We start from the raw sequence: 55,119 nt of genomic DNA on the forward strand, positions 1-55,119 counted from the left end.
AGACCGTGGCGGGTCGAAAAAAGGTTGGCAGACTTCAAGCAAATGCGGTGGACGGGGTCAACAGCGACGCAACCCCGAAACCTTACTCACCGCGGGAAATGCGGGAGATTTCCTTTTCCACCATGCGCTCGACCACGGATGGCAGGTTCTCGTCCAGCCATTCCTTGAGCATGGGGCGCAGCATTTCGCGCATCATCGCCTCAATGGTGAGGCCGGGATTACCAATGCCCAGCGCATTGAGCTTGCCAATCGAACTGCGCACCGCCGCCTTGGTGGCCGGCTCCAGCAGTTCATTGGCCATGTCGCTGGTCAATGTCGGATCGGGCAAGGGCGCCACTTCGGCAAGACTGGCCTTGGGCTGCGCCGCAGCCATCGGGGCCGGCTCGGGCTCTGGCATGGGCGGCGGCGCGAAGGCAACGACCGGCTCGGGTTCAGGCGAAAACTCCGGCTCCGGGTCGAAATTCATCGCTGGCGGATCGAATGAAGGCAGCTCTTCCGCGGGCTCGAAGGTGATATCCTCTGCTTCGACCAGAGCGGCGCTCGGCTCCTCGGCCACGTCTTCTTCCGTGTCGGCAAGCAGGGAGTCGAAACTGAAGCCACCAACCTCGTCGTCCTCGTCCTCGACGATCTGGGCAGGCGACAAAGCCAGCGGCTCGATATCGTCGAGCATATCTGAGAGGTCGCGATCGGCATTGTCGCTGACGAGACGGGCAGGCGCGGCTTCCATCGGGGGGGCGGCATGCAGGGCCGCAGGGCGGCGAGGCACAGCGGCCGCATCGTCGTCCGCGATGATCTGCCGAATGGAGGACAGAATCTCGTCCATGGACGGTTCTTTGGGTGCCGGCTTGTTCATCAGTGCCTCTTACTCATGACCCGATAGTAGCGACAACCCCGCAACTGGCTTCGCCCTGATTCGTAAATAACACCTTACCTTCTGGGTCGCCGCTGTGGAATCGCCACATCGGGGCAAGTCGGACTTCTCCCACAAAAACTTGTGGCCAGGACGAGCCTGGCCACAAGGGATACGCGAAATAGGATAGAAAGCGTCAGTCTTGGACGGTGCGCAGCTCCTGCCACACGTCCTGAACAGTCTGCGTATAGGGAACGGCCGTCTTGATGGTGACCGGCAGACCGAGATCGGCAGCGGTCAGGCGCCCCATGGCGGCGAGCAGCGAGAAGGTGGCCACCACCTTATTGTTGGCAGCGTTGATCACTGCCTCGCGGGCGCTGGTCAGCTCGGCCTGGGCATTGAGCACGTCGAGCGTGGTGCGGGTGCCCAGATCGCGTTCCTGGATCACGCCATCGAGCACCGTGGTGCTGGCGGTAACGGCGGCCTGCGCCGCCTGGCTCTGCGCATCGGCGCTCTGGATGCCGGCCCAGGCGGAGATAACCGCCTCGCGGATCTGGTCATAGGCCGACATGGCGTCGACTTCAGACTTGATCTGGTTGAGATTGGCCTTGCGCACGCTGGAGCCAATGGCCCCGCCGGCATAGATCGGTACGGTGATCTGGAAGCCAACCGAGGCGCTGATGCCGTCAGCCTGGGGATTGCCGGATGGACCGGTCCAGCGCGTGCCGACCTGCCCAGTGACCGAGGCCGTGGGACCGAAGGCCGCCTGGGCTGCATCGGTGCTGGCCTGGGCAGCCCGAATAGCGGCCTTGGCCATGAGGATGGCCGGATGCCCGACCTCGGCCTCTGCAATTGCGGTGTCGAGGGAAGCCGGGATCAGCTTGCCGAAATTATGCGCCGTGCCCAGGCCCTGCGGCCGGGCGCCAACATAGCGCTGGAAGGTTGCCTGGCTGACTTCGAGGTTGCTGGTGGCGGCACGCAATGCCGCCTGGCCCTGGGCCAGACGCGCCTCGGCCTGAGCCACGTCGATACGCGTACCCTCGCCGACATCGAGTCGGTCGCGCGCCGACTGCAGCTGCGCCTGGAAGAACTGGATATTTTCCTCGCGCAGCGCCACCAATTGCCGGCCGCTCAGCACCGCCATATAGGCCTGAATGACATTGAGCAGCACGTTCTGCTCGGCATTGCGGATCTGGTATTCGGCAGCTTCCGCGCCGGCACGAGCCGCTTCGATCTGCGCCTCGGTCTGGAAATTATCGAAAATGGTTTGGTTGTAGCTGATCCCGGCGGTCAGCGTGCTGCCGCGCGACCAGTTGCCGCCATTGAGCGAATAGTTCTGGTTGCCGCCGATGGAAGCGCCGATGGTCGGCAGCTTGCGCGACTGGGCCTGCACGATATTTTCAGCCGAGGCCTTGGCGTTGAGCAGAGCCGCCTGCAGGTCCGGCGCATGCTGGTAAGCCGCCGTCAGCGCATCGGAAATGGACTGGGCCGAAGCGGCACCCGCACCACCCCAGGACAGCGCGATGGCGAGCACGCTCGCCCCAAATACGCTCTGAAACTTCATCAACGGCCTCCAGACCCCAAGACACATACCGCCCGGCACATGGGGTTTACAACGGACCCAGGCAATCCCTGACAATCATTAACCTGTTCTTCATCTTTCACCGTGTCGCCACGGCAACAGACCAAGAGAATCTCAAAAAACGAAGCGCTCGCCCGCCGCAGCGGGGCGCAGATCATGCAGACTAGCATTGAATTCTGTACGAGCCGTGACTCCGTCGACGCCGTTGAGGTACACCGTGGCTACGCCAACGCCGCCCTGTCGGATCAGCGCCACCAGCCGCCCCCCGGGCCGCAGCCGCGCTATGAGATCGGCGGGCGCATCGGGCAAAGCCCCTTCGACGATGATGACATCGAACATTTCGGCATTGAGGCTGTGTTCGTCGCCAAACACCACCCGCGCCGTATCAAGACCCAGGGCCGCCAAACGCGCATTGGCCTCGTCCACCAGTGCCGCATCGGCCTCCAGCCCCAGCACATGCGCCGAAAGACAGGCCAGCACTGCGGTCGAATAACCGCTGCCGGCGCCCAAATCGAGCACCTCGTCCTGCTCACCGATGTCAGCCAGTTCCACCAGGCGTGCAAAGACAGCCGGTGCGGCCAGGAAACGTCCCGACCCTTCCCGCATCAGATGTGGTTCATCGATATAGGCGATGGCTTTGCGCGGTTCGGGCACGAACATCTCACGCGGCAGGCGACCCATCGCCGAAAGCAGGCGGCGATCATAGACGCCGCTGGTGCTCAACTGGCTGTCCACCATGGCGCGCCGGGCGCGGGCATAATCCACCATTTGCGATCTGGTCCATTCACAGCCAAGGGCATATGCTGGACGTGAATATCCATCACGCTTGTCCGACACAAGCCTGTGACCGCCTCACCGGGCCATAAAAATGCCGCGCTGGGGAAAACCTGCTACGGGCCAACCGATTTTTTTGGCTTGTCGGCCGGCGCGTGGTGGTCGACGGGCTGGTCCTGGGTCTTTCCATCCGGCCGGTGGCCAAGATCGTCGATATTGTCGTCCTTTTGCGCGCCTTCCCCGGTTTCCAGCGGCGCCGGAGTGCTGTCATTGACGCTGTCTTTTGTGAGTCTGGCCATGGGCAAAGTCTCCTTGTTTACCCCTAGCCAACCCGCGAACTCGCCGGTTGTTCCACCCAGCCGCGCCAAATGGACGCGGGCCATGGCGCCGCCGGAACGATACGATCAACGATATGGGAAAACTGAATGGAGGCCGCGTCCGGAATCGAACCGGAATACACGGATTTGCAATCCGCTGCGTAACCACTCCGCCACGCGGCCTCACGAGGGCGGTTTCTAGGGGGCAGGCGCGAAAGATGCAAGAGGATTGGAGAGGTGGGAGACATTTCTCCCCATATGTCCCCTGCCCGCATCCCTTCCCTGGCCTTATCCGGCGACTTCTTGCTATGGAGAGGTTTGGCGCGTCGCGCGCCGAGCCGAAAGAACCAGCATGGCAATGCCGTGACAGGCTTTCATTTGAGCGACCAAGGTGGCGAAGATGAGCAAGCCTTTTGTTTCGTTGCGTCCGGAAATCACCCGCACGCATGCCCTGATCCTGATGGACTGGCTGGAGGATGAGCGGGTCACCCGCTATCTAAGCGATTCACGCAGCGTCTCGCGCTTCATCGCCGAGGCCATAGACCGGACCCAATTGCCGATCCTGACGCATCTGTTCAACCAGGGCGGCCGCTTCTTCATGACCTATGACCGAAACGATCGTCCGGTGGGCTTCGTGCGCCTGGTCAAGACCGGTGGGGATTGCGAGATCGTGCTGGTTATCGGCGACCACGACAATTGGGGCCGCAGCCTGGGCGCCAGCACCATTCGCGAGGGGCTGAAGCTGGCCTTTCTCGACATGCGCGCGCGCACCGTCATCGCCAAAATCCATCCCGACAATATCGGTTCGCTCAAGGCGTTCGAGCGGTGCGGCTTTGCGCTCCACCACGAGACGCCGACGCTGCAATCCCTGTCGGTGACGGCCGGCCGCTACCGGCAGCTGCTGCGCAGCGGCGCGCTTGCCGATACAGGCGACATCTATATTACCGAGCTGGACAAGGAGCGGCTCGGGAACCTTATCGCCTGGGAGCAAGGCCCGGTCATTGCCGATCTCGAGCACGAAATCGAACGCGCCATCGTCGTCGAACCCAAAGCGGTCGGGCGCAATGTGGTGACAATGAACTCGAGGGTGCTGCTGCACCTCGACGACGAAGCTCTGGAAGTGGCGCTGGTCTATCCGCACGAGGCCGACGACCGCGCTGGCAAGCTCTCAGTCCTCTCCGAAGTCGGCGCAGCGCTCCTGGGATACCAGGAAGGCGACGCCATCGACTGGACAGTGTCCGACCGCACGCGGCGCATCCGGATCGAGCGGGTGATCTACCAACCGGAATCGGCAGGCGACTTTCACCTGTAGCGGAGAAAATCGGGGTAGAGGGGCCTGAGAGCAGTGCCGAAACTCGCCCTCGAGACCTTGGCCGTTAACGAAACTCAATGGTTAGCGAAATGTTACCAGGCCGCCCCACTGACTTCTGATTCGGGCAATGATAATCCGTAATTACTCGTAGGGAGAATTACGGACATGTCGGCCAGCCTTGAAGGTATTCAGGTCAAGATTTCGCTTGAGCTGCAAGGGTGGTTTGAAACCACCGTGCCGATCACGGTCAATTCGGTGACGGTGGGATCTGGAATCGAGCTGAACCAGTATTTCTCCTCCCGCATCCTCTCGGATACCGATGGCAACGGCACCATCGAGCCGGTGCAGGGCCCCAACGGCCTGCTCGACGGCTGGTTGAAGGTCGACATTTCCGGCAATCAGGTCTTTGCCCAGTTCAGCGGCCAGGCGCAGCCGACGGGCATCAAGATCAAGATCGAGAACCTGGCGCCCACGGGAGCCGCCCCTGGCACGGTCGAAATGGCGGGGCAGATGAACGGCGTGAATACCGTTTATGCGCCGACCTACACCGCATCGACCAAGGTGTTGGAGTTGAACTGGTTCCTGCTCGGCTTCCAGCCCGGGACGGTGATCAACCAGACGGTGTTCTATGACAACATGCTGGACGACGCCCCGGTGGCCGTCGACGACAGCTTCGCCATCAATGTGGGCCAGACCCTGTCAGGGGCAAACATTCTGGCCAATGACACCGACCTCGATAATCTCGGCAATTTCGGGATTGTCGACATTTCGACAGTGACCAAGATCAATAGTGTGAACCTCAATCCCAATCAGTGGATCGACTTGCAGGGGGGCGGCCAGATCAAGGTCAGCAGCAGCGGCCAGCTGCAGTTCCGCGAAGACGGCGACTTTACCGACCTTGCCCGCGGCGTCACCCGCACCACATCGTTTCAGTACACCATTGCCGATTCAACTGGCCTGACCGATGTCGGCACGGCGTCCATCGCGGTGACGGGCGTCAACTCCGCCCCCACCATCAACCTGCCGTCTGCACCATCCATCCTGGAAAATTCCTCGGTGGCGCTCAGCGGCATTTCGATAGCGGACGTGGATGGAGACGCACAAACCGTTACCCTCAACGTCAACCACGGGACCCTCGCTCTTTCAACAACGGCAGGGTTGAGTTTTTCTGACCCGAACGGTTTCGACGGTACGCTGAGCTTTTCCGGCTCCCTGGCAAACATCAATGCAGCCCTGGCATCGTTGAGCTTCGCCCCCACCGCAAACTATACTGGCCCGGTGACGCTGTCGGTGTCTACTGGTGACGGAAGCGCAACAAAAACCGCGCAATTGTCGTTGTCAGTTGCTGACGTAAAGCCGGTTCTGCCGTCCATACAGGCCAGCATTAATGAAAACGCCACGGCTGGCACGCCAGTGGTTACGCTCGTGGCCTTCGGCGACAATAATGGCCTGACATATTCCATCATCTCCGGCAACGAGAGCGGCGCGTTCGCGATCAACGCGGCGACCGGAGCGATCACGGTGGCGGATAGCAGCAAGCTCGATTTCGAGCACAATGCCGCCTTCAGCCTCCTCGTCGGCGTTGACGACGAAGATGGCGACAGCATAGTCGATGCGACGGGCACCGTGACGATTACGCTCAATGACGTAAACGAGAAGCCGACCAACCTTGCCCTGAGCGCCCTGTCCACAAACCAGAGTAGCTCCGGCGCGAATGCGACGGTCGCCACGCTCTTGACGACGGATCCCGACAGCGGTGACACCTTCACCTATGAATTGGTTGCGGGCGCCGGCGATGGGCAAAATGGCCGTTTCACCATTGTCGGCAACGAATTGCGCGCCGTCTCGGCGCTTGAGGCAGGCACCTATAATGTGCGGCTGAAAACAATCGATGCCGACGGTCTGTTCCTGGAAAAGGCCTTTACGGTTACCGTGGGCGATGACGTGAAACCCGTCATTACGTCGATTTCCGCTCCAGATGCGCCGCTCGGTATCGGCAGCACTCTGCTCGTCACCATAAATGCAGGTGAAGCTGGATTGTCGCTGCAGGCCGGCTCGGTCAATGGACAGGCCCTCACCAGCTTTACCGACCTTGGCGGCGGCATCTACACCGCTATTTACACCGTGGCGGAGGGCCACCCGTCCATCGCGGCCAACCAGGACATTCCGGTCTCGATCCAGCTCCGCGACGCGGCAGGAAACGTATCGGACGCCTATACGACCGCTCTTGCCAATACCGATGACCTTATCGACAGCGTCCGCCCGACGGGATCGGCACCGACCCTGGCCGCCGCATCCGACACTGGCCTCTCCAGTGCCGATGGGATCACCGCCAGCACAGCGCTGACATTTACCGGCACTGGTGAAGACGGCGCGACGGTCAAGCTGTTCGACGCCAACCATCTTGCCCTGGGAACGGGCACCGTCGTCGGTGGTTCTTGGTCAATCACGACAGTGACAATGGCCGAAGGCAACCATACCGTTCGTGCCGAATATTTCGACGCCGTGGACAACAGCTTCGTCAGCCAGACGAGCGCCGTCACAATCGACACGACACCGCCGACGGCGGTTGCCGACACGGCAAGCCTGGACTTGCGCAACGGCGTAGCAGTCCTGCCCAATGTGCTCAACAATGACACGGGGGCGGTTGCCGTCCAGGCCGTGGGTGGAAATGCCGGGGCTGTAGGCAATGCCGTCGCCGGAAGCAATGGCGGCAGCTTCGTGCTGCAGCCAGACGGTACGCTGAGTTTTGATCCGCAGACCGCTTTCGTCGGCCTGGCATCCGGCGACACGGCACTAACGTCGGTTGACTTCACCATCACTGACAGCGCCGGAAATACATCGACATCGTCGGCCAGTGTCACAGTCACCGGCCGCAATGACGCTCCAACCCTCACGGTCAATGCAGGCGCCTCGGTAACCGCTGGCGCGACGCTCACGATCACTGCAGCGATGCTCACTGCCGCCGATGCCGACGATCTGCCCTCTGGGCTGACCTATACGATCGGCAGCCTTCCGACCGGCGGCCAGCTTCGGCTGGGCAACACGGTGCTGCAGGCAAACGACACCTTCACCCAGGACGACGTGAACCAGGGGCGGCTGACCTATGTGGCCGGCAGCAGCGCTGGGCAGCAGCAATTTGCATTCTCGCTGGCCGATGGCGGCGAAGACAATTCGCTGGCCATCAGCGGACAGAGCTTTGCCATAGCCGTTTCAGCAGCACCGGTGACGCCGACGCAGCCGACACAGACTACCGAAACGGAGACAATCGGGGGCGTCACGGTCACGACATCGACCACGACGCAGCCGGACGGGTCCAAAACCCATGTGGTGACGATCCCCGTCATTTCCGGGAGCACGACGACGCCTGTCAAGATTCCGCTGGTGACTGGCAGCAATGGCGGCACGGTGCTGTCTGTCGACGTTCCCCCCGGTGTCGGGCTGACTGTATCGGGGACGGTTACGCCAACCACCAGCACCAGCTCGACAACGCAATTCACCGCGCAGCTGGGATCACAAGGCGGCACCTCAGTCGATCCAACACTTTTGGCTGGTGGCCAGCAATACCTCTCCAACCTGCCCACCGGCACCCCCGTGATCGTCCAGACAATCGTGCCGACTGTCGCACCGGGGGTGGATGCCCTGTCGAGCCCGATCATCATCTCCGGCGCTGTGGGCAACGGCTCGACACAGACAATGCTGATTGTCGACACGAAGGGACTGCCTCCCGGCGCGGTGCTGCAGTTCGACAATGTCTCGTTCGCCGTGGTGGTCGGCAATGCCACGATCACCGGTGGTGCGGGTTCGCAGACGGTCTTCGCCGATGGCGGCAGCCAATATATCGTGCTCGGTGCAGACGACGACGAACTGCATGGCGGTGCCGGCGATGACACCATCGGCTCGGTCGGCGGCAATGATCGCCTGTTCGGTGACGATGGCAATGACACGCTGTTTGGTGGCCCGGGTGATGATTTCCTATCGGGTGGCGCCGGTTACGACAAGGCTCTCTACGAGGGCACGTTCGAGACGGTGCAAATCCACCGCAACAGCCTCGGCCAGCTGGTTGTATCGGGCCCCGAAGGTACCGACACGCTCGACAGTATCGAGCATATCGTGTTCCAGAACGGCACCGTCTCTTACACCACGATCGACCTGTCGGGGGACCAGGGGACGCTCTACAAGCTCTACCAAACCATATTCGGTCGTCCTGCGGATCAGGGCGGGCTCGACTATTGGGTCAGCAAGCTCGCAGGCAATACCAGCCTTGTCGACATCACCCGCTCCTTCCTCGCGTCGGACGAGTTCGGTCGGTTGCTGGGCCCCGATGGCGGAACCAACGAGCAGTTCCTGGTGGCGCTCTACGAACAGGCCTTCCACCGCGCACCGGATACCGATGGCATGAACTACTGGCTGGCCGAACTGGGCCGCGGCGTGCATCGCGAGGATATCGTATTGTCCTTTGCGGCAAGCGACGAGACCAGTGCATTGATCGGGGACACACCTGAGCAGCCCCTCTGGTACCTCTAGTCTTTTCAAGCAAAAGGGAGAGCGGCCACGGCCGCTCTCTCTGCATGGCTGACGCCGACACGGCCGCGTTCACAATCGTCAACTCGCCGCAAAAACCTGCAGCCATGTCCAGAGCTTGTTTACAAAGCCTGGCATAGGTTCTCCCCGACGCATTTTTCGCGCGCTATCAGGGGGTTATTTTCATGACGAAGTTGCCGGCAGATTTTTCGCTTCGACCGGACCAGTGGCATTTGTCGAACCAGGGCCAGACTGGTGGCACGGCTGGAATCGACATCAACGTCCTGCCGGTCTGGGAAGACTATACCGGCAACGGCGTCAAGGTAGTCGTCTTCGACAGCGGCATCGACACCGGCCACCCCGACCTGATCGGCAACTACCTGCCGGAACTGAGCTATGAATACACCACCGGGACCACGGATGGATCATATCTTCACGTTAAGCCCTATGAAGCGCATGGCACATTCGTCTCCGGACTGATCGCCGCGGATGGCTCGGGCACCGGGGTCATCGGTGTGGCCTTTGGCGCGAAATTCACCGCCTATGCCAATTTCGGCACCAATGAATCCTCGACAGCCTTCAGCCGCGCGGCCGACGCCGGCTTCGACGTCATGAACAACAGCTGGGGATACACCATCCCCTTCGTTGCCACGTTCCACAACGATCCCAGCCTGCTGGACAATCTCACTCATGCCGTTTCGACCGGACGTGATGGACTGGGCCTGAATATTCTTTTCGCAGCAGGCAACAGCTATTCCTATTCGCGCATATTCGCCGAACATGGGTTTACCTGGACCGGCCAGTCGCCATTCGCCGACGTGAACACCGACAGCCTGCAGAATTCGCGTTTCATCATCACCGTTGGCTCGGTTGACCACGATGGCACCTATTCGGAGCCGGGCGATGACTATGGATACACCACGCCGGGCGCCGCCGTGCTGGTGTCCGCCCCAGGCACCAATGTGACCTCGACCGATATCAGGGGACCGGACGGATACGGTCCTGGCGACGACTACACATCGTCCGGCACCTCCTTCGCGACGCCGGTGGTATCTGGCATCGTGGCGCTGATGCTGGAGGCCAATCCCCTCCTGGGCTATCGTGACGTCAAGGAAATCCTGGCCTATTCGGCGCGCCATATCGATCCGGAGGAACCCGCCTGGATGGTCAATGGAGCCACGAACCACAATGGCGGCGGGCTGCTCAGCAATTACAACTATGGCTTCGGCATGGTCGATGCGACCGCGGCAGTACGCCTTGCCGAAACCTGGACCAAGCAAAGCGTCTATAGCAACGAAGTCTATGTGGGCACCGACCTTCCCCTCGATAACGTCGCTATCCCCGATGGCGGCGCCATTCAGTTCACCTTCGAATTGGCCGACGGCGTCAGCATCGAGACCATGGAGCTCGATCTCAGCCTCGTCCACGAGGAAATCGGGGACCTGACACTCACCCTCATTTCACCGAACGGCACAGAATCCACCCTGCTCTATCGCCCCAGCGACGGCCGCGTCACCGAAATCACCAAGGCCATCATGGGCGACGGACCGGGCAGCTTCGATGCCACCAAGCTGATCCACACCCTTACCAGCAACGAGTTCATGGGCGAGACCAGCGGCGGGACCTGGACGGTGGTGGTCACCGACGAAAAGCTGGGCAATGTCGGCAGCCTGCAAGGTTTCGAGCTGCGGGCCTATGGCTCCAACGCCAGCGCCGACCGCACCTATATTTATACCAACGACTTCGCCATGGTGGCGGGGACCGATGCCGCGCGCACCACGCTGGCCAACAGCACTGGCACCCATACGCTGAACCTGGCCGCTGTTTCGGATGCCGTTGTGGTCAATCTGGCAACCGGCGCAGCAAACATTGCGGGCGTTGACGTGACCATCACGGCCAATACCAAGGTGGGCACAGTGTTTGCCGGTGACGGCGCCGACCTCGTTACGCTGTCCAGTGCGGTTGGTTTCGCCAATATGGGCCGCGGCAACGACACCGTGGTGGTGACCAGCACCGGCACCATCAATGGCGGTGCCGGATTCGATCGCATCGTGCTGTCCGACACGTTGGCGCAATATACGCTCGATGCCGGCAGCGCCACGGTACAGCTCACGCACAAGGACTCCGGCGACCTGATCACCGCGAGCAATGTCCAGTTCTTCGCCTTCGCCGACAATCCGAGCGATGTGCTGGTGCTGACCGCAAGCGCAGTTGAGGCGCAAGTGGCCCGGCTTTACGACCTTGTGCTGGGCCGCGCAGCGGATTTCGACGGGTTGGCCTATTGGATCGGGCGCGCCGCCGAGGGTGCCGGGGTCGGCGACATCGCCGCCTCGTTCTCCGCGAGCGACGAGTTCTCCGGCCTCAGCGCAAGCCTTTCTAACTCTGCCTTTATCGACCTGCTCTACACCCATATTCTGGGTCGCAGTGCCGACGAAAGCGGCGCCAGCTACTGGATGGGTCGTATCGAGGCCGGAATCAATCGCCTGGACATCGCCACCAGCTTTGCGGTTTCCGATGAGGCCGGCACCGTCACGGTCGACCATGTGCGCCTGATCGGCACTGCCGAGGACACGCTGTTCGCCTAAACCCGGCAATTGCCCGGATAAACCTGGGGGCCACCGCATGCTGTGCGGTGGCCCTTTTGTTTTGGGCCACGCAGAACTGTCATCGGATTGCGCTATGGGGACAGGACTGCCCGGGAGTAGCGCAATGCCCAAAAATCAACTGGCACCAGAGCCGCTGATCGATCCCAGCGCCACCGTTCGCGATTGCCAGCTGGGGCGATATACCGAGATCGGCGCCCGCACCGAGATGAGCGAAACCCGCTTCGGCAACTACAGCTATATCGTGCATGATGCCTCTGCGATTTACGCCGATATCGGCAAGTTCTGTTCCATCGCCGCATTCGTGCGGATCAATCCAGGCAACCACGCCACCTGGCGCGCCAGCCAGCACCATTTCACCTACCGCTCGGCGCTATATGGCTTTGACCTCGGCGATGATGCGGCGTTCTTCGACTGGCGGCGCAGCAATGCGGTGCGCATCGGGCACGATGTGTGGATCGGCCATGGTGCGGTGATCATGCCAGGCGTGAGCATCGGCAACGGCGCCGTGGTCGGCTCATCGGCGGTGGTGACCAAAGACGTGGCGCCCTATACCATCGTCGTCGGGGTCCCTGCCCGGCCGATCAAACGCCGTTTTCCCGAAGACCTGGCAGCACGCATGGATGCACTGGCCTGGTGGGATTGGGATCATGACACTTTAGGCGAAAGGCTGCCGGATATGCGCCGGCTGAGCGCCGAGGCATTCGTCGGTAAATATTCAGGCTGAAGACCAAACTGAAAGCGCCCCGGATCCTGTCCGGGGCGCCAATGGCGCCGCGAGGCGCTCGGTCTATCAAAAATTAGGCGAGCCAGATGCCGTCGCTGATGGCATCATAAACCTGCGCCTTGTTCTCATTGCTCTCCGAAAAGAAAGCCAGGAGATCGCGGCGGTTGGTTTCGTTGCCGTTGAGCTTGCTAACCCAATAATTGTAGCCGTCCTGGTCATAGTTGCGGCCGAGCGTATGGGTGTAGAGCAGTTCGACGAACTTGCTGTTGGAGACGCTTCGCTCGTCGCCATAGGTCGACTTGAACTCGGGCGAGTTGATGAAGCTGTCGGCCAGGGCGGCAAGATTCGTGTCGCCGGAATCGAGACGACCGATCCAATATTTGAGGCCGTCATTGTCGGGTGTGCGCTCGAGAGCAGCCTGGTAAAGGCGATAGGCCATGCCGGCATTGCCATCGATATCGAGGGCCAGAACGCCGTCGGAAAAACTCAGGCGCTCGACATTGACCAGGACGTTTGCGACGCCATTGCTGTCGGAGACCGTGATGCTGTCGCCATTGCGGGCGAAGGAATAGCTCGACTTGGCGGCGCTATAAGTCACCGTATCAAGGGTGCCCTTGCCCTCGATGGTGGAACCATCGCCGCCAAGCAGGAGGCCGCCGGGATTGGCTGGCTGGGCAATCTGGTCGGTCGTGATGCTGCCGTCGCCAAAATCGATGCGCTCGACATTCTTCAGCGTATCGACGACACCAGCGGCGTTCTTGACATAAACGATGCCGTCGCTGTCGCGCGTCAGCGTGTAGCCGGACTTGCTGTCGAAATAGCGAACGCTGTCATAACCCTCGCCGCCATCGATATAGTCGGCGCCAGCACTGTTCCAGACATTGTCGTTGCCGGATCCCAGCTCGAAACGGTCGGACCCCTGCAACAGGTAGTTCAACACTTGACCACCACCATAAGGCATTTTGGCCAGATTGAAGACAGTTGCAGCATCGATATTGGCGTTGCTGGCTTCTGCCATCAGCACGTCGTTGCGGAAATACAGGATCTTGTTGACATTGCCGGTCGCGTGCATGGCGATCGGGTCATAAGTGAAATCGGTCCCGTACAGTTCAAAACGTCCGCCTGAACTCATGGGCACAATGGCCGACGTTCCAGTGACGACCACATTGTACATCGGCCGGCCGGGCTCCATGGCATTCGGATTGTCGAAATCCAGCGCGAAGCCATTGAACGTCTTAATAGTGAGCATACTCAAATCCCTCAAAAACTGCATTCTGCAGCCAGAGGCGAACATAACCACGACGCATTTAGCGCAAATTATTGAATTTGCGAGTGTTTGCACTGCCGCGTTAACGCGGTGTTCATCGTGAAACCGCTGCCACCTAAGTAGCAAGCAAGGCCAAGCCAAGCATGCCTACTGCTCGCCCTTCATTTGACAGCAGTCAGATGAATGGGCTTGCCGAGCCTTATGAAGAAAACAACCACCCGGGTTGGACGCAGAGCGGCGGAGTTATCTGCCCAGGCTGACGCAGCAGGAGCGGTATAGCAGACAAGACTTAGGGCGCGACCGGACACACCTACTTCGAAATTATCTGCAAAATATTGGCCACCCATCTTAGTTAAACCCGGAATCAGCTCACGCGTTGGCCGGCGCGCCAGACACCGAGGACGACTGGGGTGTCGTTGACCAGGCGTACGCGGCTGAAGTCGGCGCGTTTGCCTGGGCCTATGCTGCCGCGGTCATCGAGCCCGACCATGGCGGCGGGAGTGGCGGAGACCATGGCCACGGCTTCGGGCAGCGCGATCTGGTCGTGGGCGTTGAGGTGGAAAATGGCTTGCATGAGGCTGGCCGGCACATAATCCGAGGAGAGCGCGTCGAGAAAGCCGTGGCGCGCCAGCTCCTGGGCCGAGACATTGCCCGAATGGGAGCCGTTGCGCACCACATTGGGCGCGCCCATGACCACCTTCATGCCTCGCTTGTGGGCGTGGCCGGCAGCGCCGAGCGTGGTGGGGAATTCGGAGATGGCGATGCCGATCTCGGCGGCTTCTTCGACATGTTCGCGCGTCGTGTCATCATGGCTGGCCAGCACGGTGCCATGATGCTGGGCCAGCGCCACCACCGAGCGGCGGTGGAACGCGGCATGGCGCGCCTGCGACTCCCGGCGCTCGCTGACCATGGCGTTGAACTCGTCGTCGGTCCATTTCTTGTCGCGATTGAACTGGCGCCACTTGTCCAGGTCGTGCCATTGGCGCTGGCCGGGTGTGTGGTCCATGAGCGAGACCAGCCGCACATATTCATTGCCGGCAAGCGGCTGATAGATATCGAGGACCGCCGGATCGGCCAGTTCGCAGCGCAGATGCAGGAAATGCTCGGCGCGCATGACGGCACGGACGGAGGTGTCCGAGAGGGTTTCTACAGTCGAGGCGATCATCTTCCGCCTGGCGCTGGCGGCGGAATATTCGCCCACCGAAACGGCGTCGAACACGGTGGTGATCCCGGCGCCGACCACCTGCACATCGTGGGAGAGCACGGCGGCCATGCTTGATGGCCACATGACGCCGGGACGCGGCTGCAGGTGTTTTTCGAGATTGTCGGTGTGCAGCTCGACAAAACCGGGCAAGAGGAAATCGCCTTCGAAATCCAGCGCATCGGCGGGCGATGCCTGGCCCTCGTCCAGCCGGGTAATGTCGGAACCCTCTATCGCAAGTGTGCCATCGACGACGGCGTCGCGGGTGACGATGCGGGCATTGGCGATGCTGAAGCGGCTCATGCGGCGCTCCTCTGGAAAGAATTGACTTCGAACAGACGGTCGGCGACGGCGGCGCGCACTTCGGCATCGTGGAAAATGCCAACAATGGCGGCGCCGCGTGCCTTGGCCTCACCGATCAGCTCGACCACGACTTGCCGATTGCCGGCATCGAGCGAGGCCGTAGGCTCGTCGAGCAGCATGATCGGATAGTTGGCGATGAAGCCGCGGGCGATGTTGACGCGCTGCTGTTCGCCGCCGGAAAAGGTGGCCGGGGCCACGGCCCAGAGGCGTTCGGGGATGTTGAGGCGGCGCAGCAGCTCACGTGCGCGGTCGCGGGCACTTTCCGCATCAGCACCTAGGAGGCGGGCCGGCTCGGCCACCACATCCAATGCCGGAACGCGCGGAATGACGCTGAGGAACTGGCTGACATAGCCGACCGAGCGGCGGCGCACCTCGACCACCTGCCAGGGTTCAGCGCTGGTGAGATCCACCATGCCGCCGTCATGCAGCACCCGCACATGGCCGGCGCTGGGCTTGTAATTGGCATAGAGCGAGCGCAGCAGCGTCGACTTGCCGGCGCCGGAGGGACCATGCAGGCACACGCATTCGCCGGCATGGACATCGAGATCGAGCCCGGCAAAGACCGGAATGCGCACCCCGCCCTGGGTATGCAGCACGAAATCCTTGCTGAGGCCGGAAACTGAAATCATCGTGGTCATTTTAGGTTTCCTTGACGGAAGTCTGGAAGACGGCCCCCTCGTCCGCCCCTTGGGGCACCTTCTCCCGCAAGGGGAGAAGGGGTGTTCGGGGCAGTGCCGGGTCAAACTTGCAGGACGGAAGAAACAAGCAGCTGCGTATAGGGATGATGCGGATCGTCCAGCACCTGGTCGGTTAGACCTTCCTCAACCACATTGCCCTTCCACATGACCATCAACCGGTCGGCGAGGAGCCGTACCACGGCCAGGTCATGGGTGACGACGATGGCGGCAATGCCCAGCTCGCGCACCAGGCCGCGCAATAGATCGAGCAGGCGCGCCTGCACCGAGACGTCGAGACCGCCGGTGGGTTCGTCCATGAAGACGAGGCGCGGCCGGGTGACCAGATTGCGGGCGATCTGCAGGCGCTGCTGCATGCCGCCGGAGAAAGTCTTGGGCAGATGATCGACTCGAGAGGCATCGAGCTCGACCTTGGACAGCCAATCGAGCCCCTCGGCGCGGATATTGCCATAGTGGCGCTGGCCCACCGCCATCAGCCGCTCGCCGACATTGCCGCCGGCAGAAACGTCCATACGCAGCCCATCGCGGGGGTTCTGATGCACGATGCCCCAATCGGTGCGCACGAGGCGACGGCGTTCGGGCTCGGACAGATCATAGATATTACGCAGCCCCTGCCCTTCCATGTCGTAATCGACGCGGCCGGTATCGGGCGTCAGCTGCGCCGAGAGCACGTTGAGCAACGTCGATTTGCCGGAGCCGGATTCCCCGACAATGCCGATGACCTCGCCGGGATAGAGGGTAAAGCTGACATCGCGGCAGCCAATGGTCTTGCCGTAGCTTTTGCCAACATTTTCGACGCGCAGCAGCGGGCGGCGCTCATTGAAGGACGAAAGGGGCATTGCCGCGCTCATTGTTCCGCCTCCGCATTGGCGACGCCCAAGGGCCCGACATGGCCGGCGGCGCGGCGCTCACCGCAATAGTGGGTGTCCGAGCAGACGAACATCTTGCCACCGCGGTCATCGAGAATGACCTCGTCGAGATAGGAGTTTTCGGCACCGCAAAGGGCGCAGCACTGGTCCCAGCTCTGCACAGTGAAGGGATGGTCCTCGAAATCGAGGCTGCGCACATTTGTATAGGGCGGCACCGCATAGATGCGCTTTTCGCGCCCGGCGCCGAACAATTGCAGCGCCTTCATATAGTGCATCTTGGGATTGTCGAATTTGGGAATGGGCGACGGGGCCATGAGATAGCGCTCGTTGACCAGCACCGGGTAGTCATAGGTGGTGGCGATGTGGCCGTAGCGGGCAATGTCCTCATAGAGCTGCACATGCTTGATGCCATATTCGGCATAGCCATGCATTTTCCGCGTTTCGGTTTCGCGCGGCTCGAGCTTGCGCAAGGGCTCGGGCAAGGGCACCTGGTAGACGATGACCTGGCCTTCCTCGAGCTCGCGCTCGGGAATGCGGTGGCGGGTCTGGATGATATCGGCGTCTTCGGTCGCCTCGGTGGTGGCAATACCGGCCACGCGCTCGAAAAAGCGACGGATGGAGACGGCATTGGTGGTGTCGTCGGCGCCCTGGTCGATGACCTTGAGCGTGTCATCGGGCCCCAGAATGCTGGCAGTGACCTGGATGCCGCCCGTACCCCAGCCATAGGCCAGTGGCATTTCGCGGCCGCCAAAGGGCACCTGATAGCCGGGTACGGCGATGGCTTTCAGGATGGCGCGGCGGATCATCCGCTTGGTCTGTTCGTCGAGATAGGCAAAATTGTAGGCCGTGTCCCATTGGGGCGGCTGGTGCATGGCGGCGCTCATTCGGCAGCCTCCTTGAGCTGGCGCTGGTCATGCTCGTCGCGCAGCTTGCGCAACAGGCCCAGTTCGCCCTGGAAATCGACATAATGCGGCAGCTTGAGGTGCGAGACGAAGCCGGCCGCCTCGACATTGTCGGCATGGTAGAGGACGAATTCCTCATCCTGGGCCGGATAGCGGACGATCTCGCCCAACTCCTTGGCGCGCAGGGCGCGGTCGACCATGGACATGGCCATGACCTTGCGCTCGTTATGGCCGAAGGACAGGCCATAGCCTCGGGTGAACTGCGGGGCCTTTTCGGCAGAGCCCTGAAACTGGTTGATCATGTGGCATTCGGAGACGGTGATATCGCCGATATCGAGGGCAAAACCCAATTCCTCAGGCACAATCTCGACACGGACATCGCCCATGCGGATCTCCCCGGCAAAGGGGTGGTTGTTGCCGAAACCGCGCTGGGTCGAATAGGCAAGCGCCAGCACATAGCCCTCATCACCCCGCGCCAGGTTCTGCAGGCGCTGGTCGCGGCTGGCAGGAAAGCTCATGGGTTCGCGAGTGAGATCGAAGGGCTCGGGGGCGTCGTCGTCCGGGATTTCCTGTTCGATCAGGCCTTCATGATCGAGGATGTCGGCGACATGCGGCATGCCCGCATCCAGCGCCGTTTCACCCACCGGCGCCTCAGGCACATTGCCGTCGGCCATCAGCGCGAAGTCGAGCAGGCGGTGGGTATAGTCATAGGTCGGGCCCAGCACCTGACCGCCCGGAATGTCCTTATAGGCAGCGGAGACGCGGCGTCGCACCAGCATGTCGGCGGTGTCGATGGGCTGGGTGACGGCGAGGCGCGGCAATGTGGTGCGGTAGGCGCGGAGCAGGAAAGTGGCTTCGACCAGATCGCCCTGTGCCTGCTTGATGGCCAGCGCCGCGAGGTCGCGATCACAGATCGAGCCTTCGGCCATGACGCGGTCCACCGCGAGACCAAGCTGGTGGGCGATCTGGTCGGTGGTGAGTTCGGGCACGGCGGGATCACCGCGGCGGGTCTCGGCGATCAGCTCGTGCGAGTTGAGAATGGCGCGCTCGCCACCCTTTACGGCGACATACATGGCTAGACCTCCACCCTGATGCTGCGCGGCAGGCCGACAATGTCGCGGCCTGAGACGAAGACGACATCGACGCCGAGCGGGAAGAGTTCGGAGTTGAGCTGGAATTGCTGCCAGAAGGCTTCGGGCAGGCCGTCGATCCATACCTCGATGGCGCCATTGATGCCCGGCCCGGTCCAGCGCGTGCGCTGGCCGCTGCCCAGCGCCGACACCTGGATAAAAAGGGTGGCCGAGCGATCCGGATACTGATCCTCGCCGATGGCGAAGGCATCGAGCGGGGGCATGTTGGCGGCGTCAGCAATCAACGCGAATTGGGCGCGGCCGGGGTCTGTGACCACCGGGCTGCCGGCATGAAAGCGCAGCCAGTCGGTGGTGGCGGCGGCCAGCGGATCGAGCCAGACCGGGGTGTCGAAATCGAGCACTGTCAGCGCCAGAGCCGCCATGGCCGGATCGAGCGGCGTGGGCGGGTTGATAGCGACGCCCAGAGCCTGGATGCGGCCGGGATAGGACATGGCATCGAGCAAGGCGCGGAAACTAGCCTGCCCTTCGAACACGGCATCGGCAAATCCCGGCTGCAGCGCCGGCAGATCGGTCACGCTCATTTCGGGTTTTCTCCGCGCACCATTGTGAAGAACTCGACCTTGGTCGCAGCAGCCTTGCGGCTGGTGCGATCCCGATCGGCTGCCTGGCGGGCGGCAAGGCTGTCGATAAGCTCGTTGAGGAATGGTGCGGCCGGATCGGCTTGCAGCAGCGCGTCGAAGACGGCCGCCAATTCGACCTTTCTGCGGTCGCGGCCAGCGGCATAGCAATGGCCGGTGACACCGCTGTCGAGGCGGATAGCGCAGCGAGTGACGGTCATTTCCCCCAGGTTGAAGGGATTGCCGGTGCCCCCTGCCCGCCCCCGCACCATGGCGAGGCCGATCTCTGGTTTGCGCAGGACCTGATAGGCGGGTGGAGCGGCCAGGCTGTACCAGGCGGTATCAAGCTCGGCGCTGCTGGCGCGGGCAAGTATGGCCATCCAGCGCTGCCGATCGGCTATGTCGTGAGCTGTCGTCGTCATCCATAGACCTATTCATCTATACGTCTAGACGTTTTAATGTCGACAGGTTAGGATTGACCTGCTGTCGCGTCGCTTATGGCAACAAAGCATGACGCGGCGATGACACACAATCCCGGAATGAGAGCCAGGAACCACCCATGAGCATGCATCGTCCCGGCACATCGCTATGGCAAGGGATCGCCGACAGTGTCGCCCAGGAGATCGAAACCGGCATAATGCCAGCCGGCGCGCAACTGCCGACCGAGTTGCAGCTGGCGGAGCGCTTCGCGGTCAATCGCCATACCATCCGGCGCGCCATCGCCTCCTTGCAGGACCGCGGGCTGGTGCGCATCGAACAGGGACGCGGCACTTTCGTGCAGGAGGATATCGTCGACTATCCGCTGTCGGCCCGCACCCGTTTTTCCGAAATCGTGGCGCGCCAGGCCAAGACCCCATCCGGAACATTGATCCGAACGGCCACCATTCCGGCCGATAGCGCCATGGCCGAGGCGCTGGCAGTGGAACCGGGATCGCCCGTCGCGCTGATCGAATCTCTGGGCATGGCCGACGGCCAGCCGATCAGCCTGGGTGCGCATCATTTTTCGCTGCTGCGCTTCCCAACCCTGTTCGAGGTTCATACCGCAACAGGCCGCATCACCCAGATGCTCGAACGCCTGGGCGTCGCCGACTATCAGCGCAAATCAACCAGCATTACCGCTCGCTTGCCCGACGCGCATGAAATGCATCACCTGCGCCTCGCCCGCATGACGCCTGTGCTGTGCCTCGACGCCATCAATGTCGATCTCGCGGGACGACCGGTGGAATATGGCGTGACGCGATTTTCCGCCAATCGGGTGCAGGTCCAGATCGACACTTTGCCGGAATAGTCCGAGCGACTAGCTTGGCCGAGGTTCAAACGAGGGAATCGCCATGACCGAGCCGCAGGCCGCTATCGAAAAGCGCGATCTGGTGCAGCCCATCGTCGCCGGCACGCTGGCGGCGGCTGTCGGCTATGCCAGCACCTTCACGCTGGTGCTGGCGGCACTGAGCGCGGCCGGCGCCACACCGCAACAGGCGGGGTCGGGCCTGTTCGCCGTATGCCTGGCCATGGCGGTGCTCAATATAGTGGTGGCGGCGCGGGTCCGCGTACCAATCAGCTTCGCCTGGTCGACGCCGGGCGCGGCATTCTTGCTGACTTTGGCCGCGCCGCCCGAGGGCGGCTTCGCGGCCGTTGCTGGGGCGTTCCTGGTCACGGCGCTGCTTATCGTGCTCACCGGGCTGATCAAGCCACTGGCCCGCGCCGTGGCCGCCATTCCCCAGGCACTGGCCAATGCCATGCTCGCAGGCATCCTGCTGACGCTATGCCTGGCGCCGATCAAGGCGGTGTCGGAAGTGCCGACCCTGGCGCTACCGATTCTCGTCGCCTGGATGCTGGGCTTCGCCTTCGCCCGCCGCTATGCCGTGCCGATCGCAGTACTGGTGACCATTGTGGTGCTCGCCACGACCACACATTTGCCACCGGGCGCGCTGGACGGCGCCTGGCCCAGCCTCGTGCCGGTCATGCCGACATTCAGTCTCGACGCCATCATTCGCATCTCGCTGCCGCTTTACGTCGTCACCATGGCCTCGCAAAACCTGCCGGGAATCGCGGTGATGAAGGCCAATGACTTTCCCATCCAGCCGGCGCCGATATTCGTTATCACCGGCATGGCCAGCGGTATTATCGGCTTTTTCGGCGGCATTCCCGCCAATCTGGCCGCCATCACTGCCGCCATCTGCGCCGGCCCCGAGGCGCATCCGGACCGCAACAAGCGCTGGCCCGCTCCGATTGCTGCTGGTGTGGCCTATGGCATCCTGGCGCCGGCCGCGAGCCTTGCCGCCGCCTTCGTCGCGGCCGCACCGCCAATCCTGATCCAAGCGGTGGCCGGCCTTGCTTTGCTCTCCAGCCTTGCGTCGTCGCTAGCGGCCGCCTTGGCCAATGAAGAGCAGCGCCTGCCAGCGATCCTGACCTTTGTCGCCACGGCGTCGGGCATCACCATTATGGGCATCGGCGCCCCGTTCTGGGGGCTGGTGGGCGGCATCGTGCTGCTGCTGATGCTGCGCTGGGCACCCCGGCCGTGAGGCGATACGGCCTGATTCTGGCCGGTGGCCAGGGCGAACGGCTGGGCCATGTCCGCAAGGCCGATCTCAGGATCGGGGGCATCAGGCTGATCGAGCGCGTCGCTGCTCGCTTCTCTGCGCTGGAGACACCTATTCTGGTGTCCATCGCCCAGGAGCAGCATCTCGCACTTGATGGCGCCATCCCCTTGCCAGATGCGCTACCGACCCGCTCCGGCCCGATGGCGGGGATTTACGCAGCGCTGGATTATCTCGGCGAGGAGGTCGACGAGCAATCTGTGTTGATCGTGGCGGCTGTGGACACCCCCTTCCTGCCGGAAAACTACGTCGCGCGCCTGACAGAACCGCTCGCCGCTGGACACACGGCCGCCTTCGCGCGCTGGAATGGCACCGATTACCCGACCAATGCCGCCTTCCGAATTGCAGAAGTGCGGAATCATCTCAGAGCGCTGCCCATGGATTCGCGACCAAATGGCCCCAAAAGCCTGCTGGCTGCCCTTGGCGCCGCCCCGGTCGAGTGGAGCGACAGCAGCGGCGAAAATCCCTTTGCCAATTGCAACACGCTGGAGGAGCTGATTTTCCTCGGTCGACGCGCCCGCGACGCCGCAAAATGACAAGTTATTCACAGGCTTGCACATTGGGGGCTTGGCAAGCCGGATCAGATTAGGTACACGGACCTCGCCTTCGACAAGAAGGCGCACGAAAGTGTTCCGCGATAGCTCAGTTGGTAGAGCGTTCGACTGTTAATCGAATGGTCGCTGGTTCGAGTCCAGCTCGCGGAGCCATTTTCCTTTCCCTTGAAATTGCTGATGAGTTTGGCGCTGCAGAATGTTTTGCGGCGTCATTGGTGTTTGGGATTGGCGCAGAGGGACATTGCCCTCTTCTACCAATCTTCGACCCTCAGTGCGCTTCATCAACGCAGGCGCTGGCGGGCCCTCGGATCAGGTCCGAGGGCAGAACGGTGTTTGGGAAAAGCTCGGCGCCTAACCGCGGTCGCGGATGGCGACGAATTCGCCGGTCATGCGGGCAGCCACCCCGCCCTCGAACAGCAGGTCGGCGGTGACGCTCAGCCTAGCCTTGCCGCGGCGGTCGAGCATGGTTCGGAACTCGATCCAGGCCTGCGGCTCGATCTGGGCAACCGCCTCGAAGCGGCCAGTGATTGGCGCAAGAAACTCGGTTTCGTTCCTGTGGATCACCAATTGCGCAGCCACGGCTTCGGCTTCGAGCCGCAGATGCACCACCGACCAGGCGGCGAGCACGCCCAGCGTCGAGACGCTGCCACCAAAGGCGGTGCCATGCACGTTGATGTTGGGATCGAGCGGCGCCGAGAGCGTCACGCCCTGGGCGTGGACTGAGACCGCCGACACGGCCATGGCGCGTGTCAGCGGGATATTGGCATGCAGATAGGCTTCGAGCGCCGCGGCGCTCATGCCCAGGCCTTGAGATCGTCCAGCGCGCGGCTGGTGATGGCGCGACGCTTGGCAATGGTCTTTTCCGGGCCGCGCCAGCGCTTGACGCCTTCCGGCTTGGTGATGGTCACTTCCGGGAAGAGGCCGAAATTGACGTTCATCGGCTGGAAGCTGCGGGCGCCGCTATAGCTTTCGGCCTCGAGATGCCCACCGGTAATATGGCCGATCAGAGCTCCTAGCGCGGTGGTCACAGGCGGCAGGGTCATGTTGGTCCCCAGCGCATCGGCGGCGGTCAGCCGGCCGGTGATCAACCCACAGGCGGCGCTCTCCACATAACCCTCGACACCCGTCACCTGCCCGGCAAAGCGGATGCGCGGATCGGCCTTCAGGCGAAGATCGGCAGACAAGACCTTGGGGGAATTGATGAAGGTATTACGGTGCAAGCCGCCCAGCCGCGCGAATTGCGCATTCTCGAGGCCCGGGATCATGCGGAAGATCTCGGCCTGGATGCCGTAACGCATCTTGGTCTGGAAGCCGACCATGTTCCATAGCGTGCCCAGCGCATTATCCTGGCGCAGTTGCACGATGGCATAGGGCTTTACCGTGGGATTGCGCGGATTGGTGAGGCCGACCGGCTTCATCGGCCCGTGGCGCAGGGTTTCGGGGCCGCGTTCGGCCATCACCTCGATGGGCAGACAGCCATCGAAATAGGGCACCTTTTCCCAGTCCTTGAATTCGTGCAGCGGCGCCGTCTTCAGCGCCTCGACGAAGGCGTAGTACTGGTCCTTGTCCATCGGCAGGTTGAGATAGTCGGCGCCGGTGCCTCCCGGCCCCACCTTGTCATAGCGCGACTGCTTCCAGGCGATGTCGTGATTGATGCTGTCATAATGGACGATCGGCGCGATGGCGTCGAAGAAGGCCAGCGAATCCTCGCCGGTCTGTTCCAGCACCGCCTCGGCCAGCGCCGGCGAGGTCAGCGGGCCGGTGGCAATGATCACATGCTGCCACGCCTCTGGCGGCCAGCCGGCGACCTCTTCGCGCATGATAGTAATGTTAGGATGGGCCGCGATCGCTGCGGTGACGGCGGCGGAGAAACCGTGGCGATCTACCGCCAGCGCGCCGCCGGCGGGCAGCTTGTGCTGGTCTGCCGCCCGCATGATCAGCGAATTGCAGCGCCGCATTTCCTCGTGCAGCAGGCCCACGGCGTTCTGCTCGTGATCGTCCGAGCGGAAACTGTTGGAGCAGACGAGTTCGGCGAAATCGTCGGTCTGGTGCGCGTCCGTGCCTTTGACGCCGCGCATCTCGTGGACAATGACGGTGGCGCCAGCTTCCGCGGCCTGCCAGGCGGCTTCCGAGCCGGCCAGCCCGCCGCCGATGATATGAATGGGTTCGTTCAACATGGCCAGCGAGATATCAAGGGCCACGTCGCAGCGCAACGAAGATCGGTGGCGGCGAAGCGTCGTCGCCCAAAAAGAAAAACGCCCGCGTCTCAGAGAGAGGCGAGCGTTCGGATCAGTGAAGAGCAGCCAACAATATTAGAGGGTGTTGGCATGATCGCGGGCGATGCGATTGATATCGGTGCGCGAGATGCCCAGATCGTTCAGCTGACGGTTGTCGAGGGCAGCAAGTTCACGCACGGTCTGCTGATAAGCGGCCCACTTCTTGAAAGTCTTGCGGATGTCCATTGGAAGTCTCCTTTCGTTTACGAGAAGAGATATAGGCCGAGCCGCAGAAACTGAGCAGATGGAGATTGGTCAATCGAGCCATGCATGAAATGCAGGCCATTAAGGATGGCCGTTCAGCTTCGGTTAAGGCTCATGGCAAAGCAATGGCCGCTGGATGGCGATCCAGCGGCCATTGGCTCGTTTGGAAAGTTTAGCGATCAGCGATCGAACAGAGACCGGGTCATTCTGGAGAAGTCCGGGCCCGAAATGCCAAGCATATCGGCGTCTCGCGTCGAGGGAACGTCCATTTCCCGCAACGTCTGCTTGATGTCGACGAGACGCTTGATCCGCCAGACAGCACGTACAAACATGGGTCTATTCCCTGATGGCTATTGCAGCACGATGGCAAGATGAGCCGATTTGGCCAGCGGCGCTATGCCCTATACGTCAAGCACAACATGCGTTCTGCGCATGGCAGTTTTCATCAGAGTGACGCAAATGGCGGTGGTTTGGCCGAGATGAGCGAAAGGTCAGGTTGAATGTCCAGGCTGCGCACAAGTGCAGGCCCCTCGGGTCAAGCCCGAGGGTGACGAAAGGCGTTCGTGAGGGAAGGCCCCGCTATTGCCGAAGCAAGTTCAGGCCTCGGCGGACACCCCTACTCCACCGCGCGGGTCGCAAAGTGCGGGCGGCGATCCATGACTTCCTTGAGATAGGTGCCGGTATGCGAGCGCGGATTAGCGGCGACCTCTTCGGGCGTGCCGATCGCCACGATCTCGCCGCCGCCATCGCCACCTTCGGGCCCCAGATCGATGATCCAGTCGGCGGTCTTGATGACCTCGAGATTGTGCTCGATCACCACCACGGTATTGCCGCCCTCGACCAGCTCATGCAGCACTTCGAGCAGCTTGGCCACGTCGTGGAAATGCAGGCCCGTGGTCGGCTCATCCAGCATGTAGAGCGTGCGCCCGGTAGCCCGTTTGCTGAGCTCCTTGGAGAGTTTGACGCGCTGCGCCTCGCCGCCCGATAGGGTCGTGGCCGGTTGCCCGACCTTGACATAGCCAAGGCCGACGCGCTGCAGCGTGGCGAACTTGTCGCGGATGACCGGCACGGCCGAGAAGAACTCGACGCCTTCGTCGATGGTCATGTCGAGCACGTCGGAGATCGACTTGCCCTTGAACTGGACTTCCAGCGTTTCGCGATTGTAGCGCTTGCCCTTGCAGACGTCGCAGGTGACGTAGACGTCGGGCAGGAAGTGCATCTCGATCTTGAGGACGCCATCGCCCTCGCATTTTTCGCAGCGGCCGCCCTTGACGTTGAAGGAGAAACGGCCCGGCCCATAGCCGCGCGTCTTGGCTTCCGGCAGGCCGGCAAACCACTCGCGTAGCGGGGTGAAGGCGCCGGTATAGGTGGCCGGATTGGAGCGCGGCGTGCGGCCAATCGGCGACTGGTCGATATCGATGACCTTGTCGAGGAATTCGAGGCCGCTGAGCGATTCATGTGGCGCCGGCACGACGCGCGCGCCGTTCAGCCGGCGGGCGATGGCCTGGTACATGGTGTCGATCATCAGCGTCGACTTGCCACCGCCCGAAACGCCGGTAATAGCGACGAACAGGCCGAGCGGCACATCGACCGAGACGTTCTTGAGATTGTTGCCGGTCGCGCCCTTGATGGAGAGCGCCTTGCCCTTCTTGCCTTCGCGCCGTTCGGCCGGCACCGGAATACCCATGCGACCGGAGAGATATTTGCCGGTGAGCGAGTCCGGGTGATTGAGAATATCCTGCGGCGTGCCCTCGGCAACGATATTGCCGCCATTAACGCCGGCGCCGGGGCCGATATCGAGCACATAATCGGCAGTGAGGATCGCATCTTCATCATGCTCGACGACGATGACGGTATTACCGAGGTCGCGCAGGCGCTGCAGCGTTTCGAGCAGACGGGAATTGTCGCGCTGATGCAGGCCGATCGATGGCTCGTCGAGCACATAAAGCACGCCGGTGAGGCCCGAACCGATCTGGCTGGCCAAGCGAATGCGCTGGCTTTCGCCACCCGAGAGCGTGCCGGAATTGCGCGACATGGACAGGTATTCAAGGCCCACGTCGTTGAGGAACTTCAGCCGCTCGCGGATTTCCTTGAGGATGCGCTCGCCGATCTGGCTCTGGGTGGCGTTGAGCTTGGCCGAGAGCTCGTTGAACCACGTACTGGCATTGCGGATCGACATCTCGGTGACCTGGCCGATATGGAGACCATCGATCTTGACTGCGAGCGATTCCGGCTTGAGGCGATAGCCACCGCAGGCCACGCAGGGTTTGGCCGACATGTATTTTTCGATCTCTTCGCGCATGCCGGCGCTTTCGGTTTCCTTGTAGCGGCGCTCAAGGTTGCCGATGACGCCTTCAAAGACCTTTGAGGTCTTGTACTGGCGCAGGCCATCGTCATAGACGAAGTCGATCTTGGTCTTGTCGGTGCCGTAGAGCACGGCGTGCTGCACGTCGAAGGGCAGCTGGTTCCAGGCGGTGCCGGTCGAAGCGCCGTAATACTTCACCACAGCCGAGAGGGTCTGCTGGTAGTATGGAGCGCTGGTCTTGGACCAAGGCAGGATGGCGCCGTCACGCAGCGAGAGCGTCGGATCGGGCACGATCTGGTCGGGATCGATCTTCTGCTCTGTGCCCAGGCCATCGCAGATCGGGCAGGCACCGAAAGGATTGTTGAACGAGAACAGGCGCGGTTCGATTTCAGCAATGGTGAAGCCGGAGACCGGACAGGCGAACTTTTCCGAGAAGGTGATCTGGCGCGGCGTGCCATCCTCGTTCTGTTCATCGGCAAATTCGACCAGGGCGATACCCTCGGCAAGCTTCAGCGCGGTTTCGAAGCTTTCGGCGAGGCGACCGGAAATGTCGGGAGACACGACGAGGCGGTCGACCACCACCTCAATGTCATGCTTGTACTTCTTGTCGAGCGCCGGAGCGTCTTCGATCTCGTGATATTCGCCATCGATCTTGACGCGCTGGAAGCCCTTGCGCATCAGGTCGGCCAGCTCCTTCTTGAACTCGCCCTTGCGGCCGCGCGCGATGGGGGCCAGCAGATAGAGCCGTGTGCCCTCCGGCAGCCCCAGGGTGCGATCCACCATTTGCGACACGGTCTGGCTTTCGATCGGCAGGCCGGTGGCCGGCGAATAGGGAATGCCGACGCGCGCATAAAGCAGGCGCAGATAGTCGTAGATCTCGGTGACAGTACCGACGGTCGAGCGCGGATTGCGGCTGGTCGTCTTCTGTTCGATGGAAATGGCGGGCGAGAGGCCTTCGATGTGCTCGACATCAGGCTTCTGCATCATTTCGAGGAACTGACGCGCATAGGCAGAGAGCGACTCCACATAGCGGCGCTGACCCTCGGCATAGATGGTGTCGAAGGCGAGCGAAGACTTGCCCGAGCCGGAAAGCCCCGTCATCACGATCAGGCTGTCGCGCGGCAATCTGACGTCGATGCCTTTGAGATTGTGCTCACGGGCACCGCGCACGACGATTTCGCGGTTGAGGCTCGGCTTTTCGGTCATATTTGGTCCAATTGCTCGCGCCGCGGGACAGACGGCTGGCGAAGTCACACAGATATGCTCCCCACCCCCATGCTGCAAGTCAACTCACCGCTGGAGACAGGTTCAGGAACATAACCAGAACGATAAGGATTCGGTCAAGCCGGGATAAGCAAGGCTACCGACAGGATGTGTCAGCAGCCTCAGCGCTGGCGCAAAGTCCACCAGAACAGGACGGCGATCTTGCGCCAGTCGGCATCGTCGGGCGGCGACATGAAGGCCCTGCCCTCCGCTTTCCAGCGGGCCAGTTGCCGCTCGGTAATAACGATGCCGGCAAAGGCAGGCCGCAATTTGGGCGATAGCGCCGCAATGGCGATCCGGGCCTTCTGCAGATGCTCTTCGGCCAGTTCGGCAATCTGGCTCAGGGCGGCATGCAGGCCCTCGCTCTCCAGGCCGGAGAATACTTCGCCTTCCTGCACGCCATTGGCGGCGAGAATGGACCAGGGCAGCATGATGCGCCCCTGGGCCGCGACATAACCGAAGGCGCGCAGATGACCGACCATGGCCTGTGCCACGCCGAGATGGCCGGCCGCATCGCCGGGCTCCACCGGCTCGCCGCCATTGAGGATCATGGCGGTAAGCTGCAACAGGGTGGAGGCGGTTTCGCCGGCATAGCCCTCGAAACTCTCGAGGTCGGGCATGGGGTCGTCATAAAGATCGAACCGACGCGCGCCGATCAGGCGTTGCAGCGTGCCTGCCGGCAGCCCGTAGCGCGCCATGGTGTCGAGCAGCGCATCGGCCAGCGGGTTCTGCCTGACCTCGCCATGGCCCTGCCCGCTCAAGGCATCGTTCCACCATTGCAGCCGGATTTCGCCGGGCTGGGGACCGGACACGCGCTCGCGAATGGCGGCGACATCGGCGGCGAAGGCGAGGATGGCGGCGACATGCGGACGCGCCTCGGCCGGCAGCACCAGCGCCGCAAGATAGCGGTCGTGGTCGGACTGACGCAGGGCCTCCAGCGCGAAATCGTGGCTGGTGGGCATCAGCGTGCCTTTTCGACCGCGATCAAAGCGGCGGCCACTGCCCGGTCTTCGGCCAGCAGCACATTATAGGTGCGGATGGCGCCACCGGTCTGGGTGGCTTCAACAATAATGCCGCGCTCGCGCAAAGCAGCGCGAATGGTGGGGTCGATGGCGACGATGTCGGTTCCGAGACCAATCAGCAGCACGTTGATGTCATCGGCCTGATCGAGAACCGGCTGCAGCGCGTCCAGCGTCAACGCGGCGGCGGAATGCACAGGCCAGGCGATCATGCCGGTCGGCAGGCAGAGCAGCGAGCCCTTGTGCGACATGTCGGCAAAGCGAAAGCCGCCATTGCCATAGGCGTCAATGCCCACCTGTTGGGGAAATTTGCCGAAGGACGGGGATTGGTCAGGATCAACCTGCATTGGCTTCACCTCGTAAGCAAACTCACGCAGCGCGTCACCCCCTGGCCTGGCCCGAGGGTTCTGTTTTCGCTGTTGGCATTGCAAGCGCTCTCGGTTCAGACCCGAGAGCGACGAGCAGCGGGGAGACGACAGCACCCCTACGGACACGACGGCTCGGCACTAGACCGAGGCGCCGTCCATGGGCTTTTTCTTCTTGTCAGTTTGGGCCTGCTCTTCCTCTTCGGATTTCTGCTTGAGGCCGAAATTGATGAGGATGGGACCGTTGATAATGACCGACGAATACATGCCCACCAGCGAACCGAAGGTCATGGCGATGGTGAAGCTGCGGAGCGCCTCGCCGCCGAAGAACACCAGCGGCAGCAGCGCCAGAAGCAGGGTGAACTGCGTCAAGGACGTACGCACGATCGTCTGGTTGATCGAAAGATCGATCAGATCAGGCAGTGGCATCTTGCGGTGTTTGCGCAGATTTTCACGAATACGGTCGGAGACCACCACGGTTTCGTTGAGCGAGATACCGACCAGCGTCAGCACCGCAGCGATGGAACTGAGGTTGAACTCCATTCCAGTCAACGAGAACAAGCCGATCGTCATGATCAGGTCGTGCGAGGTCGTCGTCACCGCGGCAAGGGCGAACTGCCATTCGAAGCGGAACCAGATGTAGATGAGGATACAAACGAGCGCGATGATCACGGCGATGGTTCCGGTCCAGGCCAGTTCGCCGGACACCGTGCCACTCACCGCCTCGACGCGGCGCACCTCGTAATTGTCCGAAGCAAGGGCCTGCTGGACCTGCTGCACCGCAGCCTGGTCAGCCGACTGGCCGCCCTCCTGCGCCTGCACGCGAACAAGAACGTCTTGCGGCGTTCCGAAGCCCTGCACCTGGATTTCGCCCAGCGACAACCCGCTCAGCCGCTCGCGGACCTGGCCGACATCGGCCGGGCCGCCAACATGCTGCACTTCGATGGCGGTGCCACCGACAAAGTCGATGCCCAGATTGAAGCCCTTGGTGAAGGCGGAGCCGAGGGAAACCAGCGTCATGATGATCGACAGCGCGATGACGACCCGCGAAATTTTCATGAACGGGATCTTGGTGCCGTCAGGAATGAACCGGAAATGCTGGATCTTCAGCTTCTTGGGACGGACGCGCTTGTACCAGAGGTTCACCTGGTAGGAGGTAACCGTGTAGGAGGTAAAGAGCGAGGTCAGGATGCCGAGGCCGAGCGTGACGGCAAAGCCCTGGATCGGGCCCGAGCCCATGAAATAGAGCACCACGGCGGCAACAAGCTGCGTCAGGTGTGAGTCGATGATGGTGCCCCAGGCACGCTCGAAACCGGCATTGATCGCCTGCAGCGGCGACTTTCCGGATGCCTGTTCCTCTCGCATGCGTTCGTAAATCAGCACGTTGGCGTCCACCGCCATGCCGATGGTCAGAACGATACCGGCAATACCCGGAAGGGTCAGCGTCGCCCCGAGGGTCGACAGCGCGGCGAAGATCAGGATGATGTTGAGGATCAGCGAGACATTGGCGAACACGCCCCAGACGCCATAGGCCGCGACCATGAAGGCGAGGACGAGAACGGCGGCGACGACACCGGCGGTGAAGCCGGCCTGGATGGAGTCGGCACCGAGGCTGGCATCGACCGTGCGTTCCTCGATCACGTCAAGGCTGGCCGGCAGTGCACCGGCACGCAACAGCACGGCAAGGTCATTGGCCGAGGCCGTGGTGAAGCTGCCGCTGATCTGGCCGGAACCACCGGTAATCGGCTGCTGGATGACGGGCGCGGTGATGACGGTGTCGTCGAGGACGATGGCGAAGCGCTGACCGACATTCTTGGAGGTCAGCTCGCCGAAGGTGATGGCGCCACGCGTGTCGAACTTGAAGCTGACGACGGGAATGCCGCGCTGCTGGTCATAGGCCGGCTGCGCATCGACCAGGGATTCGCCGCCGATGGCGACATCTTCGTAAAGCAGTTCGCGGCCACCATCCTGGCTGGGCAGGATCATGGTGCCGACCGGCAGGCCCTGGGCCTCGGCCTGTGCGGCAGAGAGACCGGGATAGACCATGTGGAAGGTCAGGCGCGCGGTCTGGGAAATGATGTTCTTGAGGCGCTCGCTGTCGCCAAAGCCCGGCACCTGCACCATGACGCGGGTATCGCCCTGACGCTGGATGGTGGGTTCGGTGGTGCCCAGTTCGTCGATGCGGGAACGGATGACTTCCATCGACTGCGCCACCAGCGAGCTCATGCGCTGGGTGATGCCTTCGGGCGTAAGGGTAACGGTCAGCTTGCCATCGGGCGTTTCACCGAAGCTCAGTTCGTCAACGCCGGTGCCGGCACCGAAGATGTTATTGCTCAGCGTGTTCTGGAGACCGCGAATGGCGGTCTCGGCCTGAGCCTTCTGGTTCGGATCGGTCAGCTCGATGGTGATGGTATTGCTGGCGACATCGGTGGTGATGATGTTGCCGATGCCGTTCTGGGTCGCCAGGACATTGCGCGCATCACGACGCACATCGCTCAGCCGCTGGGTAACGATCCCCTGCCGGTTGACTTCGAGCAGCAGGTGCGAACCGCCCTGCAAATCGAGACCGAGCACCAGACCCGGCTTGGGGAGCCAGCCAGGAAGGGCATCCTGAACCGATTTGGGCAGGAAGTTTGGAGCGGCAAGGAGAATACCCGCGATCGCGACAAACAGGATGATGAATACGCGGAACGGCGACTGATGCATCGAAAAGGCGTCCTAAAAGGCAGAAAGCCGGAGCCCGGCATGGGCCCCGGCCGAAGCGGGATCAAGCCGGCTTGTTATCGTTGACCGGCTCGGACTTGGAGCGCACATCGGCAATCATGCCGCGCACCACCTTGACCTTGACGCCCTGGGAGACCTCGACTTCAAGATCTTCACCATCGACTGCCTTGGTCACCTTGCCGACGATGCCGCCGGTGGTCACCACGGTGTCGCCGCGACGGATGGCGCCGAGCATGGCCTGCTGTGCCTTGAGGCGCTTCTGCTGCGGACGGAAAATCAGCAGCCAGAAAATCAGCACGAGCAGCGCGATCGGCATCAGCTGGATGAAAATATCCGCCATACCTCCCGGAGCTGCGGCACCATCCTGCGCGAAAGCGGGCGTTACAAACATCAGGCGGACTCCTTATCGGTTCTTCTTACATGTGGAGAATTGACGCGCCGGTGGGCATCGTCGTCAAAGCGCACTGGACGCAATTAGGGTCTCGTGCACTTGCACCCCGGCCAAAATCGCGCGGACTATACAGTTGGGCATTGCTGATTGCAAAGCCAATCGGGACAGCGAAAATGTCGCGCCAGACGGGAGAACGACACAGGTGAAGACCAAGGATTACCTCGCCAGGATCGCCGATGCGCTTGAGGAAATCGCCGCTACATTGGCGTTGTCGGAACAAGAGAACGAGAGGTTTTCATTGGCGGAAGCCAATGCCTATCACTGGCAAGGCGAAAGCGGCACCCTGCTTCCGGTCCCCAAAGTCAGCCGCGTGCCGCTCAACATGCTGCGCGGAATTGAGTCGGTGCGCGACATCCTGCTCAAGAATACCGAGCAGTTCGCGCGCGGCCATGGCGCCAACAACGCCCTGCTCTGGGGCGCCCGGGGCATGGGCAAGAGTTCGCTGGTCAAGGCCATCCATGCCGACATCGAGCAGCGCGAGGGGTTCGAGCGGCTGGTGCTGATCGAGATCGCCCGCGAGGACCTCGAGACGCTCCCCGCATTGATGCGCATCATCGCGGGACTGCCGGCGCGCTTCGTCATCTTCTGCGACGATCTCAGCTTCGATGCTGGCGAAACCAGCTACAAATCGCTCAAGACCATTCTTGATGGCGGGCTCGAAGGCCGCCCCGACAATGTGCTGTTTTACGCCACATCAAATCGGCGTCATCTGATGCCGCGCGACATGATCGAGAACGAGAAATCGACGGCGATCAATCCCGGCGAGGCGGTGGAGGAAAAGGTATCGCTCTCCGACCGTTTCGGGCTGTGGCTGGGTTTCCACAATTCGAGCCAGGACACCTATCTCGAGATGGTCTCGGGCTATGCCCGCTTCTACGACCTTGCCATCGACGCCGAAACGCTACGCGCCCGCGCCATCGAATGGGCAGCAACGCGCGGTTCGCGCTCGGGTCGCGTGGCTATTCAGCTGGTGCGGACGCTGGCGGGCGAAGAGGGAAAAGTGGTTTGAGGCGAGGGCAAACCAACGCGCTGCAAGAAGCCCCCACGCGGCCGCCCCCCTATAGGAGGGGGAGGAGCAGAGGCGTTTCATTGAGAGTACAGCGCACTCGATCAGTCCCTCCCCCTTCTGCAGGGGGAGGTTAGGTGGGGGTATTCTTTCGCATGCGCCAAAAACAAAAAAGGCCGGGGCACCACGCCCGGCCTTTTTGCATTCTGGAGGTCTTGTCGTCAGCTGGCGAGCAGCGGCATTGGGTCGACGGGAGTGGCGCCCTTGCGCAGTTCGAAGTGGAGCTGCGGCTTGGAGACCGAGCCGGTCATGCCGACCGTGCCGATAGCATCGCCGCGATTGACCACCGCGCCTTTGGCAACACTCATTGCCTTGAGGTGGGCATAGGCAGAGACATAGCCGTTCGGGTGGCGGATGAGGATGAGGTTGCCGTAACCCTCGACACCCGAGCCGACATAGATGACGGTGCCATTCTCAGCAGCCTTGACGGTCGACCCTTCCGGCACGTCGATATTGATACCGGTGCCACGCGAGGCGGCAAAATCCACGATTACACGGCCGCTGGCGGGCCAGCGGAACTTGTCGTTGCCCGACATGGCCGGTTCGGCAGCCGGCGTATTGGCAACCTGGGTCGGGGCAGCGGTCGGCTGCGGCGTCGCCACAGGCACCGTGGCCGGCGCCGGTGTCGCTGCGGTCTGCAGCGCGGCAGCGCCATTGTTCTGCGGCTTTGCCAGCGGCGTCGGCGCCGCAACCGTACCCGCATTGGCGACCTGAGTGACCGGCGCGGCGGCCGGCTTGTCGGGCGTGCGGATCAGGTCCGAACGGCCCGGAATGATGATCTGCTGGCCCACCACGATCTTATCGGGCGAGCTCAGGCCATTGGCCTGCACGATGGACTGAGTGGTCACATCATATTTGCGGGCGATGGTATAGAGCGATTCGCCACCGGCAATGGTGTGCGTATAGCCGGCCCCTGTGGCGGCGTTCGGCATCGCGGCCACCGGCACGCTGCTGTTGACCGGCAGGGACGAGTTGGCGGCATTGGCGCCCAGCGCTGCAATCGCCGGGGCGGGGGCGGAGGGGGCAAAGGTCTGCTGTGCGGGCATGGCTTGGGTTCCCGAGGAGGACGGACTCAATACAGGAAGATCCTGGGACTGGACGGAGGGCGTGGTCGCCCCCAGCGCGATCGGAGACGCGGCCCCAACGGGCTGCGCAAAGCCCGGCTGAGCCGGAGCCATTGTCTGCATGGGCGGAGAGTTCCAACCGCCGCCAACACTGGCTGGAGGCAGGAAGCGCTGCTCAGCGACCTGGGTGGAATTCTGTGCCCCCAGACTGGGCGGCATGGGCTGATTGAGCGTGGCCGGCGCCGACTGGCCCACCGAATTGGTGACCGTACTATCGCCGAAGGTGCGACTGCCCAGGCTGGTACAGCCCGAAAGTCCAACAGCAGCGACGACAAGACCCGCCATCGCGACAGCATTTCTGGATGTCCTAAGGGACGCGCGAATACTCATCGGCTTACTCGTACGCAGGTACTCAACAACTGATTGTGAGAGTAGGCCGGTAAGGTAAAGACGAGTTTAAAGCCGATGCGATTTGAGCAAATTCGCGAGGGGTAGATTCACCGGCAGGTAAGGTTAAAAATTCACCGGTCGCCGCCCTTCCCCATGCAAGGCCGCTTTACTGGCCCTTGAGAGCGATCGTGCCGAGGCGCGCCAAGGCGGCCTGGTGGGTTTGCTGCAAGGCAAAAGGTGTCACCGTGATGGCATTGCCGCGACGCAAGACTTCGAAATCGGCGGCCGGATCGAGCGGCATTGGGGTCTCGGGAATCGCCATGAAGAATTTTCCCGCATTGTCGCTGGGATAATGCCGGATCGGCGACCGCGAAAAGCGCTGATGCGCTACGGCGGCAAGGCCGGTGACCTCGCTCTCGGCGCAGAAGGGGAAATTGACGTTGAAGAACACGTCGTCTTCGAGCTTGGCCGCGAGAATGGCTTGAACCACCTCAGCCCCGAAGCGCCGCGCATTCGACCAGTTCGGCGTGTGGCTGACCTCGAAATCCATCGACTGGCTCATGGCGATGCCGATGGCCCCCTGCAACACGCCTTCGCGCGCGCCGGCCGCCGTTCCAGAGCAATTGACGATATCGCCCAGATTCTGCCCGGCATTGACCCCGGAGAGCACGAGATCAGCGGGCCGGTCGCCCAGAACATGGGTCATGCCGGCAACAACGCAATCGGCGGGAGAACCACCGACCACGGCAAAGCGACGCGGCCCGCGCTCATCGAGCGACAATTCGCGCCCAAAGGTAAAGCGATGCCCTGCCCCGGACTGATTGCCGTCCGGAGCAACGATCCACACATCGTCTGAGAGCGCCTGGGCGATCTCGAGCATGACGGCAAGACCGGGCGCATCCACGCCATCGTCATTGGTGAGGAGGATGCGCAGGGACATGTCAGCGACCGCCGATGGAGGTCAGGCCACCCATATAGGGACGCAGCGCCTCGGGTATCACCACCGAGCCATCTTCCTGCTGGTAGTTTTCAAGCACTGCGATCAGGCAGCGGCCGACTGCGGTGCCGGAACCGTTGAGCGTGTGCACATAACGCGGCGCCTGCTTTTCGCCGGACGGGCGATAGCGTGCCTCCATGCGACGAGCCTGGAAATCCCCACAAACCGAAACCGAGGAGATCTCGCGATAGGTGTCCTGCCCCGGCAGCCAGACTTCGATGTCATAGGTCTTGCGGGCGCCGAAGCCGAGATCCCCGGTACACAGGGTCATGACGCGGTAATGCAGACCCAGCCGCTGCAACACGGTCTCGGCGGTCAGCAACATGCGCTCATGCTCGTTGACCGCTTCCTCGGGCGTGGTGATGGCGACAAGCTCGACCTTGTTGAACTGATGCTGGCGCAGCATGCCGCGGGTATCGCGACCGGCCGAACCGGCTTCCGAGCGGAAACACGGGGTCAGCGCCGTGAAGCGAATTGGCAGCTCTTCTTCAGCGAGGATGGATTCGCGCACCAGATTGGTCATCGGCACTTCGGCAGTGGGGATCAGCGCCAGCCGGCTGTCGCCATGCTCGGTAAAGAAGAAGTCGCCGTCGAACTTGGGCAACTGGCCGGTGCCATACATGGCCTCGTCGCGCACCAGCACCGGGGGCTGCACCTCGGTGAAGCCGAATTCGGTGGTGTGCAGGTCGAGCATGAACTGGCCGAGCGCGCGTTCCAGCCGGGCGATCTGACCCTTGAGCACCACGAAACGGCTGCCCGAAAGCTTTGCGGCAGCCTCGAAGTCCATGTTCTTTTCGGCGACGCCGATATCGAAATGCTCCTTGGGCGCGAAGCTGAAGCTCGGCTTGGCCGGACGCTGCTGTGCAGCCGTCGCCGGCGAGCCATTGGGGCCGAAATATTCGACATTGCCGCTTTCGTCGTCGCCGACCGGCACATCCTCAAAGGCCATGTTGGGGATAGCCGAGAGCACATCGCGCAACTCTTTTTCGACAGCGCGTTCCTCGGCTTCACCCGATGGAATGAATTCCTTGAGGCGCGCGACTTCGGCCATCAGCTCGGCGGCCTTGGCCTCATCCTTCTGCGCCTTGGCCTGCCCAACCTGCTTGGAGAGCGTGTTCCGCTTTTCCTGCGCCTCGTTCAGCCGCGAAATGATTTCCCGGCGGCGATCATCGATAGCCAAGAGATCGGAGGACCGGACGGACACATTCTTGCGCCGCCCCATGGCAGCGTCGAAAGCATCGGCGTTAGCTCTGATCCACTTGATATCGAACATTGTGTGTCACGGGCCCCTGCCCGCCTCTGGTTGGACGCAGGCTATTCGGATAATGCCCGGGGCACGCCTGCCAGCGCCGCGAGCACATGGACTGTGCCCCGCCGCAGCGTGACACACTCTTATTCGGAAGATGTACCAGACGCAGCAGCTTCGGCGGCAAGCGCCTTTTCCCGCCGCCGCTGGACCCAGCGCACCGAAATAATGGACAGTTCGTAGAGGCCATACATCGGCAAGGCAAGGCCGATCTGGGAGATCGGGTCGGGCGGGGTGATGAAGGCGGCTACAATCAAGATGCCGACAATAGCGTAGCGGCGGCCCTTCTTGAGCTGATCGACATTGATGAGATCGATCTGGGCCAGCAGGGTCAGCACCACCGGCAGCTGGAAACAGATGCCAAAGGCCAGGATCAGCGTCATGGCCAACCCGAGATATTCTGACACCTTGGCCAGAAGCTTGATCTCATCAGTCTGCATGCCGGCGAAGAAATTGAGCGCCATGGGCAGCACGACGAAATAGACCATCGCGGCGCCGAGCAGGAAGAAGATTGGCGTCGCGATCAGGTAAGGCACCAGGGCCTTGCGCTCATGCTTGTAAAGGCCGGGCGCAACGAAGCCGTAGATCTGCGTGGCGATATAGGGAAAGCCGAGGAAAATGGCGCCAAAGAAGGCCAGGTTCAGCTGGGTGAAGAAGAATTCCTGAGGAGCCGTGTAGATCAGCTCCATGTCGCCCGGGTTTGCATAGATGGAACGATAGGGGTTGAGCAGGATATCGAAGATGTTTCCAGCCAGCAGGAAACAGATCACCATCAGCACCACGATAGCGATGGCGCTGTTGATCAACCGCTTGCGCAGCTCGATCAAATGTTCGAGCAGCGGCGCTTCGCTGCCGGCCAGCTCGTCTTCCGAGTCGATCTTGCTCTTGTCTTCAAGCTTGGGCGTGATGTCGGCCATGATCAGCTCTTTTCGGCCGCGTCAGCGGGCTTCTTGCGCGGCGCGCGCGGCGTCTTGGCCGGAGTGGCGACAGTCTCGGCGGGCGGCATGTCAGCAGCAACAGCCTTCTTGCGTGGCGCAGCGCGCTTGGGTTCAGCCTTGACAGCAGCAGCTGGCTTTTCGGCTACTGACTTTGCCTCAACCAGCTTGGCCTCGGCGGTAACGGCCTTGGGCGCCGCTTTCTTCCGGGCGGGCTTGGGCGCATCGGCAGGCTTTGCCGGCTTCGGGCTGGCAGCCTTGGCGGTTGCAGTATCCTGGAAGGTCGGTGGCGTAGTGCGCGCGGCCTTTACCGGCTCGGCAGCAACCTTGGTCGGCTTGAAACCGGCTTCGGCGGCGATCTCGTCATTGGTCTTCTTGGCCGGCGGCATACCGGCCTTGTCGAGGATATCATCCACGACGCTTTCGACCTGGGGATCGGATTGTTTCAACACGCCGGTGGGCTTGGGGCCCTGCGGGGTCATGGCGTTGAATTCGCGCCGGATCTCGTCGGCGGTTTTCTTCAGCGGATCGGTAATGGACGAGCGCAGATTGCGCACTTCATCGAGCCCTGTCGTGCGGTTGATCTCGCGCTGGAACTCATTGCCCATGCGCCGGATCTGCCCCATGACCTTGCCGATGCGTCCCATGACCACGGGCAGGTCCTTGGGGCCAATGAAGATCAGCGCGACGACGCCGATCACCAGCATCTCTGTCCAGCCTAGGCCGAGCATCGCAGTGGTCTCCGATGGGCGACGAACCGCCCGTTAGTTCAGGTTACGAAGAAGGGCGCGCTCAGGCGTCCTTGCTCTTGTCCACTTCGCGCGCGTCGATATCGGCAGTGGTGGTGACCCGCTCGGCCGGCTTGTCGTCGTCGCGCATGCCCTTCTGGAAGGCTTTGATGCCAGACGCCACTTCACCCATCATGCCGGAAATCTTGCCCCGGCCGAAAAGCAGAATGACGACGACTGCAACGACGAGGATGCCCCAAATCGATGGCGCGTGCATGGTGATCTCCCTGAAACTCTTGGTACGCGTTACACGCGATAGATAGACCGAGAAATAGGTTTAATCTCGTCCAAACACAAGAACGTGTTCCCGATTCAAGCTCACGAACACGTCTTGGCCCACAGCCAAAGTACTGTCCGCCGGCTGACGCACCCCGATCGGCACGTCGAGGCCCGCAACCTTGACCTCGCAGATGTCGATGCCGATGGCATCACGCTTGCTGACGATACGCCCCGGCGTTCCGGGCCCTGAGGCACGGATATCGGCGCCGCCTGCGGGCCGGATGGCGACGGTGACTCTGGCGCCATCGGCATAACCCTTGGTGGTCACCGGCCCTAGAGGGGTCAGCGCAGCGCCGCTCCGCACCTCTGCGTCAATTTCACCCAGGGGGGAGAAGAAGCGTGCCGCGCCCAGATCGACCGGATGACGATAAATTTCAGCAGCGGTGCCGATCTGCACGATGCGGCCCTTGCGCAAGAGGGCCACGCGGTCGCCCATCACCATGGCCTCTTCGGGGTCGTGGGTAACGACGAGACTCGTGGCGCGTGTTTCGCGCAGAACCGCCAGGGTTTCGTCGCGGACCGTTTCACGCAGCCTTGCATCGAGGCTGGAAAAGGGTTCATCGAGCAGCAGCACGCCGGGTCGCGGGGCGACGCTGCGCGCCAGGGCTAGGCGCTGCTGCTGGCCACCGGAAAGCTGGTGTGGATAGTCGCTTTCCCGCCCGTCGAGGCCCACGCGACGCAGGGCCTGTCGCGCTTGAGCCACTGCTGCATCCTTGCCGAGCCGGCGCAGGCCGAACAACACGTTCTGCAGCAGCGTCAGATGCGGAAACAGCGCAAAATCCTGGAACATCAGGCCGATGCCGCGCCGATTGGGCGGCAGGGTGCGACCGGGAACCGACATCACCTCGCCATTGATGCGCACCGCGCCGCTCGAAATCGGCTGGATGCCGGCGGCAACGCGCAAGGCGGTGGATTTCCCCGACCCCGATTCTCCCAGGAGGCAGACGATTTCGCCGGGCCGCAGCGTGAGGTCGAAGCCATCGAGTACGCGCCGCTCACCGAGATCGACCGAGACATTCTCGAAGGCCAGTGTGGCCGCGAAGGAAACGCCCGCCGTACCGCGCGTGCCCCAGCTCTGCAGTTCCCCCACCATGGACGATTGTGCGCTCACTCGTGCTCTTCCTGTTCTTCTTCGTCGTCTTCATCCTCGATATCGCCGATATCGGCAGGATCGAGCGGGTCTTCATCCTCGCGCAGCGCCCCTTCGAAGGGCAAGGGTATCTGCAGATCGGGCGGCAAGCGTCCGGACAACAGCCCCGCCCCCTTCAAGTCTTCGAGCCCCGGCAGATCACCCAGCCGCTCCAGCCCGAAATGGTCGAGAAAGGCCTCTGTCGTGCCGTAGGTGACCGGTCGGCCCGGCGTGCGACGGCGGCCGCGCATGCGCACCCAGCCGGCTTCCATCAACAGGTCGAGCGTACCCTTGCCCGTACTGACCCCGCGCACCTCTTCGATCTCGGCGCGGGTGGCCGGCTGATGATAGGCGATGATCGCCAGGGTTTCGAGCGCGGCGCGGGACAGCGGCCGCGTCTCCTGCTCTTCGCGGCGCAGGATGAAACCGAGGTCCTGTGCCGTTCGGAACGCCCAGCCATCACCCCGGCGCACCAGATTGACGCCGCGCCCGGCATAATGCTCAGCGAGTTCGGCCAGAATACCCCGCACATCTGCACCCTCCCCAAGATAGGGGGCAATATCGGAAATGGAGATCGGCTCGGCCGACGCAAAAAGCAGTGCCTCGACAATGCGCAATTGCCGCATGCGCACCGAGCCACCCTCGTCGTCATCCATCCGGCTCATGGCGCTTCGCTTTTGCGTCGGCGCATCAGGATAGGCCCAAATGTTTCGGTCTGGCGGATGTCGATCTCCCCCTGGCGCACCAGTTCGAGGCTGGAGGCAAAGGTTGAAGCCCGGACTGTGGCGCGCTCGCTAGGCTTGGCGAGATATTGAATGAGATAGGTATCCAGAGAAACCCATTCGACGCTGTCGCCGATCAGCCGTTGCAGAAGGTCGCGCGCCTCCTGCAGGGACCAGACATTGCGCACGAAAGGCGTGTATTCGGCGACAATGCCGCGCTCGCGCTGGCTGGAATAGGCTTTGAGCAGGTCATAGAGGCTGGCCTCCCACACGGCACGGCGGGCGATTCTGATCCCTTCCGGCGCGCCTCTGGCATGCACGTCGCGACCAAGGCGCGGCAGGTTGACCAATTGCGCGGCAGAATTGCGCATGGCCTCGAGGCGCTTGAGGCGGAATTGCAGCATGGCCGCCAGCATTTCGCCGCTCGGCTCGTCGTCGCTGGGCGCCTGCGGCACCATCAGCCGACTTTTGAGATAGGCGAGCCAGGCAGCCATTACCAGATAGTCGGCGGCTACCTCGATTCGTCGCTCACGCACCGTTTCGATGAAACGCAGATATTGTTCCGCCAGGGCCAACACGGAAATGGAGGCGAGATCGACTTTCTGCCGCCGCGCCAGGTCGAGCAGCAGGTCCAGCGGCCCCTCATAGCCGCCAACATCGACGAGCAGGATTTCATCGGCCGTCGGCGGAGCGGGCTGGTTGAGCCAGTCACTTTGCGAAGCTGTCATCGGTCGATTGCTGGCCTTGCCGTCATGCCGCATCCTTGGACGGCGCCGCGGCCAGCGTCAAGGCGGCGCAATGTGCCACCCCCTGCCCCGTCTTCCAACCGAGACAATACGGCGCTATGAACGCCGCCCACCTCAAAGCGCGGGAGCCTACAATGCAGACCATTCCTCCCCTCGCAACGCTCGGCCACCGGATCATGATCCTGGGCCTGACCAATGCCGGCAAGTCGACGCTCGCCCTGGCGCTATCCGACAAACTCGGCGTGCCAGCCATCCATCTCGACCAGCTCAAGCATTTGCCCAACACCAATTGGCAGGAGCGGTCGGATGCGGATTTCCAAGCCCTGCATGACGCGGCCATCACGGGAGATGGTTGGGTCATGGACGGCAACTATACCCGCCTCATGCCACAGCGCATTGAACGCGCCACGGGAATTATCGTCGTCACCGACACCCTCCTCACCCGCTATCGCCGCTATTTCATCCGCACATTGATCCAGCGGCAACGCGCCGGCGGGCTCGAAGGTGGCGAGGACCGCGTAAACTGGAAAATGCTGCACTGGCTCTGGCACACCCGCCACTCGGTGGCCAAATATCGCGACATGGCGACGGCCTCGGGAAAACCCACCGTATTTGCCAGTAGCAAGCGCGAACTGAACGCACTCTACGACACCTGGAGTCTCAAGCACCCTTTCGCTTGACCAGGCCCAGCCGAATAGCGCTTTCCGCGGCGGCAAGAATGGCCTCCTCCGGACTGCGATAGGATCGGCCAAGCAGCGCCGCGCCCTTGCGCCCATCATAGTGCTTCTCGTTGCCGACATCATTGATGATTTGACGGACCGGACCGCCGGACAAGGCCAAAAGCCGAACGATCCAATCGGGCACCGTCTTCAGCGTCACAGGGTAGTCGGGATAGGCCCGACGCAAAATTACCGCGACCTCTTTGAAGCGCGTGTAAGGCGAGGTGCACAGATAGCGCTGGCCGATGCTCTGGGGCTTTTGCAGCGCCGCCACATGCATCGCCGCCACATCGCGCACATCGCTGACGGCAAAGCCGATATTCGGCATGGCCGGCGTCGAACCATCGAGCAGGCCCGTGACCATGCCCAAGGAAATGGACGTGTCGGCGTCGGTAGCGGGCCCGAGAATGGCGCCGGGATGGATCGTGGTCAGAGCCATCCCATTTGCCTCGGCAAAGGCCCAGGCAGCGCGCTCGGCGCGGGTCTTGCCGATGCAATAGGCCCAGGAGCGTTTCATGCCATCGAGATCGGTGAAATCGGCTTCGCTATAGGTACGAATGCCACGATCGTGACCGTGTCCATAACCCACGGTAGCGATCGACGACGTCATGATGACGCGCGTGATACCGGCAGCATGGGCAAAGCGCATCACCCGCTCGGTGCCCTCAACTGCCGGCCGCACCACGACGGCAGGATCACGCGGCTCTTCGGCGACGATTGTCGCGGCGACATGCATGACCGCATCGACATCCGCCATGGCTTCGGACCAACCCGCCTCGGAAAGGAGATCGGCGTCGACCAGCTCCAGCTGCCCACCGTGGCCAGGCGCGAGATCGGCGACCGAGGACCAAATACCAGGCACCTTACCCTGCCCCCGCACCGTACCACGCACCGAATAGCCGGCGGCAAGCAGCTGTCCGATGAGATGCTTTGCGACGAACCCCGAAGCACCGGTGACCAGAATGCGCTTCAATCACACCCCCTGCCTATTCGGGATCGCCTAAAGCCATAGAAAGACATTGGCGAGCAAAAACGCCCCAAGCGCCATGAGTACCCCACCAAAAACCTTAAATGTCATGTCGTCACCGATCCGTCTCGTCTCGGTCAGATTGGCGGGATTCTGCAAAATCGAGAACTCCCTGCCGACAACAGCACCCGAATTGCCGCCAGGCAAATCCATTTCAACAAGAGTGGTTTGCTTGTCCCCAATCAACCGCACCTGGCCCCGATACCGCGCGGACAACGACCAACGATCAGATCCATTGTCGGAAAAGAACTGATCGACCTGATCGCAAGGTATCCTAATCTGTCTGGAGACTTGCCGATAACCGATGCTACTCGTCAGCACGCACTGCTTTTCGACGGACAGAATTTTAGCTCTTACCGCTGGCCAGTCCTCGCCGACGGTGCCGAAGTGAAACAACCCAACCCCAACAACCACGAAAAAACACCCAAAGCCCAGCAATAGCTGGTCTATCCGAAACTCGGACAAAATGGCCAGAGGCCCGTATAGCCAATACTTCAACATTCAGACCCCACGCACTGCTGGCCCAAACTAGACCCAGAGCGCAAACGAACGCTGAATATTTCTCAACAAAAAGAAACGGCCCCGGAAAACCGGGGCCGTTGAAAAATTCGCAGATAGTGTCGACTTACGCCGCTTCGGCTTCGTCTTCGGTGTACTGCACCGGACCCGAATCCTGGCCCTTGGCATTGACGTCGCGATCGACGAACTCGATGACCGCCAGCGGAGCATTGTCGCCATAGCGGAAGCCGGCCTTCAGAATGCGGATATAACCGCCCTGGCGTTCGGCATAACGCGGGCCGAGCACGGCGAAGAGCTTGGCAACCTGGGCCTCGTCACGGATCTGTGCGATGGCCTGGCGGCGAGCGTGCAGGTCGCCGCGCTTGCCCAGGGTGATGAGCTTCTCGACGATCGGACGCAGGTCCTTGGCCTTGGGAAGCGTGGTAACGATCTGCTCGTGCTTGATCAGCGCGGCGGACATGTTGGCAAACATAGCCTTACGGTGAGAAGCGGTTCGGCTGAACTTGCGGCCGCGATTGGCGTGGCGCATGGTAGTCTCCTAAAATCTTGGCAGCGCGGGATCAGTAGTGATCTTCGTAGCGCTTGGCGAGGTCATCGATATTCTCGGGCGGCCAATTGTTGACGTCCATCCCGAGATGAAGCCCCATCTGTGCCAGGACTTCCTTGATTTCGTTGAGCGACTTGCGGCCAAAATTCGGGGTCCGCAGCATCTCGGCTTCCGTCTTCTGGATAAGGTCGCCGATATAAACGATGTTGTCGTTCTTGAGGCAGTTGGCCGAACGGACGGAAAGCTCCAGTTCGTCGACCTTCTTGAGCAGGGCCGGGTTGAAGGCCAGCTCGGGCACGGAATCCTGTGCCTTTTCCTTGCTGGGCTCTTCGAAGTTCACGAACACCGACAGCTGGTCCTGCAGAATGCGCGCGGCATAGGCCACGGCATCCTCAGGCGAGATCGCGCCGTTGGTTTCGACCTGCAGGGTCAGCTTGTCCTTGTCGAGGCTTTCGCCCGCACGGGTCGCATCGACCTTGTAGCTCACGCGGCGAACCGGCGAGAACAGCGCATCGACCGGAATATAGCCAATCGGGGCGTCTTCAGGACGGTTCTTGTCAGCCGGGACATAGCCCTTGCCGGTATTGACGGTGAACTCGATATTGATCTCGGCGCCATCGTCGAGGTGGCAGATCACCAACTCGGGATTGAGCACTTCGATGTCACCGGAAACCTTGATGTCGCCGGCAGTAACGGCACCCGGACCCTGACGGGTCAGAGTCAGACGCTTCGGGCCTTCGCCACCCATCTTGATGGCGATTTCCTTGACGTTCAGCACCAGGTCGGTGATGTCTTCGCGCACGCCCGGAAGCGACGAGAATTCGTGCAGAATGCCGTCAATCTGGATTGCGGTGACTGCCGCGCCCTGAAGCGACGACAGCAGCACGCGACGCAGGGCATTGCCCAGGGTAAGACCATAGCCGCGCTCCAGCGGCTCGGCGATAACCGAAGCCACTCGCGCGTCGTCGCTGCCCGAAACAATCTCCAGTTTGGTCGGCTTGATAAGTTCCTGCCAGTTCCTCTGGATCGTCACGGTATTGTCCTTTCAAAATCGCGGCCCCAAGCAGGCCGCCCGCCGCAAACACAATAGGACTCCCGACCCATTCAATCGGCCGGGAGCATATAATGGTCTTGTTAGACGCGGCGCCGCTTGCGCGGACGGCAGCCATTGTGCGGAATCGACGTGACGTCACGGATCGAGGTGACGTTGAAGCCAGCGGCCTGCAGGGCACGCAGCGCGGACTCACGGCCCGAACCAGGACCGCGCACTTCGACCTCAAGGGTCTTCATGCCGTGTTCCTGCGCCTTCTTGGCAGCATCTTCGGCCGCAACCTGAGCGGCATAAGGGGTCGACTTACGCGAGCCCTTGAAACCCATCACGCCCGAGGACGACCAGGAGATCGTGTTGCCCTGCATGTCGGCGATGGTGATCATGGTGTTGTTGAAGGAGGCGTTCACATGTGCGACGCCGGAAGTGATATTCTTGCGCTCTTTACGACGAACGCGTGCGACTTCAGCCTTAGCCATTCTTATCCTCTAGGATATCGGCGCTGCCGTAATACCAGCAGCTCCACCACGGATTTAGCGGTTCAAGCCCCTTCAGCAACTCTGTCGAGCCACCGAAAAGCCCTGCCCCGCCAAATCCAGTCAAAAACCTGTCCCGCGCCAGGCGGGAACAGAATTACTTCTTCTTGCCAGCGATCGGCTTTGCCGGACCCTTGCGGGTACGAGCATTGGTGTGGGTACGCTGACCGCGAACCGGCAGACCACGGCGGTGACGAAGACCGCGATAGTTACCAAGGTCCATCAGGCGCTTGATGTTCATCGCAACATTGCGGCGAAGATCACCTTCCACGACATAGTCACGGTCGATGGTCTCGCGGATCTGAATGACTTCAGCGTCAGTCAGCTCGTTCACGCGACGTTCGGCCGGAATGCCAACCTTGGTGCAGATATCCTCAGCGAACTTGTCGCCGATCCCGTGAATATACTGCAGCGCGATAACCACGCGCTTGTTCGTCGGGATATTGACGCCAGCAATACGAGCCACGTCTGCTCTCCTTCATTCAGCACGCGCCATCCCGGCGGGTGCCCTTAAACAACAAGGGACCGAATTCGACCCCAACGAATTGGGGAACCGAATCCAGCCCAATGATCCATGAGACTGGTGCGGTTCCTTAAAGACTCGACCAAGCAGAGTCAACAGCCCTGCCCGGCTCGACTTAGCCTGCAAGCGCGCTCTTGATCGCGCCCGTCACCTCACCGACCGGCGCCATGCCGTCGACGGGCTTCAGCAGGCCCTTGGTCGTGTAGTAGGCGACCAGGGGAGCCGTCTGCTCCGAATAGACACCGAGGCGCTTGCGCAGCACTTCCTCGTTGTCATCGGCGCGGGCCCCACCCGATTCCTTGGCCCGATTGATGACGCGCTTGACCAGCTCGTCAGCCTCGGCCTTGATCTCGATGACGGCATCGAGAGCAATGCCCTTGTCCGCAAGCATGCGATCGAGTGCTTCGGCCTGGGCAATGGTGCGCGGAAAGCCATCCAGGATGAAACCCGGCTTGCAATCCTCTGCGTCCAGACGCTCCGATACGATGCCGTTGACAATCACGTCCGAAACCAGGTCACCCCTGTCGACGATAGCCTTGGCCTCGACGCCCAGCGGCGTCTTGGCGGCAATGGCAGCACGAAGGATGTCACCGGTGGACAATTGGGGGATGCCATAGGCCTCCACCAAGATTTTTGCCTGTGTACCCTTCCCCGCCCCCGGCGGGCCCAACAGGATCAACCTCATCGACGCTTGCCTCCTCCAAGACGGGATTTCTTCAGCAGCCCTTCATATTGCTGGGCCACCAGATGGCTCTGGATCTGCGTGACAGTATCCAGGGTCACGGTCACCATGATCAGGAGCGACGTGCCGCCGATGAACTGGCTCACGGCCAGCTGGCTGAACATCACTTCCGGGATCAGGGCCACCACGGTCAGGTAAATCGCGCCGATCACGGTAATACGGGTCAACACGTAATCGATGTGCTGCGCCGTCCGCTCACCCGGACGAATGCCCGGAATGAAACCACCAGACCGCTTCAGATTGTCCGCCGTTTCCTGCGGATTGAACACGATGGCCGTATAGAAGAACGCGAAGAAGATGATGAAGAAGGCAAACAGCGCCAGATAGAGCGGCTGTCCGCGACCCAGCAGGGCCGTGATCGTGGTCAGCCATGCCGGAGCATTACCCTGCGCCGCAAACTGCGCGATGGTTGCCGGCAGCAGCAGCAGCGACGAGCCAAAGATCACCGGGATCACGCCCGAGGTGTTGAGCTTGAGCGGCAGATGCGAGGTGTCACCCTGGAACATCTTGTTGCCGACCTGGCGCTTCGGGTACTGGATCAGCAAGCGGCGCTGAGCGCGTTCGAAGAACACGATCACCGCGATCACCACCAGTGCCAGCACAATCATGCCGATGCCGGCAAAGCCCGGAATGGCGCCAGTACGGGCCAACTCGAGGGTCTGCGCAATCGTCGCCGGCAGGTTTGCCACGATACCGGCGAAAATGATCAGCGAAATGCCGTTGCCAACACCACGGGCGGTGATCTGCTCACCCAGCCACATCAGGAACATCGTGCCACCAACCAGGGTGATCACGGTCGAAATGCGGAAGAACCAGCCCGGATTGAGCACCACGCCCTGGCTCGCCTCTAGACCGACAGCGATGCCATAGGCCTGAACGGCACAGAACACCACGGCCAGGTAGCGGGTGTATTGGTTCATCTTGCGACGACCGGCTTCACCCTCTTTCTTGAGGGCTTCCAGCTTGGGCGACGCCGTCGCGATCACCTGTACCACGATGGACGCGGTAATGTAGGGAATTAGATTGAGGGCAAAAATGGCCATACGCTCGACGGCACCGCCGGCGAACATGTTGAACATGCCCAGAATACCCTGCTGGCTCTGCTCGAACGTCGCGCGGAACGCGTCCGGATCGATGCCTGGCAGCGGGATATACGTGCCCAAACGATAAATAAGCAGCGCGCCCAGTGTGAACCAGATGCGCTGCTGCAGGGCTTTCGCCTTCGAAAAGGTCGAGAAAGAAAGATTACGTGCGAGCTGTTCGGCTGCGGACGCCATTTACATCGCTCCTATGGCCTGGATGCCAGGTGCGCTCGGAGCGCCGGAGGAGCATATATGGGATATGTGCCACCCAGACGCAACAAACCAAAAGAGCGCACCCGGTCGGGATGACCGCGTGCGCCCTGCCGAGTCAATTACTTGGCGTAGGGGGTCTTCTTCCAGGTCTCTTTGACCGGGATGAGATCGACCTTACCGCCGGCAGCCTCGATGGCAGCGGCAGCGCCCTTGGTCACGTAGTCGACCTTGAAGGTAACCTTCTTGGCCGAGAAGCCTTCCGAACCGATCAGGCGCACGCCGTCCTTGGGACGACGGATCACGCCAGCTGCAACCAGAGCCGCAGCGTCGATGACGCCCTTGGCATCCAGCTTGCCGCTGTCGATATAGGCCTGGACGCGGTCGATGCGGACCTGGTTCCAATCCTTGGGGTTCCAAGCATTGAAGCCACGCTTCGGCATACGCATGTGAAGGGGCATCTGGCCGCCTTCGAAGCCGTTGATGGCGACACCGGCACGGGCCGTCTGGCCCTTGCCGCCGCGACCACCGGTCTTGCCGACACCCGAACCAATGCCACGGCCGATGCGGACGCGGACCTTGTTGGCGCCGGGATTGTCACGAAGTTCGTTCAAACGGGTCATTGGTCTGGCTCCCTTACTCGCCGACGACGCGGACGAGGTGCGGGATCTTGTTGATCATGCCGCGAACTTCCGGCGTATCAACGAGCTCGCGCTCTTTGTTCATCTTGTTCAGCCCGAGACCGATAAGGGTCGCGCGCTGGCTCTTTTCGCGGCGGATCGGCGAACCGATCTGCTTGACGACGATCGTCTTGTTCTTTGCCATAATGCTTCTCCGAGCCTGCTATCAGGCTTCGACGGCAGCCTCGCCGCGGCGAGCCTGCAGTTCGGAAACCTTGAGGCCGCGACGGGCAGCCACCGAACGGGGGCTGTCAACGCGCTTGAGCGCATCGAAGGTGGCGCGAACCATGTTGTAGGGATTTGCCGTGCCCTGGGACTTGGCGACGATGTCGTTGATGCCCAGCGTCTCGAAGACGGCGCGCATCGGACCACCGGCGATGATACCGGTACCCGGAACGGCGGCACGCAGGATCACCTTACCAGCGCCGTGGCGACCGGCCACGTCGTGGTGAAGGGTGCGGGCATCGCGAAGCGGCACGCGGATCATCTGGCGCTTGGCCTGCTCGGTTGCCTTGCGGATAGCCTCAGGAACTTCACGGGCCTTGCCGTGACCGAAACCGACGCGACCCTTCTGGTCACCGACAACGACGAGGGCGGCAAAACCAAAGCGACGGCCGCCCTTCACAACCTTGGCCACACGATTGATGTGGACCAGGCGATCGACGAACTCGCTTTCGCGCTCTTGAACGTCTCTGCTCATAATTCTTCTTCCTCGCCGTGGTTAGAACTGCAGACCGCCCTCGCGGGCAGCATCTGCAAGGGCCTTGACACGGCCATGATAGATATAGGCGCCACGGTCGAAGACCACTTCACCCACGCCGGCCTTGACGCCGCGCTCGGCAATCAACTTGCCAACGGCACTGGCGGCCTCGGCGTTCGAACCACTCTTGAGAGCGGTGCGCAGATCCTTGTCCAGGGTCGAAGCGGCAGCCAGCGTACGGCCGGATGCGTCGTCGATGATCTGGGCGTAAATATTCTTGTCCGAACGGAAAACCGACAGACGGGGACGACCAAAGGCACGAGCCTTGAGCGCCTTGCGGACACGGGCCTTGCGGCGCTCCGCGCCCTTTGCAGAAATTGCCATTTCCGGCGCTCCTTACTTCTTCTTGCCTTCTTTGCGGAAGACCTGCTCGCCCGCGTAACGCACGCCCTTGCCCTTGTAGGGCTCGGGGGGACGCCAGCTGCGGATCTCGGCCGCAACCTGACCGACCTGCTGCTTATCGGTGCCGGTAACGACGATCTCAGTCGGCACGGGCACAGCGAGGGTGATACCCTGAGGAGCCTGATAGATCACTTCATGGCTGAAGCCCAGCGACAGCTTGACGTCCTTGCCCTGCATTGCAGCGCGGTAACCGACGCCCTGGATGGCGAGCTTCTTCTCGAAGCCGGCGCTCACCCCGGTGACCAGGTTCTGGATCAGCGCGCGGGTGGTGCCCCAGGCAGCGCGAGCCTCACGGGTGTCGTTGGCAGGGGTGATGACGATGCCATCGGCGCCCTGCTCTACATTGACGATATCCATGAGCGTGAGGCTCAGTTCGCCCTTCGGGCCCTTGGCGCTCACGACACGACCATTGATCGTGACCGTAACGCCATTTACCGGGGCCACCGGTTTCTTGCCAGTACGTGACATATTGATTCCTTGAGTAATCGTCTTGCCGATCTTCTAAGCCGGGTGGCTTAGAAGACGCGGCAGAGTACCTCGCCACCCACATTGGCAGCCTTGGCTTCGTGGTCGGCCATCACGCCCTTCGGCGTAGACAGGATCGAAACACCCAGACCATTGGCAACCTGTGGAATATTCTTCACCGACGCATAGACGCGGCGGCCGGGACGGGAAACGCGCTCGATGGTGCGGATCACGCCTTCATTTTCCGAATACTTAAGTTCGATTTCGTATTCGGCAGCACCGTTCTCGAACTTGGTCTCCGAATAGCCGCGGATGAAACCCTCGGACTGGAGAACATCCAGCACACGACCACGAAGGGTCGACGCCGGCGTCGTAACGGAATTCTTGCGACGCTCCTGAGCGTTGCGGATGCGAGTCAGCATATCGCCGATGGGATCGGAAAAGCTCATCTCTAGTTTCTCCTTACCAGCTCGACTTCACCAGACCCGGGATCAAACCCAGGTTGCCCAGCTGACGCAGGGCAATACGGCTCATCTTGAGCTTGCGATAGTAACCACGCGGACGACCCGACACTTCGCAACGGTTGCGAATGCGGACCTTGGCCGAGTTGCGCGGCAGCTCAGCCAGCTTGAGGCTGGCCTTGAAGCGCTCTTCGATCGGCGCTTCCTGGTTCTTGATGGTGGCCTTGAGAGCAGCGCGCTTGTCGCCAAACTGCTTCGCCAGGGCGGCACGCTTCTTGTTCTTTTCGATGGAGCTGGTCTTTGCCATATCCTGATCCTTTATCCCTTCCCTATCCGCTTACTGGCGGAAGGGGAAGTTGAAAGCCTTGAGAAGCGCACGCGCCTCATCATCGTTCTTGGCCGTCGTGGCAACCACGATGTCCATGCCCCAAACCTGATCGATCTGATCGTAGTTGATTTCGGGGAAGATGATGTGTTCCTTGATGCCGAAGGCATAGTTGCCACGGCCGTCAAAGGCGTTCGGGTTGAGGCCACGGAAGTCACGGACGCGCGGCAGGGCGATGTTCACCAGGCGGTCCAGGAATTCATACATACGGGCCTTGCGCAGGGTCACCTTGACACCCAGCGGCATGTTCTCGCGGACCTTGAAGCCTGCGATGGACTTGCGCGCATGGGTGATAACGGGCTTCTGGCCCGCAATCTTCTGCAGCTCGTCAGCAGCCGACTTCACCTTCTTGGTGTCGTTGACAGCTTCACCAACGCCGATGTTCAGGACGATCTTGTCCAGGCGCGGGAGTTCCATGACGTTCTTGTAGGCAAACTGCTCACGCAGGGCCGCCTTGATCGTCTGGTCGTATTCGGTCCGGAGACGCGGAACGTAAGCGGTCTCAGCCATCGATCTGATCTCCGGTGGTCTTGGCGACGCGGGACTTCACGCCGTCCTTGATCTGGAAACCGACGCGGGTCGGCTTGCCCTGAGCGTCGGCAACTGCCAGGTTCGACAGGTGGATCGGCGCTTCCTTGGTGAAGATGCCGGCGTCCTGTGATGCAGTCTGCTTCTGGTGACGACGGACCAGGTTGATACCCTGGACGATCGCGCGGGTTTCGGACGGGATGACAGACAGGACCTGACCGGTCTTGCCCTTGTCCTTGCCGGCCAGGACGACGACCTTGTCGCCCTTCTTAATCTTGGCGGCCATTACAGCACCTCTGGGGCAAGCGAGATGATCTTCATGTGGTTCTTGGCGCGGAGTTCGCGCGGAACCGGTCCGAAGATACGGGTGCCGATCGGCTCCTTCTGATTGTTCAGAAGAACGGCGGCGTTCTTGTCGAAACGAATGACGGTGCCATCGGCCCGGCGGATGTCGGTTGCGGTGCGAACCACAACAGCCTTCATCACCTGGCCCTTCTTAACGCGGCCGCGCGGAATAGCGTCCTTGACCGAAACGACGATAATGTCGCCGACCGAGGCGTATTTACGATGCGAACCGCCCAGCACCTTGATGCACATGACTCGCTTGGCGCCGGAATTATCGGCGACGTCGAGATTGGACTGCATCTGGATCATGACTGGATGCCTTCTAGTTGGACCGGCTGCACCGTCATCCGGCGCGCCGACCTGAATTGTTTCTCTTACGCAGACGGAACAAGCGCCCAGCGCTTGTTCTTACTGATCGGCGCGGTTTCCTCGATCCACACGGTCTGACCGACCTTTGCCACATTATTTTCATCATGGGCGTGGTACTTCTTGGAACGACGCACGGTCTTCTTCAGAAGCGGATGAGTGAAACGGCGCTCGACGCGAACCACGATGGTCTTGTCATTGGCGTCGGAGACCACAGTCCCCTGCAAAACGCGCTTTGGCATGGGTTTTATTCCTTACTTAGCTGCGTTCTTCTGGGTCAGGATCGTCTTGATCCGCGCGATATCGCGACGGACTTCCTTGACCCGGGCCGGCTTTTCCAACTGCTGGGTAGCGCGCTGGAAACGCAGGTTGAACTGTTCTTTCTTCAGGTCGACGAGCTGATCTTTCAGTTCGTCTGCGGTCTTGGCCCGCACATCACTGGCTTTCATGCTCGTGTTCCTTAGTCAGCAATACGCGTAATGATACGCGTGGTGATCGGCAACTTCATTGCACCGAGGCGAAGCGCCTCCTTTGCAACGTCTTCGGGCACGCCGTCAATCTCAAAAACGATACGACCCGGTTTTACGCGTGCGGCCCAGTACTCGACAGAACCCTTACCCTTACCCATACGGACTTCGGTAGGCTTCTTGGAAACCGGCAGATCCGGGAAAATCCGGATCCACACGCGGCCCTGACGCTTCATTTCGCGAGTGATCGCGCGGCGGGCAGCTTCGATCTGGCGGGCAGTCACGCGTTCCGGCTCGGTGGCCTTGAGTGCGTACTGGCCGAAAGCCAGATCGGTACCACCCTTGGCCAGGCCATGGATGCGACCCTTGTGGGCCTTGCGGAACTTAGTTCTCTTCGGTTGCAGCATAATGAACTAACCTTCTTATGCGCGTT

The 55,119-nt window shown here is 61.7% G+C and carries 61 protein-coding genes and 2 tRNA genes (1 of these 63 running past the window's edge); 10 read left to right on the plus strand and 53 right to left on the minus strand.

Annotated features, from left to right (window positions below; translation table 11 throughout):
- Positions 1 to 82: 82 nt before the first annotated feature.
- From BGO80_RS01415 to BGO80_RS01435, 5 genes are all read right to left on the minus strand, one after another.
- A complete protein-coding gene (locus tag BGO80_RS01415) occupies positions 83 to 853 on the minus strand; it encodes a DUF2497 domain-containing protein (protein ID WP_286718405.1) in 771 nt (256 codons plus the stop codon).
- 193 nt (positions 854 to 1,046) lie between these two features.
- Entirely contained in the window at positions 1,047 to 2,414 is a 1,368-nt protein-coding gene (locus BGO80_RS01420) for a TolC family outer membrane protein (protein ID WP_164550459.1), read from the minus strand.
- 132 nt (positions 2,415 to 2,546) lie between these two features.
- On the minus strand, positions 2,547 to 3,200 hold the full coding sequence (locus BGO80_RS01425; protein ID WP_126151732.1) for a protein-L-isoaspartate O-methyltransferase family protein: 654 nt from the start codon (positions 3,198 to 3,200) through the stop codon (positions 2,547 to 2,549).
- A 122-nt stretch (positions 3,201 to 3,322) separates the two neighbouring features.
- Positions 3,323 to 3,505: a hypothetical protein gene (locus BGO80_RS01430; protein WP_286718409.1), complete on the minus strand. Its 183-nt coding sequence runs from the start codon at positions 3,503 to 3,505 to the stop codon at positions 3,323 to 3,325.
- Between the two features lie 127 nt (positions 3,506 to 3,632).
- Positions 3,633 to 3,706 (minus strand) — tRNA-Cys (locus BGO80_RS01435).
- 217 nt (positions 3,707 to 3,923) lie between these two features.
- Here BGO80_RS01435 and BGO80_RS01440 point away from each other — a divergent pair.
- The 4 genes from BGO80_RS01440 (at position 3,924) to BGO80_RS01455 (ending at position 12,689) form a co-directional block, all read left to right on the plus strand.
- Positions 3,924 to 4,835 (plus strand): bifunctional GNAT family N-acetyltransferase/nucleoside diphosphate kinase regulator, encoded by a 912-nt coding sequence (locus BGO80_RS01440; protein WP_286718412.1) that lies wholly within the window; start codon positions 3,924 to 3,926, stop codon positions 4,833 to 4,835.
- 165 nt (positions 4,836 to 5,000) lie between these two features.
- Positions 5,001 to 9,362 (plus strand): DUF4214 domain-containing protein, encoded by a 4,362-nt coding sequence (locus BGO80_RS01445; protein WP_286718414.1) that lies wholly within the window; start codon positions 5,001 to 5,003, stop codon positions 9,360 to 9,362.
- A gap of 182 nt (positions 9,363 to 9,544) precedes the next feature.
- Positions 9,545 to 11,944 carry a S8 family serine peptidase gene (locus tag BGO80_RS01450; RefSeq protein ID WP_286718416.1) on the plus strand — a complete coding sequence of 800 codons (2,400 nt, stop codon included), beginning with the start codon at positions 9,545 to 9,547 and terminating at the stop codon, positions 11,942 to 11,944.
- 124 nt (positions 11,945 to 12,068) lie between these two features.
- A complete protein-coding gene (locus BGO80_RS01455) occupies positions 12,069 to 12,689 on the plus strand; it encodes a DapH/DapD/GlmU-related protein (protein WP_286718419.1) in 621 nt (206 codons plus the stop codon).
- 73 nt (positions 12,690 to 12,762) lie between these two features.
- Here the strand turns inward: BGO80_RS01455 and BGO80_RS01460 are convergent, their stop codons facing one another.
- The 8 genes from BGO80_RS01460 to phnG form a co-directional block, all read right to left on the minus strand.
- The gene (locus tag BGO80_RS01460; protein WP_286718422.1) at positions 12,763 to 13,938 is read right to left on the minus strand and encodes a DUF4214 domain-containing protein; all 1,176 of its coding nucleotides are present in this window, start codon (positions 13,936 to 13,938) and stop codon (positions 12,763 to 12,765) included.
- Between the two features lie 382 nt (positions 13,939 to 14,320).
- Entirely contained in the window at positions 14,321 to 15,460 is a 1,140-nt protein-coding gene (locus BGO80_RS01465; protein ID WP_286718425.1) for an alpha-D-ribose 1-methylphosphonate 5-triphosphate diphosphatase, read from the minus strand.
- Positions 15,457 to 16,158 (minus strand): phosphonate C-P lyase system protein PhnL, encoded by a 702-nt coding sequence (phnL, locus tag BGO80_RS01470; protein ID WP_286718428.1) that lies wholly within the window; start codon positions 16,156 to 16,158, stop codon positions 15,457 to 15,459. The genes BGO80_RS01465 and phnL overlap by 4 nt, the downstream gene beginning before the upstream one ends.
- A gap of 101 nt (positions 16,159 to 16,259) precedes the next feature.
- Positions 16,260 to 17,054: a phosphonate C-P lyase system protein PhnK gene (gene phnK / locus BGO80_RS01475; RefSeq protein ID WP_286718431.1), complete on the minus strand. Its 795-nt coding sequence runs from the start codon at positions 17,052 to 17,054 to the stop codon at positions 16,260 to 16,262.
- A gap of 8 nt (positions 17,055 to 17,062) precedes the next feature.
- Positions 17,063 to 17,968: an alpha-D-ribose 1-methylphosphonate 5-phosphate C-P-lyase PhnJ gene (locus BGO80_RS01480; protein WP_286718433.1), complete on the minus strand. Its 906-nt coding sequence runs from the start codon at positions 17,966 to 17,968 to the stop codon at positions 17,063 to 17,065.
- On the minus strand, positions 17,965 to 19,059 hold the full coding sequence (locus tag BGO80_RS01485; RefSeq protein WP_286718435.1) for a carbon-phosphorus lyase complex subunit: 1,095 nt from the start codon (positions 19,057 to 19,059) through the stop codon (positions 17,965 to 17,967). The genes BGO80_RS01480 and BGO80_RS01485 overlap by 4 nt, the downstream gene beginning before the upstream one ends.
- A 2-nt stretch (positions 19,060 to 19,061) precedes the next feature.
- Positions 19,062 to 19,658 carry a phosphonate C-P lyase system protein PhnH gene (phnH, locus tag BGO80_RS01490; protein WP_286718438.1) on the minus strand — a complete coding sequence of 199 codons (597 nt, stop codon included), beginning with the start codon at positions 19,656 to 19,658 and terminating at the stop codon, positions 19,062 to 19,064.
- Complete coding sequence (phnG, locus tag BGO80_RS01495) at positions 19,655 to 20,116, minus strand: phosphonate C-P lyase system protein PhnG (protein ID WP_286718441.1); 462 nt, start codon at positions 20,114 to 20,116, stop codon at positions 19,655 to 19,657. The genes phnH and phnG overlap by 4 nt, the downstream gene beginning before the upstream one ends.
- A gap of 137 nt (positions 20,117 to 20,253) precedes the next feature.
- On the opposite strand from phnG, the gene phnF reads away from it, so the two are divergent.
- The 4 genes from phnF (at position 20,254) to BGO80_RS01515 (ending at position 22,998) form a co-directional block, all read left to right on the plus strand.
- Positions 20,254 to 20,982, plus strand: a complete 729-nt coding sequence (gene phnF, locus BGO80_RS01500) for a phosphonate metabolism transcriptional regulator PhnF (RefSeq protein ID WP_126151745.1) — start codon at positions 20,254 to 20,256, stop codon at positions 20,980 to 20,982.
- A gap of 43 nt (positions 20,983 to 21,025) precedes the next feature.
- Positions 21,026 to 22,216 carry a benzoate/H(+) symporter BenE family transporter gene (locus BGO80_RS01505; RefSeq protein WP_286718444.1) on the plus strand — a complete coding sequence of 397 codons (1,191 nt, stop codon included), beginning with the start codon at positions 21,026 to 21,028 and terminating at the stop codon, positions 22,214 to 22,216.
- Complete coding sequence (mobA, locus tag BGO80_RS01510) at positions 22,213 to 22,827, plus strand: molybdenum cofactor guanylyltransferase (protein WP_164550463.1); 615 nt, start codon at positions 22,213 to 22,215, stop codon at positions 22,825 to 22,827. Before BGO80_RS01505 ends, mobA begins: the two co-directional genes overlap by 4 nt.
- A 95-nt stretch (positions 22,828 to 22,922) precedes the next feature.
- Positions 22,923 to 22,998 (plus strand) — tRNA-Asn (locus tag BGO80_RS01515).
- 198 nt (positions 22,999 to 23,196) lie between these two features.
- On the opposite strand, the gene BGO80_RS01520 is transcribed toward BGO80_RS01515, so the two are convergent.
- From BGO80_RS01520 to yajC, 9 genes are all read right to left on the minus strand, one after another.
- Positions 23,197 to 23,643 (minus strand): YiiD C-terminal domain-containing protein, encoded by a 447-nt coding sequence (locus BGO80_RS01520; protein WP_286718447.1) that lies wholly within the window; start codon positions 23,641 to 23,643, stop codon positions 23,197 to 23,199.
- Positions 23,640 to 25,022 (minus strand): methylenetetrahydrofolate--tRNA-(uracil(54)-C(5))-methyltransferase (FADH(2)-oxidizing) TrmFO, encoded by a 1,383-nt coding sequence (trmFO, locus tag BGO80_RS01525; protein ID WP_286719590.1) that lies wholly within the window; start codon positions 25,020 to 25,022, stop codon positions 23,640 to 23,642. The genes BGO80_RS01520 and trmFO overlap by 4 nt, the downstream gene beginning before the upstream one ends.
- Positions 25,023 to 25,157: 135 nt before the next feature.
- A complete protein-coding gene (locus BGO80_RS01530) occupies positions 25,158 to 25,307 on the minus strand; it encodes a DUF1127 domain-containing protein (RefSeq protein WP_126151748.1) in 150 nt (49 codons plus the stop codon).
- Between the two features lie 197 nt (positions 25,308 to 25,504).
- Complete coding sequence (locus BGO80_RS01535) at positions 25,505 to 25,657, minus strand: hypothetical protein (protein WP_164550464.1); 153 nt, start codon at positions 25,655 to 25,657, stop codon at positions 25,505 to 25,507.
- Positions 25,658 to 25,941: 284 nt separating this feature from the next.
- Positions 25,942 to 28,836 (minus strand): excinuclease ABC subunit UvrA, encoded by a 2,895-nt coding sequence (uvrA, locus tag BGO80_RS01540; RefSeq protein WP_286718453.1) that lies wholly within the window; start codon positions 28,834 to 28,836, stop codon positions 25,942 to 25,944.
- A gap of 179 nt (positions 28,837 to 29,015) precedes the next feature.
- Positions 29,016 to 29,855 (minus strand): phytoene/squalene synthase family protein, encoded by an 840-nt coding sequence (locus BGO80_RS01545; protein ID WP_286718456.1) that lies wholly within the window; start codon positions 29,853 to 29,855, stop codon positions 29,016 to 29,018.
- Entirely contained in the window at positions 29,855 to 30,259 is a 405-nt protein-coding gene (locus BGO80_RS01550) for an Mth938-like domain-containing protein (RefSeq protein WP_286718459.1), read from the minus strand. The genes BGO80_RS01545 and BGO80_RS01550 overlap by 1 nt, the downstream gene beginning before the upstream one ends.
- Before the next feature lie 159 nt (positions 30,260 to 30,418).
- On the minus strand, positions 30,419 to 32,983 hold the full coding sequence (gene secD / locus BGO80_RS01555; protein ID WP_126151752.1) for a protein translocase subunit SecD: 2,565 nt from the start codon (positions 32,981 to 32,983) through the stop codon (positions 30,419 to 30,421).
- A 61-nt stretch (positions 32,984 to 33,044) separates the two neighbouring features.
- Positions 33,045 to 33,392 (minus strand): preprotein translocase subunit YajC, encoded by a 348-nt coding sequence (yajC, locus tag BGO80_RS01560; protein ID WP_126151753.1) that lies wholly within the window; start codon positions 33,390 to 33,392, stop codon positions 33,045 to 33,047.
- 202 nt (positions 33,393 to 33,594) lie between these two features.
- On the opposite strand from yajC, the gene BGO80_RS01565 reads away from it, so the two are divergent.
- Positions 33,595 to 34,461: an ATP-binding protein gene (locus BGO80_RS01565; RefSeq protein ID WP_286718465.1), complete on the plus strand. Its 867-nt coding sequence runs from the start codon at positions 33,595 to 33,597 to the stop codon at positions 34,459 to 34,461.
- 218 nt (positions 34,462 to 34,679) lie between these two features.
- Here BGO80_RS01565 and BGO80_RS01570 read toward each other — a convergent pair whose 3' ends face one another.
- The 9 genes from BGO80_RS01570 to BGO80_RS01610 form a co-directional block, all read right to left on the minus strand.
- A complete protein-coding gene (locus tag BGO80_RS01570; RefSeq protein WP_286718467.1) occupies positions 34,680 to 35,927 on the minus strand; it encodes a M23 family metallopeptidase in 1,248 nt (415 codons plus the stop codon).
- Positions 35,928 to 36,138: 211 nt separating this feature from the next.
- Positions 36,139 to 36,912 (minus strand): 5'/3'-nucleotidase SurE, encoded by a 774-nt coding sequence (surE, locus tag BGO80_RS01575; protein ID WP_286718470.1) that lies wholly within the window; start codon positions 36,910 to 36,912, stop codon positions 36,139 to 36,141.
- A gap of 1 nt (position 36,913) precedes the next feature.
- Positions 36,914 to 38,242: a serine--tRNA ligase gene (gene serS, locus BGO80_RS01580; RefSeq protein ID WP_286718472.1), complete on the minus strand. Its 1,329-nt coding sequence runs from the start codon at positions 38,240 to 38,242 to the stop codon at positions 36,914 to 36,916.
- A 119-nt stretch (positions 38,243 to 38,361) separates the two neighbouring features.
- Positions 38,362 to 39,192 (minus strand): twin-arginine translocase subunit TatC, encoded by an 831-nt coding sequence (gene tatC, locus BGO80_RS01585; RefSeq protein WP_286718474.1) that lies wholly within the window; start codon positions 39,190 to 39,192, stop codon positions 38,362 to 38,364.
- 2 nt (positions 39,193 to 39,194) lie between these two features.
- The gene (gene tatB / locus BGO80_RS01590) at positions 39,195 to 39,941 is read right to left on the minus strand and encodes a Sec-independent protein translocase protein TatB (RefSeq protein ID WP_286718477.1); all 747 of its coding nucleotides are present in this window, start codon (positions 39,939 to 39,941) and stop codon (positions 39,195 to 39,197) included.
- A gap of 61 nt (positions 39,942 to 40,002) precedes the next feature.
- Positions 40,003 to 40,215, minus strand: coding sequence for a twin-arginine translocase TatA/TatE family subunit (locus BGO80_RS01595; RefSeq protein WP_126151760.1), 213 nt, complete (start codon positions 40,213 to 40,215; stop codon positions 40,003 to 40,005).
- Between the two features lie 60 nt (positions 40,216 to 40,275).
- On the minus strand, positions 40,276 to 41,388 hold the full coding sequence (locus tag BGO80_RS01600; protein ID WP_286718479.1) for an ABC transporter ATP-binding protein: 1,113 nt from the start codon (positions 41,386 to 41,388) through the stop codon (positions 40,276 to 40,278).
- Positions 41,385 to 42,071: an SMC-Scp complex subunit ScpB gene (scpB, locus tag BGO80_RS01605; RefSeq protein ID WP_286718482.1), complete on the minus strand. Its 687-nt coding sequence runs from the start codon at positions 42,069 to 42,071 to the stop codon at positions 41,385 to 41,387. Before scpB ends, BGO80_RS01600 begins: the two co-directional genes overlap by 4 nt.
- Positions 42,068 to 42,856: a segregation and condensation protein A gene (locus BGO80_RS01610; RefSeq protein ID WP_286718483.1), complete on the minus strand. Its 789-nt coding sequence runs from the start codon at positions 42,854 to 42,856 to the stop codon at positions 42,068 to 42,070. Before BGO80_RS01610 ends, scpB begins: the two co-directional genes overlap by 4 nt.
- Before the next feature lie 152 nt (positions 42,857 to 43,008).
- On the opposite strand from BGO80_RS01610, the gene BGO80_RS01615 reads away from it, so the two are divergent.
- Positions 43,009 to 43,554 (plus strand): P-loop NTPase family protein, encoded by a 546-nt coding sequence (locus BGO80_RS01615; RefSeq protein ID WP_286718485.1) that lies wholly within the window; start codon positions 43,009 to 43,011, stop codon positions 43,552 to 43,554.
- Here BGO80_RS01615 and BGO80_RS01620 read toward each other — a convergent pair.
- From BGO80_RS01620 to rpsC, 22 genes are all read right to left on the minus strand, one after another.
- Complete coding sequence (locus tag BGO80_RS01620) at positions 43,535 to 44,566, minus strand: NAD-dependent epimerase/dehydratase family protein (protein ID WP_286718488.1); 1,032 nt, start codon at positions 44,564 to 44,566, stop codon at positions 43,535 to 43,537. The two genes, BGO80_RS01615 and BGO80_RS01620, sit on opposite strands and share 20 nt — an antisense overlap.
- 27 nt (positions 44,567 to 44,593) lie before the next feature.
- Positions 44,594 to 45,121 (minus strand): hypothetical protein, encoded by a 528-nt coding sequence (locus BGO80_RS01625; RefSeq protein WP_286718490.1) that lies wholly within the window; start codon positions 45,119 to 45,121, stop codon positions 44,594 to 44,596.
- Positions 45,122 to 45,245: 124 nt separating this feature from the next.
- Entirely contained in the window at positions 45,246 to 45,668 is a 423-nt protein-coding gene (gene rplQ / locus BGO80_RS01630; RefSeq protein ID WP_126151765.1) for a 50S ribosomal protein L17, read from the minus strand.
- A 31-nt stretch (positions 45,669 to 45,699) separates the two neighbouring features.
- Complete coding sequence (locus BGO80_RS01635; protein WP_286718494.1) at positions 45,700 to 46,719, minus strand: DNA-directed RNA polymerase subunit alpha; 1,020 nt, start codon at positions 46,717 to 46,719, stop codon at positions 45,700 to 45,702.
- Positions 46,720 to 46,820: 101 nt separating this feature from the next.
- Positions 46,821 to 47,213 carry a 30S ribosomal protein S11 gene (rpsK, locus tag BGO80_RS01640; protein ID WP_086469598.1) on the minus strand — a complete coding sequence of 131 codons (393 nt, stop codon included), beginning with the start codon at positions 47,211 to 47,213 and terminating at the stop codon, positions 46,821 to 46,823.
- 154 nt (positions 47,214 to 47,367) lie between these two features.
- Positions 47,368 to 47,736 (minus strand): 30S ribosomal protein S13, encoded by a 369-nt coding sequence (gene rpsM / locus BGO80_RS01645; protein WP_126151767.1) that lies wholly within the window; start codon positions 47,734 to 47,736, stop codon positions 47,368 to 47,370.
- Between the two features lie 172 nt (positions 47,737 to 47,908).
- Positions 47,909 to 48,478 carry an adenylate kinase gene (locus BGO80_RS01650; protein ID WP_126151768.1) on the minus strand — a complete coding sequence of 190 codons (570 nt, stop codon included), beginning with the start codon at positions 48,476 to 48,478 and terminating at the stop codon, positions 47,909 to 47,911.
- The gene (secY, locus tag BGO80_RS01655; RefSeq protein WP_126151769.1) at positions 48,475 to 49,812 is read right to left on the minus strand and encodes a preprotein translocase subunit SecY; all 1,338 of its coding nucleotides are present in this window, start codon (positions 49,810 to 49,812) and stop codon (positions 48,475 to 48,477) included. The genes BGO80_RS01650 and secY overlap by 4 nt, the downstream gene beginning before the upstream one ends.
- 137 nt (positions 49,813 to 49,949) lie before the next feature.
- Positions 49,950 to 50,450 (minus strand): 50S ribosomal protein L15, encoded by a 501-nt coding sequence (gene rplO, locus BGO80_RS01660; protein ID WP_126151770.1) that lies wholly within the window; start codon positions 50,448 to 50,450, stop codon positions 49,950 to 49,952.
- A gap of 13 nt (positions 50,451 to 50,463) precedes the next feature.
- A complete protein-coding gene (gene rpmD, locus BGO80_RS01665; protein WP_126151771.1) occupies positions 50,464 to 50,652 on the minus strand; it encodes a 50S ribosomal protein L30 in 189 nt (62 codons plus the stop codon).
- A gap of 21 nt (positions 50,653 to 50,673) precedes the next feature.
- Complete coding sequence (gene rpsE, locus BGO80_RS01670; RefSeq protein WP_126151772.1) at positions 50,674 to 51,207, minus strand: 30S ribosomal protein S5; 534 nt, start codon at positions 51,205 to 51,207, stop codon at positions 50,674 to 50,676.
- 21 nt (positions 51,208 to 51,228) lie between these two features.
- On the minus strand, positions 51,229 to 51,591 hold the full coding sequence (gene rplR / locus BGO80_RS01675; RefSeq protein ID WP_126151773.1) for a 50S ribosomal protein L18: 363 nt from the start codon (positions 51,589 to 51,591) through the stop codon (positions 51,229 to 51,231).
- Positions 51,592 to 51,603: 12 nt separating this feature from the next.
- Entirely contained in the window at positions 51,604 to 52,137 is a 534-nt protein-coding gene (gene rplF / locus BGO80_RS01680; RefSeq protein WP_126151774.1) for a 50S ribosomal protein L6, read from the minus strand.
- A 47-nt stretch (positions 52,138 to 52,184) separates the two neighbouring features.
- The gene (gene rpsH / locus BGO80_RS01685; protein WP_126151775.1) at positions 52,185 to 52,583 is read right to left on the minus strand and encodes a 30S ribosomal protein S8; all 399 of its coding nucleotides are present in this window, start codon (positions 52,581 to 52,583) and stop codon (positions 52,185 to 52,187) included.
- 13 nt (positions 52,584 to 52,596) lie between these two features.
- Positions 52,597 to 52,902: a 30S ribosomal protein S14 gene (rpsN, locus tag BGO80_RS01690; protein ID WP_126151776.1), complete on the minus strand. Its 306-nt coding sequence runs from the start codon at positions 52,900 to 52,902 to the stop codon at positions 52,597 to 52,599.
- Positions 52,903 to 52,932: 30 nt separating this feature from the next.
- The gene (gene rplE / locus BGO80_RS01695) at positions 52,933 to 53,490 is read right to left on the minus strand and encodes a 50S ribosomal protein L5 (RefSeq protein WP_126151777.1); all 558 of its coding nucleotides are present in this window, start codon (positions 53,488 to 53,490) and stop codon (positions 52,933 to 52,935) included.
- Complete coding sequence (gene rplX / locus BGO80_RS01700) at positions 53,483 to 53,794, minus strand: 50S ribosomal protein L24 (protein WP_286718514.1); 312 nt, start codon at positions 53,792 to 53,794, stop codon at positions 53,483 to 53,485. Before rplX ends, rplE begins: the two co-directional genes overlap by 8 nt.
- Positions 53,794 to 54,162, minus strand: a complete 369-nt coding sequence (rplN, locus tag BGO80_RS01705; protein WP_126151779.1) for a 50S ribosomal protein L14 — start codon at positions 54,160 to 54,162, stop codon at positions 53,794 to 53,796. The genes rplX and rplN overlap by 1 nt, the downstream gene beginning before the upstream one ends.
- 65 nt (positions 54,163 to 54,227) lie before the next feature.
- Positions 54,228 to 54,461, minus strand: coding sequence for a 30S ribosomal protein S17 (rpsQ, locus tag BGO80_RS01710; RefSeq protein WP_046104451.1), 234 nt, complete (start codon positions 54,459 to 54,461; stop codon positions 54,228 to 54,230).
- Positions 54,462 to 54,473: 12 nt separating this feature from the next.
- A complete protein-coding gene (gene rpmC / locus BGO80_RS01715) occupies positions 54,474 to 54,668 on the minus strand; it encodes a 50S ribosomal protein L29 (RefSeq protein ID WP_046104452.1) in 195 nt (64 codons plus the stop codon).
- Between the two features lie 11 nt (positions 54,669 to 54,679).
- A complete protein-coding gene (gene rplP, locus BGO80_RS01720; protein WP_126151780.1) occupies positions 54,680 to 55,093 on the minus strand; it encodes a 50S ribosomal protein L16 in 414 nt (137 codons plus the stop codon).
- 15 nt (positions 55,094 to 55,108) lie between these two features.
- Positions 55,109 to 55,119 carry the final stretch of a 30S ribosomal protein S3 gene (gene rpsC / locus BGO80_RS01725; RefSeq protein WP_126151781.1) on the minus strand. It continues 727 nt past the right edge of the window, so only the last 11 of its 738 coding nucleotides appear in the window; the start codon falls outside the window, past its right edge — the gene reads right to left on this strand; it ends in the stop codon at positions 55,109 to 55,111.

Origin of the sequence: Devosia sp. 63-57, assembly GCF_001899045.1 — a bacterium.
Lineage (GTDB): Bacteria > Pseudomonadota > Alphaproteobacteria > Rhizobiales > Devosiaceae > Devosia > Devosia equisanguinis.

Bases quoted from the DNA above. Each gene is read 5' to 3' on its own strand.
- BGO80_RS01415 (WP_286718405.1), bottom strand. From the start codon at position 853: ATGAACAAGCCGGCACCCAAAGAACCGTCCATGGACGAGATTCTGTCC.
- BGO80_RS01420 (WP_164550459.1), bottom strand. From the start codon at position 2,414: ATGAAGTTTCAGAGCGTATTTGGGGCGAGCGTGCTCGCCATCGCGCTG.
- BGO80_RS01425 (WP_126151732.1), bottom strand. From the start codon at position 3,200: ATGGTGGATTATGCCCGCGCCCGGCGCGCCATGGTGGACAGCCAGTTG.
- BGO80_RS01430 (WP_286718409.1), bottom strand. From the start codon at position 3,505: ATGGCCAGACTCACAAAAGACAGCGTCAATGACAGCACTCCGGCGCCG.
- BGO80_RS01440 (WP_286718412.1), top strand. From the start codon at position 3,924: ATGAGCAAGCCTTTTGTTTCGTTGCGTCCGGAAATCACCCGCACGCAT.
- BGO80_RS01445 (WP_286718414.1), top strand. From the start codon at position 5,001: ATGTCGGCCAGCCTTGAAGGTATTCAGGTCAAGATTTCGCTTGAGCTG.
- BGO80_RS01450 (WP_286718416.1), top strand. From the start codon at position 9,545: ATGACGAAGTTGCCGGCAGATTTTTCGCTTCGACCGGACCAGTGGCAT.
- BGO80_RS01455 (WP_286718419.1), top strand. From the start codon at position 12,069: ATGCCCAAAAATCAACTGGCACCAGAGCCGCTGATCGATCCCAGCGCC.
- BGO80_RS01460 (WP_286718422.1), bottom strand. From the start codon at position 13,938: ATGCTCACTATTAAGACGTTCAATGGCTTCGCGCTGGATTTCGACAAT.
- BGO80_RS01465 (WP_286718425.1), bottom strand. From the start codon at position 15,460: ATGAGCCGCTTCAGCATCGCCAATGCCCGCATCGTCACCCGCGACGCC.
- phnL (WP_286718428.1), bottom strand. From the start codon at position 16,158: ATGACCACGATGATTTCAGTTTCCGGCCTCAGCAAGGATTTCGTGCTG.
- phnK (WP_286718431.1), bottom strand. From the start codon at position 17,054: ATGCCCCTTTCGTCCTTCAATGAGCGCCGCCCGCTGCTGCGCGTCGAA.
- BGO80_RS01480 (WP_286718433.1), bottom strand. From the start codon at position 17,968: ATGAGCGCCGCCATGCACCAGCCGCCCCAATGGGACACGGCCTACAAT.
- BGO80_RS01485 (WP_286718435.1), bottom strand. From the start codon at position 19,059: ATGTATGTCGCCGTAAAGGGTGGCGAGCGCGCCATTCTCAACTCGCAC.
- phnH (WP_286718438.1), bottom strand. From the start codon at position 19,658: ATGAGCGTGACCGATCTGCCGGCGCTGCAGCCGGGATTTGCCGATGCC.
- phnG (WP_286718441.1), bottom strand. From the start codon at position 20,116: ATGACGACGACAGCTCACGACATAGCCGATCGGCAGCGCTGGATGGCC.
- phnF (WP_126151745.1), top strand. From the start codon at position 20,254: ATGAGCATGCATCGTCCCGGCACATCGCTATGGCAAGGGATCGCCGAC.
- BGO80_RS01505 (WP_286718444.1), top strand. From the start codon at position 21,026: ATGACCGAGCCGCAGGCCGCTATCGAAAAGCGCGATCTGGTGCAGCCC.
- BGO80_RS01520 (WP_286718447.1), bottom strand. From the start codon at position 23,643: ATGAGCGCCGCGGCGCTCGAAGCCTATCTGCATGCCAATATCCCGCTG.
- trmFO (WP_286719590.1), bottom strand. From the start codon at position 25,022: ATGTTGAACGAACCCATTCATATCATCGGCGGCGGGCTGGCCGGCTCG.
- BGO80_RS01530 (WP_126151748.1), bottom strand. From the start codon at position 25,307: ATGGACATCCGCAAGACTTTCAAGAAGTGGGCCGCTTATCAGCAGACC.
- BGO80_RS01535 (WP_164550464.1), bottom strand. From the start codon at position 25,657: ATGTTTGTACGTGCTGTCTGGCGGATCAAGCGTCTCGTCGACATCAAG.
- uvrA (WP_286718453.1), bottom strand. From the start codon at position 28,836: ATGACCGAAAAGCCGAGCCTCAACCGCGAAATCGTCGTGCGCGGTGCC.
- BGO80_RS01545 (WP_286718456.1), bottom strand. From the start codon at position 29,855: ATGCCCACCAGCCACGATTTCGCGCTGGAGGCCCTGCGTCAGTCCGAC.
- BGO80_RS01550 (WP_286718459.1), bottom strand. From the start codon at position 30,259: ATGCAGGTTGATCCTGACCAATCCCCGTCCTTCGGCAAATTTCCCCAA.
- secD (WP_126151752.1), bottom strand. From the start codon at position 32,983: ATGCATCAGTCGCCGTTCCGCGTATTCATCATCCTGTTTGTCGCGATC.
- yajC (WP_126151753.1), bottom strand. From the start codon at position 33,392: ATGTTTGTAACGCCCGCTTTCGCGCAGGATGGTGCCGCAGCTCCGGGA.
- BGO80_RS01570 (WP_286718467.1), bottom strand. From the start codon at position 35,927: ATGGCGGGTCTTGTCGTCGCTGCTGTTGGACTTTCGGGCTGTACCAGC.
- surE (WP_286718470.1), bottom strand. From the start codon at position 36,912: ATGTCCCTGCGCATCCTCCTCACCAATGACGATGGCGTGGATGCGCCC.
- serS (WP_286718472.1), bottom strand. From the start codon at position 38,242: ATGTTCGATATCAAGTGGATCAGAGCTAACGCCGATGCTTTCGACGCT.
- tatC (WP_286718474.1), bottom strand. From the start codon at position 39,192: ATGGCCGACATCACGCCCAAGCTTGAAGACAAGAGCAAGATCGACTCG.
- tatB (WP_286718477.1), bottom strand. From the start codon at position 39,941: ATGCTCGGCCTAGGCTGGACAGAGATGCTGGTGATCGGCGTCGTCGCG.
- BGO80_RS01595 (WP_126151760.1), bottom strand. From the start codon at position 40,215: ATGCACGCGCCATCGATTTGGGGCATCCTCGTCGTTGCAGTCGTCGTC.
- scpB (WP_286718482.1), bottom strand. From the start codon at position 42,071: ATGAGCCGGATGGATGACGACGAGGGTGGCTCGGTGCGCATGCGGCAA.
- BGO80_RS01610 (WP_286718483.1), bottom strand. From the start codon at position 42,856: ATGACAGCTTCGCAAAGTGACTGGCTCAACCAGCCCGCTCCGCCGACG.
- BGO80_RS01615 (WP_286718485.1), top strand. From the start codon at position 43,009: ATGCAGACCATTCCTCCCCTCGCAACGCTCGGCCACCGGATCATGATC.
- BGO80_RS01625 (WP_286718490.1), bottom strand. From the start codon at position 45,121: ATGTTGAAGTATTGGCTATACGGGCCTCTGGCCATTTTGTCCGAGTTT.
- rplQ (WP_126151765.1), bottom strand. From the start codon at position 45,668: ATGCGCCACGCCAATCGCGGCCGCAAGTTCAGCCGAACCGCTTCTCAC.
- rpsK (WP_086469598.1), bottom strand. From the start codon at position 47,213: ATGGCTAAGGCTGAAGTCGCACGCGTTCGTCGTAAAGAGCGCAAGAAT.
- BGO80_RS01650 (WP_126151768.1), bottom strand. From the start codon at position 48,478: ATGAGGTTGATCCTGTTGGGCCCGCCGGGGGCGGGGAAGGGTACACAG.
- secY (WP_126151769.1), bottom strand. From the start codon at position 49,812: ATGGCGTCCGCAGCCGAACAGCTCGCACGTAATCTTTCTTTCTCGACC.
- rplO (WP_126151770.1), bottom strand. From the start codon at position 50,450: ATGACCCGTTTGAACGAACTTCGTGACAATCCCGGCGCCAACAAGGTC.
- rpmD (WP_126151771.1), bottom strand. From the start codon at position 50,652: ATGGCAAAGAACAAGACGATCGTCGTCAAGCAGATCGGTTCGCCGATC.
- rpsE (WP_126151772.1), bottom strand. From the start codon at position 51,207: ATGAGCAGAGACGTTCAAGAGCGCGAAAGCGAGTTCGTCGATCGCCTG.
- rplR (WP_126151773.1), bottom strand. From the start codon at position 51,591: ATGGCAATTTCTGCAAAGGGCGCGGAGCGCCGCAAGGCCCGTGTCCGC.
- rplF (WP_126151774.1), bottom strand. From the start codon at position 52,137: ATGTCACGTACTGGCAAGAAACCGGTGGCCCCGGTAAATGGCGTTACG.
- rpsH (WP_126151775.1), bottom strand. From the start codon at position 52,583: ATGAGCTTTTCCGATCCCATCGGCGATATGCTGACTCGCATCCGCAAC.
- rpsN (WP_126151776.1), bottom strand. From the start codon at position 52,902: ATGGCAAAGACCAGCTCCATCGAAAAGAACAAGAAGCGTGCCGCCCTG.
- rplE (WP_126151777.1), bottom strand. From the start codon at position 53,490: ATGGCTGAGACCGCTTACGTTCCGCGTCTCCGGACCGAATACGACCAG.
- rplX (WP_286718514.1), bottom strand. From the start codon at position 53,794: ATGGCCGCCAAGATTAAGAAGGGCGACAAGGTCGTCGTCCTGGCCGGC.
- rplN (WP_126151779.1), bottom strand. From the start codon at position 54,162: ATGATCCAGATGCAGTCCAATCTCGACGTCGCCGATAATTCCGGCGCC.
- rpsQ (WP_046104451.1), bottom strand. From the start codon at position 54,461: ATGCCAAAGCGCGTTTTGCAGGGGACTGTGGTCTCCGACGCCAATGAC.
- rpmC (WP_046104452.1), bottom strand. From the start codon at position 54,668: ATGAAAGCCAGTGATGTGCGGGCCAAGACCGCAGACGAACTGAAAGAT.
- rplP (WP_126151780.1), bottom strand. From the start codon at position 55,093: ATGCTGCAACCGAAGAGAACTAAGTTCCGCAAGGCCCACAAGGGTCGC.